The organism is Paraburkholderia sp. EG286A (assembly GCF_040965375.1).
In the GTDB taxonomy this organism is placed as follows: domain Bacteria; phylum Pseudomonadota; class Gammaproteobacteria; order Burkholderiales; family Burkholderiaceae; genus Paraburkholderia.
Genome location: NZ_JBFRCB010000002.1, coordinates 1320142 through 1364141 on the forward strand (window position 1 = coordinate 1320142; position 44000 = coordinate 1364141).

45 protein-coding genes and 1 tRNA gene (1 of these 46 running past the window's edge) are annotated in these 44000 nt (G+C 64.2%); 32 read left to right on the forward strand and 14 right to left on the reverse strand.

Annotated elements, in window-relative coordinates:
• A protein-coding gene (locus tag AB4Y35_RS12510) for a 2-isopropylmalate synthase (RefSeq protein WP_133182076.1) crosses the window boundary here: on the forward strand, window positions 1-108 show its 3' end. It extends 1446 nt beyond the left edge of the window; the window shows 108 of its 1554 coding nt (coding positions 1447-1554); the start codon falls outside the window, past its left edge; it ends in the stop codon at window positions 106-108.
• 113 nt (window positions 109-221) lie between these two features.
• Here the strand turns inward: AB4Y35_RS12510 and AB4Y35_RS12515 are convergent, their stop codons facing one another.
• A complete protein-coding gene (locus AB4Y35_RS12515; protein WP_368704598.1) occupies window positions 222-773 on the reverse strand; it encodes a hypothetical protein in 552 nt (183 codons plus the stop codon).
• A gap of 195 nt (window positions 774-968) precedes the next feature.
• Between AB4Y35_RS12515 and AB4Y35_RS12520 the strand changes: the two genes are divergently transcribed.
• The 28 genes from AB4Y35_RS12520 to AB4Y35_RS12655 all read left to right on the forward strand — a co-directional run bounded on the left by AB4Y35_RS12520 (window position 969) and on the right by AB4Y35_RS12655 (window position 28279).
• On the forward strand, window positions 969-2261 hold the full coding sequence (locus AB4Y35_RS12520; RefSeq protein WP_368704599.1) for a branched-chain amino acid ABC transporter substrate-binding protein: 1293 nt from the start codon (window positions 969-971) through the stop codon (window positions 2259-2261).
• Window positions 2262-2415: 154 nt separating this feature from the next.
• Window positions 2416-2685: a 30S ribosomal protein S15 gene (gene rpsO, locus AB4Y35_RS12525; RefSeq protein WP_042271770.1), complete on the forward strand. Its 270-nt coding sequence runs from the start codon at window positions 2416-2418 to the stop codon at window positions 2683-2685.
• A 364-nt stretch (window positions 2686-3049) separates the two neighbouring features.
• The gene (pnp, locus tag AB4Y35_RS12530; protein ID WP_201693548.1) at window positions 3050-5197 is read left to right on the forward strand and encodes a polyribonucleotide nucleotidyltransferase; all 2148 of its coding nucleotides are present in this window, start codon (window positions 3050-3052) and stop codon (window positions 5195-5197) included.
• 145 nt (window positions 5198-5342) lie between these two features.
• Window positions 5343-6359, forward strand: a complete 1017-nt coding sequence (locus AB4Y35_RS12535; protein ID WP_368704600.1) for an NAD(P)H-quinone oxidoreductase — start codon at window positions 5343-5345, stop codon at window positions 6357-6359.
• A gap of 153 nt (window positions 6360-6512) precedes the next feature.
• Window positions 6513-7295: a triose-phosphate isomerase gene (gene tpiA, locus AB4Y35_RS12540; protein WP_368704601.1), complete on the forward strand. Its 783-nt coding sequence runs from the start codon at window positions 6513-6515 to the stop codon at window positions 7293-7295.
• Between the two features lie 101 nt (window positions 7296-7396).
• On the forward strand, window positions 7397-7801 hold the full coding sequence (secG, locus tag AB4Y35_RS12545) for a preprotein translocase subunit SecG (protein WP_368704602.1): 405 nt from the start codon (window positions 7397-7399) through the stop codon (window positions 7799-7801).
• 110 nt (window positions 7802-7911) lie between these two features.
• Window positions 7912-7996 (forward strand) — tRNA-Leu (locus tag AB4Y35_RS12550).
• A 164-nt stretch (window positions 7997-8160) separates the two neighbouring features.
• Entirely contained in the window at window positions 8161-8520 is a 360-nt protein-coding gene (locus AB4Y35_RS12555; protein ID WP_028205678.1) for an NADH-quinone oxidoreductase subunit A, read from the forward strand.
• A 72-nt stretch (window positions 8521-8592) separates the two neighbouring features.
• Window positions 8593-9072, forward strand: a complete 480-nt coding sequence (locus tag AB4Y35_RS12560; protein WP_027819582.1) for an NADH-quinone oxidoreductase subunit B family protein — start codon at window positions 8593-8595, stop codon at window positions 9070-9072.
• Between the two features lie 22 nt (window positions 9073-9094).
• Window positions 9095-9700 (forward strand): NADH-quinone oxidoreductase subunit C, encoded by a 606-nt coding sequence (locus AB4Y35_RS12565; protein ID WP_069265281.1) that lies wholly within the window; start codon window positions 9095-9097, stop codon window positions 9698-9700.
• Window positions 9701-9709: 9 nt separating this feature from the next.
• Window positions 9710-10963, forward strand: coding sequence for an NADH-quinone oxidoreductase subunit D (locus AB4Y35_RS12570; protein WP_133182092.1), 1254 nt, complete (start codon window positions 9710-9712; stop codon window positions 10961-10963).
• A gap of 129 nt (window positions 10964-11092) precedes the next feature.
• On the forward strand, window positions 11093-11578 hold the full coding sequence (gene nuoE, locus AB4Y35_RS12575) for an NADH-quinone oxidoreductase subunit NuoE (RefSeq protein ID WP_254320019.1): 486 nt from the start codon (window positions 11093-11095) through the stop codon (window positions 11576-11578).
• Window positions 11575-12903 carry an NADH-quinone oxidoreductase subunit NuoF gene (gene nuoF, locus AB4Y35_RS12580; RefSeq protein ID WP_266230547.1) on the forward strand — a complete coding sequence of 443 codons (1329 nt, stop codon included), beginning with the start codon at window positions 11575-11577 and terminating at the stop codon, window positions 12901-12903. Before nuoE ends, nuoF begins: the two co-directional genes overlap by 4 nt.
• 100 nt (window positions 12904-13003) lie before the next feature.
• The gene (gene nuoG, locus AB4Y35_RS12585; RefSeq protein WP_368704603.1) at window positions 13004-15337 is read left to right on the forward strand and encodes an NADH-quinone oxidoreductase subunit NuoG; all 2334 of its coding nucleotides are present in this window, start codon (window positions 13004-13006) and stop codon (window positions 15335-15337) included.
• Entirely contained in the window at window positions 15338-16402 is a 1065-nt protein-coding gene (gene nuoH / locus AB4Y35_RS12590; RefSeq protein WP_042271744.1) for an NADH-quinone oxidoreductase subunit NuoH, read from the forward strand.
• Window positions 16403-16417: 15 nt separating this feature from the next.
• Complete coding sequence (nuoI, locus tag AB4Y35_RS12595; protein WP_254357569.1) at window positions 16418-16906, forward strand: NADH-quinone oxidoreductase subunit NuoI; 489 nt, start codon at window positions 16418-16420, stop codon at window positions 16904-16906.
• A gap of 175 nt (window positions 16907-17081) precedes the next feature.
• Window positions 17082-17777 (forward strand): NADH-quinone oxidoreductase subunit J, encoded by a 696-nt coding sequence (locus AB4Y35_RS12600; protein WP_342921050.1) that lies wholly within the window; start codon window positions 17082-17084, stop codon window positions 17775-17777.
• Between the two features lie 17 nt (window positions 17778-17794).
• Entirely contained in the window at window positions 17795-18100 is a 306-nt protein-coding gene (gene nuoK / locus AB4Y35_RS12605; RefSeq protein WP_006052894.1) for an NADH-quinone oxidoreductase subunit NuoK, read from the forward strand.
• Window positions 18101-18114: 14 nt separating this feature from the next.
• A complete protein-coding gene (nuoL, locus tag AB4Y35_RS12610; RefSeq protein WP_368704604.1) occupies window positions 18115-20178 on the forward strand; it encodes an NADH-quinone oxidoreductase subunit L in 2064 nt (687 codons plus the stop codon).
• 23 nt (window positions 20179-20201) lie between these two features.
• Complete coding sequence (locus AB4Y35_RS12615; protein ID WP_368690837.1) at window positions 20202-21701, forward strand: NADH-quinone oxidoreductase subunit M; 1500 nt, start codon at window positions 20202-20204, stop codon at window positions 21699-21701.
• Window positions 21702-21726: 25 nt separating this feature from the next.
• Window positions 21727-23199: an NADH-quinone oxidoreductase subunit NuoN gene (nuoN, locus tag AB4Y35_RS12620; protein ID WP_368704605.1), complete on the forward strand. Its 1473-nt coding sequence runs from the start codon at window positions 21727-21729 to the stop codon at window positions 23197-23199.
• Window positions 23199-23501, forward strand: coding sequence for a DUF2818 family protein (locus AB4Y35_RS12625; protein ID WP_254343216.1), 303 nt, complete (start codon window positions 23199-23201; stop codon window positions 23499-23501). Before nuoN ends, AB4Y35_RS12625 begins: the two co-directional genes overlap by 1 nt.
• Before the next feature lie 127 nt (window positions 23502-23628).
• Entirely contained in the window at window positions 23629-24219 is a 591-nt protein-coding gene (locus AB4Y35_RS12630) for an NUDIX domain-containing protein (RefSeq protein ID WP_368704606.1), read from the forward strand.
• A 235-nt stretch (window positions 24220-24454) separates the two neighbouring features.
• Window positions 24455-24889: a DUF1178 family protein gene (locus tag AB4Y35_RS12635; protein WP_028205664.1), complete on the forward strand. Its 435-nt coding sequence runs from the start codon at window positions 24455-24457 to the stop codon at window positions 24887-24889.
• Window positions 24890-24956: 67 nt separating this feature from the next.
• Complete coding sequence (locus AB4Y35_RS12640) at window positions 24957-26165, forward strand: acyl-CoA dehydrogenase family protein (RefSeq protein ID WP_368704607.1); 1209 nt, start codon at window positions 24957-24959, stop codon at window positions 26163-26165.
• 11 nt (window positions 26166-26176) lie between these two features.
• Window positions 26177-27304, forward strand: coding sequence for an acyl-CoA dehydrogenase family protein (locus tag AB4Y35_RS12645; protein WP_368704608.1), 1128 nt, complete (start codon window positions 26177-26179; stop codon window positions 27302-27304).
• Window positions 27305-27353: 49 nt separating this feature from the next.
• Window positions 27354-27812: a MaoC family dehydratase gene (locus tag AB4Y35_RS12650; protein WP_368704609.1), complete on the forward strand. Its 459-nt coding sequence runs from the start codon at window positions 27354-27356 to the stop codon at window positions 27810-27812.
• Window positions 27813-27826: 14 nt separating this feature from the next.
• On the forward strand, window positions 27827-28279 hold the full coding sequence (locus AB4Y35_RS12655) for a MaoC family dehydratase (protein ID WP_368704664.1): 453 nt from the start codon (window positions 27827-27829) through the stop codon (window positions 28277-28279).
• A gap of 83 nt (window positions 28280-28362) precedes the next feature.
• On the opposite strand, the gene AB4Y35_RS12660 is transcribed toward AB4Y35_RS12655, so the two are convergent.
• The 6 genes from AB4Y35_RS12660 to AB4Y35_RS12685 form a co-directional block, all read right to left on the reverse strand.
• Window positions 28363-29064: a glutathione binding-like protein gene (locus tag AB4Y35_RS12660; RefSeq protein WP_368704610.1), complete on the reverse strand. Its 702-nt coding sequence runs from the start codon at window positions 29062-29064 to the stop codon at window positions 28363-28365.
• 146 nt (window positions 29065-29210) lie between these two features.
• Window positions 29211-30470 carry an acyl-CoA dehydrogenase gene (locus AB4Y35_RS12665; RefSeq protein ID WP_368704611.1) on the reverse strand — a complete coding sequence of 420 codons (1260 nt, stop codon included), beginning with the start codon at window positions 30468-30470 and terminating at the stop codon, window positions 29211-29213.
• Between the two features lie 57 nt (window positions 30471-30527).
• Window positions 30528-31646, reverse strand: coding sequence for a phosphotransferase (locus AB4Y35_RS12670; protein ID WP_368704612.1), 1119 nt, complete (start codon window positions 31644-31646; stop codon window positions 30528-30530).
• A 42-nt stretch (window positions 31647-31688) separates the two neighbouring features.
• Window positions 31689-32408: a histidine phosphatase family protein gene (locus tag AB4Y35_RS12675; protein WP_368704613.1), complete on the reverse strand. Its 720-nt coding sequence runs from the start codon at window positions 32406-32408 to the stop codon at window positions 31689-31691.
• A 31-nt stretch (window positions 32409-32439) separates the two neighbouring features.
• Entirely contained in the window at window positions 32440-33228 is a 789-nt protein-coding gene (locus AB4Y35_RS12680) for an oxepin-CoA hydrolase, alternative type (protein ID WP_368704614.1), read from the reverse strand.
• Entirely contained in the window at window positions 33225-34787 is a 1563-nt protein-coding gene (locus AB4Y35_RS12685) for a 3-hydroxyacyl-CoA dehydrogenase (RefSeq protein WP_368704615.1), read from the reverse strand. The genes AB4Y35_RS12680 and AB4Y35_RS12685 overlap by 4 nt, the downstream gene beginning before the upstream one ends.
• 108 nt (window positions 34788-34895) lie before the next feature.
• On the opposite strand from AB4Y35_RS12685, the gene AB4Y35_RS12690 reads away from it, so the two are divergent.
• On the forward strand, window positions 34896-35537 hold the full coding sequence (locus tag AB4Y35_RS12690) for a glutathione S-transferase (RefSeq protein ID WP_368704616.1): 642 nt from the start codon (window positions 34896-34898) through the stop codon (window positions 35535-35537).
• Window positions 35538-35618: 81 nt separating this feature from the next.
• On the opposite strand, the gene AB4Y35_RS12695 is transcribed toward AB4Y35_RS12690, so the two are convergent.
• Together AB4Y35_RS12695 and AB4Y35_RS12700 are read right to left on the reverse strand one after the other, a co-directional pair.
• Window positions 35619-36809, reverse strand: a complete 1191-nt coding sequence (locus AB4Y35_RS12695) for a pyridoxal phosphate-dependent aminotransferase (protein WP_368695995.1) — start codon at window positions 36807-36809, stop codon at window positions 35619-35621.
• 115 nt (window positions 36810-36924) lie between these two features.
• The gene (locus AB4Y35_RS12700; RefSeq protein WP_368704617.1) at window positions 36925-37440 is read right to left on the reverse strand and encodes a putative toxin-antitoxin system toxin component, PIN family; all 516 of its coding nucleotides are present in this window, start codon (window positions 37438-37440) and stop codon (window positions 36925-36927) included.
• A 64-nt stretch (window positions 37441-37504) separates the two neighbouring features.
• Here AB4Y35_RS12700 and yaaA point away from each other — a divergent pair, with 64 nt between their 5' ends.
• On the forward strand, window positions 37505-38299 hold the full coding sequence (gene yaaA / locus AB4Y35_RS12705; protein ID WP_368704618.1) for a peroxide stress protein YaaA: 795 nt from the start codon (window positions 37505-37507) through the stop codon (window positions 38297-38299).
• 29 nt (window positions 38300-38328) lie between these two features.
• On the forward strand, window positions 38329-39492 hold the full coding sequence (locus AB4Y35_RS12710; protein ID WP_368704619.1) for a M14-type cytosolic carboxypeptidase: 1164 nt from the start codon (window positions 38329-38331) through the stop codon (window positions 39490-39492).
• Window positions 39493-39578: 86 nt separating this feature from the next.
• Here AB4Y35_RS12710 and AB4Y35_RS12715 read toward each other — a convergent pair whose 3' ends face one another.
• The 5 genes from AB4Y35_RS12715 to AB4Y35_RS12735 all read right to left on the reverse strand — a co-directional run.
• On the reverse strand, window positions 39579-40250 hold the full coding sequence (locus AB4Y35_RS12715; RefSeq protein ID WP_368690822.1) for a hypothetical protein: 672 nt from the start codon (window positions 40248-40250) through the stop codon (window positions 39579-39581).
• Between the two features lie 202 nt (window positions 40251-40452).
• Window positions 40453-41127 carry an energy-coupling factor ABC transporter permease gene (locus AB4Y35_RS12720; RefSeq protein ID WP_342921069.1) on the reverse strand — a complete coding sequence of 225 codons (675 nt, stop codon included), beginning with the start codon at window positions 41125-41127 and terminating at the stop codon, window positions 40453-40455.
• A 10-nt stretch (window positions 41128-41137) separates the two neighbouring features.
• Window positions 41138-42073 carry a LuxR C-terminal-related transcriptional regulator gene (locus AB4Y35_RS12725; protein ID WP_368690821.1) on the reverse strand — a complete coding sequence of 312 codons (936 nt, stop codon included), beginning with the start codon at window positions 42071-42073 and terminating at the stop codon, window positions 41138-41140.
• 196 nt (window positions 42074-42269) lie between these two features.
• Entirely contained in the window at window positions 42270-43484 is a 1215-nt protein-coding gene (locus AB4Y35_RS12730; RefSeq protein WP_321929780.1) for a DUF2863 family protein, read from the reverse strand.
• A 205-nt stretch (window positions 43485-43689) separates the two neighbouring features.
• Window positions 43690-44000 (reverse strand): hypothetical protein (locus tag AB4Y35_RS12735; RefSeq protein ID WP_368704620.1); only part of this gene is annotated, 311 nt, incomplete at its 5' end.

The following is a 44000-nucleotide window of genomic DNA, read 5'->3' on the forward strand; positions in this document are numbered from 1 at the left end:
GGCACCGATCCGGATATCGTTGCCGCTTCGGCGAAGGCGTATATCTCGGCGCTCAACAAGCTCTACTCGGGCGACAAGGTCAATCCGCAGCGCTCCGAAGCGGTGTAAGCGGCGGCGAGGCGTCTGGCCTCGCTCGCAGCGCCAGGCAATCAAAAACCCCCGGCTCGCGAGAGCGCGGGGGTTTTGTTTTTTGCTGCGCCCGGGGGGCGCGATCAAAACAATCAGAACAGGCTGCGGCGATCCGGATCGTGTAGCGGGTCGGGCGTCTTCTGCGTGAGCCGCAGAATGCCCTGGTCGTCGAAGTAGAAGCTGTAGAGCATGTACCAGACGTTGTCTTCGAGGTAGCGGTAGGTCCACGCTTCCTTCTTCATCAGCGGGAAGTAGGCGGTTTCGACCGGGCGGCCGAAGTTCACCAGCACGTCGGCGCGCGTCCATTTGCCGATTTCCGCGCGATAGAACTCGTTGGGCTGCAGCACCTGGCGCACGTTCACGACGCGGCCGCTGGCGTCGATGTCGGCGGCCGTGGTGACTTCGCCCATCGGCTGGGTCGGCCACATCAGGCGCTTGCCGCCGTCGGGCAGATCGTAGGTTTCGGCCGGCGGGCCGAAGCGGGCGATCACGGACTGCGCGTCGTCGCCCGCATGGAATTGCTGCCACGGCTGGGCGCAGCCGGCGAGCGCGAGTGCGCCCACGCCCGCGAGGAGCACGAGGCGCAGGCGGCGCGAGGCGAGGCGCACGGGCGTTGCGAGCGAGGTTGAGAGGCGCGTGAACATGATGTCCCCCGATGGCAAGGTTTCAATGACCGCCGTGAATGTGGAACCCTTATTTTGACACGGCGCGAGGCGCTCGCGGGGCGGGCCTGTCCGGGCACGCGGTGGATCGCGGCCTTGCCGTCGTCCCGTCTCGCGGCCTATGATCCGCGCTTCGAATGACAATCGGGCTGGCATCAAACAATGAGAGTAAAGCGCATGACGGCACGCATGGCGCGTGCGGCGGCGATCGTGGTCACCGTGACGGCGCTGGCGGCAGGCCTTGCGGTCGCAACCGGCGTGCAGGCGGATGAAGCGCCGACCGGCAAGCCGATCCAGCTCGCGCTCATCGAAGGCATGTCCGGCCCGTTCGCGGACGCGGGCGCGGCCGTCGAGCGCAATCTGCGCTTCGGCGTGGAGCGGATCAATGCGCGCGGCGGCGTCGTACTGCGTGACGGGGCGCATCCGCTCGAACTGGTGACGCTCGACAGCAAGGGCAGCCCCGAGGCGGCGCTCGTGCAGCTGCGCATGGTGCAGGACCGCCACATCGGCTTTGTCATGCAGGGCAACAGCTCGGCGGTGGCGGCTGCGCTCGAGTCGGCGGTCGATCGCCAGGCCACGCGCGATCCGCAGAACCGCGAGCTCTTCCTCAACTATTCCGCCGACGACCCCGCGCTCACCAACGCCAATTGCAGCTTCTGGCATTTCCGCTTCGACGCGCACGCGGGCATGCGCATGGACGCGCTCGCGGACGTGATCGCCGCGGACAAGTCGGTGAAGAAGGTCTATCTGCTCAACCAGGACTACAGCTTCGGCCACGACGTGAGCACGCTCGCTCGCGCCGCGCTGGCGACGGACCGTCCGGACATCGCCATCGTCGGCGACGAGTTCCACCCCATTGGCCGCGTGAAGGACTTCGCGCCGTACATCGCCAAGATTCGCGCTGCGGGCGCCGACGCCGTCATCACGGGAAACTGGGGCAATGACCTCACGCTGCTCGTGAAGGCTGCACGCGAGCAGGGCCTCGACGCGAAGTTCTACACCTTCTACGGCAACAGCCTCGGCGCGCCGGCGGCGCTGGGCGACGCGGGCGTGAAACGCGTGATCGCGGTAGCCGACTGGCATCCGAACGCGGGCGGCGCAGCTTCCGACGCGTGGTACAAGGCGTTCCGCGCACGCTACCCGGCGGCCAAGGACGACTACCCGGTGCTGCGCATGTCGATGATGGTGGAAATGCTCGCCCAGGCCATGACGAAGGCGGGCACGGCCGACCCCGAGGCCGTCGCCAAGGCACTGGAAGGCATGCGCTTCGACAATGGCTTCCACCCCATGTGGATGCGCGCCGACGACCACCAGGTGATCCAGCCCCTTTACGTCATGGAGATGGACAAGCAGCGCACGCCTGGCGTGCGCAACGACAACGAGGGTTCCGGCTACGGCTTTCGCACGGTGCTGGCGCTGCCCGCGCAGCAGACCGTGCCCGCCACTGTCTGCCAGATGAAGCGGCCTTGACCGCGTCCCTTACAAGCGGTTTCGCGGCAAATCGGGGCTGTGCTACAATACGCCCCTTGTCGCGAACCTGCGGCAAGGCAATCACGCAGTCAGAACCAAGCCACGGCACGGCCTTTCTTCCGTGACCGCTCGTTTGTTTTAAAGGAAAAGCAAAATGTCCGTAGCAGATATCAAGAAGTCCGACGTCGTCGCGCAATTCGCGCGCGGCACCAACGACACGGGTTCGCCCGAAGTTCAGGTTGCACTCCTGACGTCGCGTATCAACGAACTGACCTCGCACTTCAAGTCGCACGCGAAGGATCACCACAGCCGCCGCGGTCTGCTGCGCATGGTGAGCCGCCGCCGCAAGCTGCTCGACTACCTGAAGGGCAAGGACGCTGACCGTTACCGCGCGCTGATCGAGAAGCTGGGTCTGCGTAAGTAATCGGAAGGTCTTCCGCAAAGATGCCTGTGTCAGTTCCACTGATGCAGGCATTTTGTTTTTGAACGGTGCGCTTCATGCGGCTTTTCAAGCCGCTCTGATGCGATAAACACCGGTCAGTAACACAAGGCAACACCACGTAGCATCAGCAGTACAAGCAGCAGGGCCGGGCCTCGGGGCAGAGCTTTGTGTCATTCCAGCAGATCGTACGCGGCGATGCGTCACAGCCGCACTGCAACTGTTTTGCAACCTCGCGATCCGCTGGAATGGCATAACACTCCTCTTCCTGCGCGGTGCCGGAACCTGTCTTGCCGCATCGTCCGCGTGTGCGGGCGGCGCATAACAAATGAGTAAGGAGTGAGTGACCATGACCATGTTCAATAAAGTCGTGAAGGAATTCAAATGGGGCCAGCACAACGTGCGCCTCGAAACGGGTGAGATCGCCCGTCAGGCCAGCGGCGCTGTCATCGTCGACGTCGAAGACACCGTCGTGCTCGCGACCGTCGTCGGTGCGAAGACCGCCAAGCCGGGTCAGGACTTCTTCCCGCTCACCGTCGACTACATCGAAAAGACCTATTCGGCCGGCAAGATCCCGGGCGGCTTCTTCCGCCGCGAAGGCCGTCCGTCGGAAGGCGAGACGCTGATCTCGCGCCTGATCGACCGTCCGCTGCGCCCGCTGTTCCCGGAAGGCTATTACAACGAAGTCCAGGTCGTGATCCACGTCCTGTCGATCAACCCGGAAGTCCCGGCTGACATCCCCGCGCTGATCGGCGCGTCGGCTGCGCTGGCGATCTCGGGTCTGCCGTTCAACGGCCCGGTGGGCGCCGCACGCGTGGCCTACATCAACAACGAGTACGTGCTCAACCCGACGCGCGCGCAGATCAAGGAATCGCGCCTCGACCTCGTCGTCGCCGGTACCGAGCGCGCCGTGCTGATGGTGGAATCGGAAGCCGACCAGCTGCCCGAAGACGTGATGCTCGGCGCGGTCGTGTTCGGCCACGAGCAGATGCAAACGGCCATCGACGCGATCCACGAGCTGGTGCGTGACGGCGGCAAGCCCGAGTGGGACTGGACGCCGGCGCCGAAGGACGAAGCGCTGATCGCACGCGTCACGGCCATCGCCAACGACAACCTGCTCGCCGCGTATCAACTGCGCGACAAGCAGCAGCGTTCGACCAAGCTGAAGGAAGTCTACGCAGCCACGTCGGCGAAGCTCGAAGAAGAAGCGGCTGCGGCCGGCACGACGGCGGCCGACAAGGCCACGGTCGGTAACATCGTGTTCGACCTCGAAGCGAAGATCGTCCGTTCGCAGATCCTGAACGGCGAGCCGCGTATCGACGGCCGCGACACGCGCACGGTGCGCCCGATCGAGATCCGCACGGGTGTGCTGCCGCGCACCCACGGTTCGGCGCTCTTCACGCGCGGCGAAACGCAGGCGCTGGTCGTCGCGACGCTCGGCACCAAGGGCGACGAGCAGATCATCGACGCGCTCGAAGGCGAGTACCGCGACCGCTTCATGCTCCACTACAACATGCCCCCGTTCGCGACCGGCGAAACGGGCCGTGTTGGCTCGCCCAAGCGCCGTGAAATCGGCCACGGCCGTCTCGCCAAGCGCGCGCTGGTCGCGTGCCTGCCGAGCGCCGAAGAGTTCGGCTACTCGATCCGCGTGGTCTCGGAAATCACCGAGTCGAACGGATCGTCGTCGATGGCATCGGTGTGCGGCGGCTGCCTCGCGCTGATGGACGCCGGCGTGCCGATGAAGGCGCACGTCGCCGGCATCGCGATGGGTCTGATCCTCGAAGGCAACAAGTTCGCCGTGCTCACCGACATCCTCGGCGACGAAGATCACCTCGGCGACATGGACTTCAAGGTTGCGGGTACGGAAGCTGGCGTGACCGCGCTGCAGATGGACATCAAGATCCAGGGCATCACCAAGGAAATCATGCAGGTCGCCCTCGCGCAGGCGAAGGAAGGCCGCATGCACATCCTCGGCAAGATGACCTCGGCGGTGTCGGGCGTGAACACCGAACTGTCGGCGTACGCTCCGCGCATGATCACCATCAAGATCAACCCGGAAAAGATCCGCGATGTGATCGGCAAGGGCGGTTCGGTGATCCGCGCGCTGACGGAAGAAACCGGCACGACGATCGACATCTCCGACGACGGCGTCGTGACCATCGCTTCGACGTCGAGCGAAGGCATGGCCGAAGCGAAGAAGCGCATCGAGAACATCACGGCCGAAATCGAAGTGGGCCAGGTGTACGAAGGCGCGGTCCTCAAGCTGCTGGACTTCGGCGCGATCGTGAACCTGCTGCCGGGCAAGGATGGTCTGCTGCACATCTCCGAGATCGCCAACGAGCGCATCAAGGACATCAACGACTATCTGAAGGAAGGCCAGGTCGTGAAGGTCAAGGTCATCCAGACGGACGAGAAGGGCCGCGTGCGCCTGTCCGCCAAGGCGCTGCTCAACGAGCAGGCCAATGGCGGCGCACCGCAAGGCGAGCCGCAGCAGTAAAGCGGTAAGCTCCAACGGCCGGCAGCGTGCAAAACGCGCCGGCCGTTTTTTATGACAATGAGGGTGAATGGCAGTGCGCATGCGTCAATCCTGTCGCGTGCGCAGCGCCATCCAGACGGGGCGCGAAGCGCTGAGGAGACGCGAGATGAAGGCAGTCGAGATTACGGAATTCGGTGCGCCGGACGTGCTCAAGCTGGCTGAACGGCCAACTCCCGAGCCGAAGGCCGGCGAAGTGCTGATCAAGGTGAGCGCCTCGGGCGTGAACCGTCCCGACGTATTCCAGCGCAAGGGCTCGTATGCGCCGCCGCCGGGTATTTCCGATCTGCCGGGGCTCGAGGTGGCGGGCGAGATCGTCGGCGGCTCGATCGACGCGAAGAACAATCCGTTCGGGCTGAAGATCGGCGATCGCGTGTGCGCGCTGATTGCGGGCGGCGGTTACGCCGAGTACGCGGTCGCGCCGCTCGGGCAATGCCTGCCGGTGCCGCAGGGGCTCACCGATGTCGAGGCGGCCTCGCTGCCCGAAACGTTCTTCACGGTCTGGAGCAACGTGTTCCAGCGCGCCTACCTCGGCCAGGGCGAGGGCGGCGAGAACGAGACGCTGCTCGTGCAGGGCGGCTCGAGCGGCATCGGCGTGACGGCGATCCAGATCGCGCATGCCCTCGGCTTTCGCGTGTTCGCGACCGCAGGCTCGGACGACAAGTGCCGCGCCTGTGAAACGCTCGGCGCGGACCGCGCCATCAACTACCGCAGCAGCGATTTCGTGGAGGTCGTGAAGGCGCTCACGAACGACCGCGGCGTGGACGTGATTCTCGACATGGTGGCCGGCGGCTATGTGGCGCGCGAGCTTTCCGCGCTGGCGACCGGTGGCCGCATCGTGCTCATCGCGACGCTCGGCGGCTCCAAGGCCGAACTCAACATGGGCGAGATCCTGCGCCGCCGCCTCACGGTGACCGGTTCGACGCTGCGCGCGCGTTCCGTCGAGTTCAAGGCCCAGATCGCTCAGGAACTCAAGGCGAAGGTCTGGCCCCTCATCGAAGAGGGCCGCATCAAACCCGTCGTGTTCCGCGTATTTCCCGCCGCGCAGGCTGCCGAAGCCCATGCGCTGATGGAAAGCAGCGAGCATATCGGCAAGATCATGCTCGACTGGAGCAGCGCGGCCTGACGGCGCATCGGCACGAGCGATCCGCTCGTGCTTGATTTTTCGGGATTTTTTTTCGCATGTTTTTTGTGCATCCGGGCGGGGCGGTTTGACCCGCCTGGTTTTCACGCAGTAAAATTATGTGTTTTGCGTCCGCTTTTAACAGCAACCGGAACAATGACGAAACAACGATCGAAGCTCGTAGTCGGTAACTGGAAGATGCATGGCCGCCTCGCGGCCAATGCGGTACTGCTAGAAGGCGTTGCGCGTGGCGCGCAGGCGCTGCCTGCGGACGTGCACGTGGGTGTGTGCGTGCCGTTCCCGTATCTTGCGCAGGCGCAGGCGCTGCTCGGCGGCAGCCGGGTTCAGTGGGGCGCGCAGGATATTTCGGCGCACGAGCAGGGCGCCTATACGGGCGAAATCGCGGCAGGCATGGTTGCCGACTTCGAAGCCACGTTTGCGATCGTTGGTCACTCGGAGCGCCGCGCTTACCACGGCGAAAGCTCAGAATGCGTCGCTGTGAAGGCGCAGCGCGCGCTTGCGGCGGGCCTCACGCCGATCGTCTGCGTGGGTGAAACGCTCGAAGAACGCGAGTCGGGCGCGACCGAGCGCGTGGTCGGCGCACAGATCGATGCCGTGCTGGCCGCGCTGTCGGCCGAAGAGGCGGCGCGTATCGTCGTCGCTTACGAGCCGGTCTGGGCGATCGGCACGGGCAAGAGCGCGAGCTCGCAGCAGGCTCAGCAGGTGCACGCATTCCTGCGTGCGCGCCTCGCAGCCAAGGGCGCGCAAGTGGCGGACGTGCCGCTGCTCTACGGCGGCAGCGTAAAGCCGGAAAATGCGGCGGAGCTCTTCCGTCAGGCCGACATCGACGGCGGCCTGATCGGCGGTGCGTCGCTGAAAGAGGGTGATTTCCTCGCGATCTGCGTGGCCGCTGCGGCGGGCGCCAGCGTCGCGAGCTAAAGGCTTGCGCACGAAGCATTCGAACTAAAACGCGTCGTGCGGGCTGCTTATGCGTCTGCTCCGGAAGGGGCGGGCGTTCAACCAGGACTCAGGTGAGTGTGATGCTGTATTTGAAAACGTTGATTATCGTCGTCCAGCTTCTGTCGGCGCTCGGGGTGATCGGCCTCGTCTTGCTGCAGCACGGCAAAGGCGCGGACATGGGCGCCGCATTCGGCAGCGGCGCGTCGGGCAGCCTGTTCGGCGCGAGCGGTTCCGCGAACTTCCTTTCGCGCACTACCGCAGTTCTCGCAACGGTGTTTTTCTGCTCCACCCTTGCGTTAACTTACCTGGGGTCGTATCATGCGAAGCCTTCGGCGGGCGTGCTTGGCGCTTCGGTTCCAGCCCCGGTCGTAGCCTCGGCGCCGGCAGCTTCGGCACCGGTTGCATCTGCTCCTGGCGCAGCCGCTCCGGCGGCGGCTTCGCCGGCTGCAGCAGCCTCGCAACCTGGCAACGACGTGCCGAAATAAGATTGAAAAACTTGTTTTGTGCGTTGAACAACGAACGGAAACAAGTTAGAATCTAAGTCTTGAAGCGATTCGCGGGTTGCAAGATTTTGTTGTCCCGGATTGCATGTAGTGCCGACGTGGTGAAATTGGTAGACACGCTATCTTGAGGGGGTAGTGGCGAAAGCTGTGCGAGTTCGAGTCTCGCCGTCGGCACCAATGTTATCTAAAAAATGCCAGCCGCTTGCTTCAGCTTCGGCTGGCATTTTTGCTTCTTACGTCGTGTTCGTCTTCTGTTCGCAGCGCGAAGTACGTGAAGTGATTCCCGCGGAGCGATGCAAGTTCCAGCGGAACCTCAGAACCAACCGATATAGAGGATAGCCTTGAACCTCGCTGCCTATTTCCCCGTCCTTCTGTTCCTCCTCGTGGGTGTTGGTCTGGGCATAGCGCTAGTGACAATCGGCAAGGTCCTCGGTCCCAACCGGCCAGACAGCGAAAAAAATTCGCCGTACGAGTGCGGCTTCGAAGCCTTCGAAGACGCCCGAATGAAGTTCGACGTACGCTACTACCTGGTCGCCATCCTTTTCATCATCTTCGACCTCGAAACGGCGTTCCTGTTTCCGTGGGGCGTGGCCCTGCGCGATATCGGCTGGCCGGGCTTCCTGTCGATGATGCTGTTTCTGCTCGAATTCCTGCTGGGCTTTGCCTACATCTGGAAGAAGGGTGGTCTCGACTGGGAATAATGGGTTAATCGCCGGATTGTATGGGCGGCACTGCGGGGAAACTGTGGGCTGTCCGTCTGGAGTGGAAAGCACATGAGTATCGAAGGGGTCTTGAAGGAAGGGTTTGTCACCACCACGGCTGACAAGCTGATCAACTGGACGCGCACTGGCTCGCTGTGGCCGATGACGTTCGGTCTGGCGTGTTGCGCGGTCGAGATGATGCACGCGGGCGCGGCCCGTTATGACCTTGACCGTTTCGGCGTGGTGTTCCGTCCGAGCCCGCGTCAGTCGGACGTCATGATCGTCGCCGGCACGCTCTGCAACAAGATGGCGCCGGCGCTGCGCAAGGTCTACGACCAGATGGCCGAGCCGCGCTGGGTCATTTCGATGGGGTCGTGCGCCAACGGCGGCGGCTACTACCACTATTCGTATTCGGTCGTGCGCGGTTGTGATCGCATCGTGCCGGTCGACGTCTATGTGCCGGGATGCCCGCCGACAGCGGAAGCCCTGGTCTACGGGGTGATCCAGTTGCAGGCGAAGATTCGCCGCACCAGCACCATCGCCCGTCAATAAAGGCCGCGAGCCTCCCCACAATATGGCAAGCAAACTCGAGACCCTGAAAGCGAACCTCGAAGCGGCCCTCGGCGCGCGCATCGTCAGCCTCACCGAGGCGCTCGGCGAGCTCACGCTGGTCGTCAAGGCGGGCGAGTCCCTCGCGGTGGCCAAGGAGCTGCGCGATAATCCCTCGCTGCGCTTCGAGCAACTGGTCGACCTGTGCGGCGTCGACTACCAGACCTTCGGTGACGGCGCCTGGGAAGGCCCGCGCTTCGCGGCGGTGTCGCATCTGCTCTCGCTCGCGAACAACTGGCGCGTGCGTCTGCGCGTGTTCGCGCCGGACGACGAAGTGCCTATCGTGCCCTCGCTCGTCGAGATCTGGAATTCGGCCAACTGGTACGAGCGCGAGGCGTTCGACCTGTTCGGCATCGTCTTCGAAGGCCACCCCGACCTGCGCCGCATCCTGACCGACTACGGTTTCATCGGCCATCCGTTCCGCAAGGACTTCCCGGTTTCGGGCTATGTCGAAATGCGTTACGACCCGGAGCAGAAGCGCGTGGTCTACCAGCCCGTCACGATCGAGCCGCGCGAGATCACGCCGCGTGTGATCCGCGAAGATCGCTACGGCGGTCTGAAGAAACACTAAGAGGGTCGCATGTCAGAGATCAAGAACTACACGCTCAACTTCGGCCCGCAGCACCCGGCAGCGCACGGTGTGCTGCGCCTCGTGCTCGAGCTCGACGGCGAAGTGATCCAGCGCGCCGATCCGCACATCGGCCTGCTGCATCGCGCGACCGAAAAGCTCGCCGAGAGCAAGACGTTCATCCAGTCGGTGCCGTACATGGACCGTCTCGACTACGTGTCGATGATGGTCAACGAGCACGGCTATGTGCTCGCCATCGAAAAGCTGCTCGGCATTGAAGTGCCGATCCGCGCGAAGTACATCCGCGTGCTGTTCGACGAAGTCACGCGCGTGCTGAACCACCTCATGTGGATCGGCTCGCACGCGCTCGACGTCGGCGCGATGGCGGTGTTCCTCTACGCGTTCCGCGAGCGCGAAGACCTGATGGACGTCTACGAGGCGGTCTCGGGTGCGCGCATGCACGCGGCCTACTACCGTCCGGGCGGCGTGTACCGCGATCTGCCTGACGCAATGCCGCAATACAAGGCGTCGAAGATTCACAACGAGAAGGCGCTCGCCCGCATGAACGAGGCGCGCCAGGGCTCGGTGCTGGACTTCATCGACGACTTCTTCACGCGCTTCCCCGGTTGCGTCGACGAGTACGAAACGCTCCTCACCGACAACCGTATCTGGAAGCAGCGTCTGGTCGGCATCGGCGTGGTGAGCCCCGAGCGCGCCATGCAGCTCGGCCTGACGGGCGCGATGCTGCGCGGTTCGGGCATCGAGTGGGACCTGCGCAAGAAGCAGCCGTACGAAGTCTACGACCAGATGGACTTCGACATTCCGGTGGGCGTGAACGGCGACTGCTACGACCGCTACCTCGTGCGCGTCGAAGAAATGCGCCAGTCCACCCGCATTGCGAAACAGTGCATTGAGTGGCTGCGCAAGAATCCCGGCCCCGTGATGATCGACAATCACAAGGTTGCGCCGCCCTCGCGCGTGAACATGAAGTCGAACATGGAAGAGCTGATTCACCACTTCAAGCTCTTCACGGAAGGCTTCCACGTGCCCGAAGGCGAGGCATACGCTGCCGTCGAACATCCGAAGGGTGAATTCGGCATCTACCTGGTGTCAGATGGCGCGAACAAGCCGTATCGTCTGAAGATCCGTGCGCCGGGTTACGCCCACCTGTCCGCGCTCGATGAAATGGCGCGCGGCCACATGATTGCCGACGCGGTCACGATCATCGGCACGCAGGACATCGTGTTCGGTGAAATTGACCGCTAAGGCGGCGCGCAGCAAGGTGCGCCCGGTCCCGGGCGCACGCAGCATGGAACGCCACGTCTGTCGCAGCGAATGTATGAGAACGCGCGGCAGGTTTTCGTTCGGTAGGAATTGAAAGAGTCGTGTCTGAAAATGATCTCAGCTGAAGGCCTGAAAGAAATCGATCGCGCGTTGACGAAGTACCCCGCCGATCAGCGACAGTCCGCCGTGATGGCGGCTTTGGCCGTTGCTCAGGAAGAGCATGGCTGGCTGTCTCCCGAAATCATGCAGTACGTGGCCGACTACATCGGCATGCCGCCTGTCGCGGTGCAGGAAGTCGCCACGTTCTACACGATGTTCGAGACCAGACCGGTCGGCAAGCACAAGATCACGCTCTGCACGAATCTGCCGTGCCAGCTCGGCCCGGAAGGCGGCTCGGAAAGCGCCGCCGAATACCTGAAGCAGAAGCTCGGAATCGACTTCGGCGAAACCACGCCCGACGGCAAGTTCACCTTGAAAGAAGGTGAGTGCATGGGCGCGTGCGGCGATGCGCCGGTGATGCTCGTGAACAATCACCGCATGTGCAGCTTCATGAGCCGCGAGAAGATCGACCAGCTGCTCGAGGAGCTTTCGAAATGACTTCGTTGCACGACCGTCACATCAAACCGCTGATTCTCGCGGGCCTCAACGGCGAGAACTGGCATCTCGAAGACTACGTCGCGCGCGGCGGCTACAAGCAGCTGCGCCGTATTCTCGAAGAAAAGATTCCGCCCGAGCAGGTGATCGCCGACGTGAAGGCGAGCGGTCTGCGCGGCCGCGGCGGCGCGGGCTTCCCGACCGGCCTGAAGTGGAGCTTCATGCCGCGTCAGTTCCCGGGGCAGAAGTATCTCGTCTGCAACTCGGACGAGGGCGAGCCCGGCACGTTCAAGGACCGCGACATCCTGCGCTGGAATCCGCATAGCGTGATCGAAGGCATGGCCATCGGCGCGTACGCGATGGGCATCACCGTGGGCTACAACTACATCCACGGCGAGATTTTCGAGGTGTACCGCCGCTTCGAGGCTGCGCTGGAAGAAGCGCGCCAGGCGGGCTACCTCGGTGACAACATTCTCGGCACGGACTTCTCGTTCCAGCTGCACGCGCACCATGGCTATGGCGCTTACATCTGCGGCGAGGAAACCGCGCTGCTCGAGTCGCTCGAAGGCAAGAAGGGCCAGCCGCGCTTCAAGCCGCCTTTCCCGGCGAGCTTCGGCGTGTACGGCAAGCCCACCACGATCAACAACACCGAGACGTTCGCAGCCGTCCCGTTCCTGTTGAGCGTCGGTCCGCAGACGTACATGGAACTCGGCAAGCCGAACAACGGCGGCACGAAGATCTTCTCGATCTCGGGCGACGTGGAGCGTCCGGGCAACTACGAGATCCCGCTCGGCACCCCGTTCGCGAAGCTCATGGAGCTGGCCGGCGGCGTGCGCGGCGGCAAGAAGCTGAAGGCCGTGATTCCGGGCGGTTCGTCGGCGCCGGTCATTCCGGGCGACCTGATGATGCAGACCGACATGGACTATGACTCCATCGCCAAGCAGGGCTCGATGCTCGGCTCGGGCGCCGTCATCGTCATGGACGAAACGCGCTGCATGGTGCGCTCGCTGCTGCGTCTCTCGTACTTCTATTACGAAGAGTCGTGCGGCCAGTGCACGCCGTGCCGCGAAGGCACGGGCTGGCTGTATCGCGTGGTGAACCGCATCGAGCACGGCGAAGGCCGCCAGGAAGACCTGGACCTGCTGAACTCGGTGGCGGGCAACATCATGGGCCGTACGATCTGCGCGCTCGGCGACGCGGCGGCCATGCCGGTGCGCGGCATGCTCAAGCATTACTGGGACGAATTCGAATATCACGTGCACAACAAGCGCTGTCTCGTCGGCGGTCATGCCGGCTCGCACGCGGCCTCGGAAACGGTGGCCGCCTGACACGGGCAAGGACAGCGCGCGGTGCACGCCGCGTAGCACGACGCAACGGGGAATGCCGCTGTGAAATTGAGCGGTAACAGGTTAGGGACGATTAACCATCATGGTTGAACTTGAAATAGACGGCAAGAAGGTGCAGGTGCCCGAGGGCAGCATGGTGATCCAGGCTGCTCAGCGCGTGGACACGTACATCCCGCACTTCTGCTATCACAAGAAGCTCTCCATCGCGGCCAACTGCCGGATGTGTCTCGTCGATGTCGAGAAGATGCCGAAGGCCGTGCCCGCGTGCGCGACGCCGGTGTCGCAAGGCATGATCGTGCGCACCATGTCCGACAAGGCCATGCAGGGTCAGCAAGCCGTGATGGAATTCCTGCTGATCAACCACCCGCTCGACTGCCCGATCTGCGATCAGGGCGGCGAATGCCAGCTTCAGGATCTGGCCGTTGGTTACGGCAAGTCCGCCTCGCGCTACAGCGAAGAAAAGCGCGTGGTGTTCCACAAGAACGTCGGTCCGCTCATCTCGATGGAAGAGATGTCGCGCTGCATCCACTGCACGCGCTGCGTGCGCTTCGGCGACGAAATCGCCGGCGTGATGGAGCTCGGCATGCTCGGCCGCGGCGAGCACTCGGAAATCACCTCGTTCGTCGGCAAGACGGTCGATTCGGAACTCTCGGGCAACATGATCGACCTGTGCCCGGTCGGCGCGCTCACGAGCAAGCCGTTCCGCTTCTCGGCGCGTACGTGGGAACTGTCGCGCCGCAAGTCGGTGAGCCCGCACGACGCAACGGGTGCGAACCTCGTCGTGCAGGTGAAGAACAACCGCGTGATGCGCGTGCTGCCGTTCGAGAACGAAGCCATCAACGAATGCTGGATCTCGGACAAGGACCGCTTTTCGTACGAAGGCCTGAACAGCGAAGACCGTCTCACGCGCCCGATGATCAAGCAGGGCGGCGAGTGGATCGAGACCGACTGGCAGACCGCGCTCGAATACGTCGTGAAGGGCATCAAGGGCATTTGCGACGAGCATGGCGAGAACCAGCTCGCGCTGCTCGCGAGCCCGCACAGCACGCTCGAAGAACTCTATCTCGCGAAGCAGTTCGCGGACGCGATCGGCACGCCGAACGTCGACTTCCGTCTGCGCCAGAGCGACTTCTCGGCGCCGCTCGAAGGCGCGCCGTGGCTCGGCACGAAGATCGCCGAACTCTCGTATGCCGATTCGGCATTCGTGATCGGTTCGTTCCTGCGCCGCGACCACGCGCTGTTCGCCGCGCGTCTGCGCCAGGCCGCGAAGGGCGGGGCACAGGTCAGTTTCCTGCAGGCCACCGCTGACGGCTCGCTGATCCCGAACGCACAGCGCATCGTCGCCGCGCCTTCGGCATGGCTCGACGAACTCGCTTCGATCGCGGCGGCTGTCGCGGAAGCGAAGGGTGTCGCGCTGCCGGAAGGCTTCGCAGGCGCGCAGGCCACGGAAGCCGCGAAGCAGGTCGCCGCATCGCTGGCGAGCGGCGAGCGCCGCTACGTGCTGCTCGGCAACGCCGCGGTCCAGCATCCGGAATTCTCGCGCCTGCACGCCGCCGCGCAGTTCATCGCCGAAACGACGGGCGCGACGCTTGGCTTCCTCACGGAAGCGGCCAACACGGTCGGCGCGCATATCGCCGGCGCACTGCCGGGCCGCGACGGCCTGAACGCACGCGAAGCGTTCGAGCAGCCGCGCAAGGGCTATCTGCTCTTGAACGTCGAGCCGGAATTCGATACGGCCAACCCGGCCGCCGCGCGCGCCGCGCTCGCGCAGGCCGAAATGGTCGCCGTGTTCTCGCCGTACAAGACGGGACTCGACTACGCGGACGTGCTGCTGCCCATCGCGCCGTACACGGAAACCTCGGGCACCTTCATCAACGCCGAAGGTACGTCCCAGACCTTCAACGGCGTCGTGCGCCCGCTCGGCGACACGCGTCCGGCATGGAAGGTCTTGCGCGTGCTCGGCACGCTGCTGGGCGCCAAGGGTTTCGAATACGACACCGCCGAAGAAGTGCGCCGCAAGGCGATGGGCGACGGCAGCTTCGAAGGCCGTCTGTCGAACAAGGCCGGCGCCACGGTTGCGCGCGGCAGCCTCGCGAAGGCCGCGGAAGGCCGCTTCGAGCGTATCGCCGACGTGCCGATCTACCACGCCGATCAAATCGTGCGCCGCGGCGAGGCGCTGCAGCTCACCATGGCTGCCCGCGTGGCGAACGCGATCGGTCTGCCGGCGGCATACTTCGACCAGCTCGGCCTGAAGGAAGGCGACGCCGTGCGCGTGCGCCAGGGCGATCTGTCGGTGACGGCGCCTGCGACGCGCGATGCGAATCTTGCGCCGACGGTGGTGCGCGTGTCGGCGGCGACGCCGGCCGGTGCGCAACTCGGCAGCCTGTTCGGTGAACTGCTGGTGGAGAAGGCGTAAATGAGCTTGTTCGATACGATCAATGCAGGCGGCAGCCAGCTGCTCGGCGTGGCATGGCCCACCGTCTGGGCGCTGGTGCGCATTCTCGTCGTCGCGGTGGTGATCCTGCTGTGCGTGGCGTACCTGATCCTCTGGGAGCGCAAGCTGATCGGCTGGATGCACGTGCGTCTCGGCCCGAACCGCGTGGGCCCCGCAGGTCTGTTGCAGCCGATCGCCGACGTGCTGAAGCTGCTGCTCAAGGAAGTGATTCAGCCCGCGCAGGCGAGCCGCTGGATCTACATGGTCGCGCCGATCATGGTGGTGGTGCCGGCCTTCGCGGTCTGGGCGGTGATTCCGTTCCAGGCGGGCGCGGTGCTCGGCGACATCAACGCGGGCCTGCTCTACGCGATGGCGATCTCGTCGATCGGCGTGTACGGCGTGATTCTGGCGGGCTGGGCGTCGAACTCGAAGTACGCGTTCCTCGGCGCCATGCGCGCCGCGGCGCAGATGGTTTCGTACGAAATTTCGATGGGCTTCGCGCTCGTCGTCGTGCTGATGGTGTCGGGCAGCCTGAACCTCTCGGTGATCGTCGAAGGCCAGATGCGCGGCATGTTCGCGAACTGGGGCATCACGTTCCTCTCGTGGAACTGGCTGCCGCTGCTGCCGATGTTCGTCGTCTACTTCATCTCGGGCATTGCCGAAACGAACCGTCACCCGTTCGACGTGGTGGAAGGGGAGTCGGAAATCGTCGCGGGTCACATGATCGATTACTCGGGTATGGCGTTCGCGCTGTTCTTCCTCGCCGAGTACATCAACATGATCGTGATCTCGGCGCTCGCCTCGGTGCTGTTCCTCGGCGGCTGGAGCGCCCCGTTCGCGTTCCTCGACTTCATCCCGGGCGTGTTCTGGCTGGTGCTGAAGGTCTTCTGCCTGTTGTCGGTCTTCATCTGGGCCCGCGCGACGTTCCCGCGCTATCGCTATGACCAGATCATGCGTCTCGGCTGGAAGGTGTTCATTCCGGTGTGCATCGTGTGGCTGATCGTGGTCGGCTTCTGGTACATGTCGCCGTTGAGCATCTGGAAATAAGGGGCGAACACAACCATGAACGCTATCCAAAACTTCTTCAAGACGTTTTTCCTGACCGAGCTGCTCAAGGGGCTCGCGCTGACGGGGCGTTACGCCTTCAAGCGCAAGTTCACCGTGCAGTTCCCGGAAGAAAAGACGCCTATGTCCCCGCGTTTTCGAGGCTTGCACGCGCTGCGCCGCTATGAAAATGGCGAAGAGCGCTGCATCGCGTGCAAGCTGTGCGAGGCCGTGTGCCCCGCGCTCGCGATCACGATCGAATCGGAAGTGCGCGAGGACAACACGCGCCGCACGACGCGTTACGACATCGACCTGACCAAGTGCATCTTCTGCGGTTTCTGCGAAGAGAGCTGCCCGGTCGACTCGATCGTCGAAACGCACATTCTCGAGTATCACGGCGAGAAGCGCGGCGATCTGTATTTCACGAAGGATATGCTGCTGGCCGTTGGCGATCGCTATGAAGCGCAGATCGCGGCGAACAAGGCAGCGGATGCACCGTACCGTTGATCTTTCAGTTTGACGCTGCATCGGCCCGCGGTTCGGGCCGGCTGTGGAGAACGCGTGTGCCGAACGCCCGCGCGATACCGCAGCCTGACCGCCGCGGCGCGACGCTCCCTGGTCTGGCCGCCAGTCTGCGCCGCGCAATCCGCCTCACGAAGGCCTCAACGATGAACCAGTAATCATGGAATTCACGACCGTCCTGTTCTACATCTTCGCGCTGCTGCTCACGCTGTCAGGGCTGAAGGTGATCACTTCGCGCAATCCTGTCGCGTCTGCGCTCTTCCTCGTGCTCGCGTTCTTCAACGCGGCCGCGATCTGGATGCTGCTCGAGGCCGAATTCCTCGCGATCCTGCTGGTGCTCGTCTACGTGGGCGCGGTGATGGTGCTGTTCCTGTTCGTGGTGATGATGCTGGACATCAACATCGACGTGCTGAGCCGCGACTTCAAGCGCTTCATTCCGGTGGCGACCATCGTGGGCGCGATCATCGTGGTCGAAACCGCGCTGATCCTGTGGCACGGCTTCGGCGCGACGAGCACGCCGGTGCCCGATACCACGCCGGCCGCCGCCGCCGCGATCTCGAACGCGCACCTGATCGGCAAGATCATCTACACCGACTACATCTTCGCCTTCGAAGTCGCCGGCCTCGTGCTGCTGGTGGCGATCGTCGCGGCCATCGCGCTCACGGTGCGCGAGCCGAAGGACTCGAAGCGCCAGGACGTGTCAAAGCAGGTCAATGTGCGCCGCCAGGACCGCGTGCGCCTCGTGAAGATGCAGGCCGTCGTGGAGGTGCCGGAACCCGCGGAACCGGCGCAAGCCGAAGCCGGGGCTGCGCCCGCGGCGGGTGCCGCGCCGGCCGCACCGGCAACGAAGAGCTAAGCGCGAAGGAGCGAACCATGCTGACACTGGCCCATTACCTCGTCCTCGGCGCGATCCTTTTTGCGATCTCGATCGTCGGAATCTTTTTGAATCGGCGCAACGTCATCATCATCCTGATGGCGATTGAGCTGATGCTGTTAGCGGTGAACACGAACTTCGTCGCGTTCTCGCATTACCTCGGTGACGTTCACGGACAGATTTTCGTGTTCTTCGTGCTTACAGTTGCGGCGGCGGAAGCTGCAATTGGTCTGGCTATTCTTGTGACCCTGTTCCGCAGCCTCGACACGATCAATGTCGAGGATCTCGATCAGCTCAAAGGCTAAGGCAGGCTGACTTTATGGCAACGACTCTTAACGAAACTCTTCTGCTGGCGATCCCGCTGGCTCCTCTCGCCGGTTCCCTGATTGCCGGTCTCTTTGGCAACGCAATCGGGCGCGCGGGCGCGCATACGGTGACCATTCTTGGCGTCGCGATCGCGTTCGTGCTTTCGTGCATCACGCTCCTCGACGTGATGGGCGGCGCGAGCTTCAACGCAACGGTCTACGAATGGATGTCGGTTGGCACCCTGAAGTTCGAAGTCGGCTTCCTCATCGACTCGCTGACTGCGCTCATGATGGTCGTCGTGACCTTCGTGTCCCTGATGGTGCACATCTACACGATCGGCTACATGGCGGAAGAAGAGGGCTACCAGCGCTTCTTCTCGTACATCGCGCTCTTCACGTTCTCGATGCTGATGCTCGTGATGAGCAACAACTTCCTGCAGCTGTTCTTCGGCTGGGAAGCGGTGGGCCTCGTCTCGTACCTGCTGATCGGCTTCTACTTCAAGCGTGAAAGCGCCATCTACGCGAACATGAAGGCGTTCCTCGTGAACCGCGTGGGCGACTTCGGCTTCCTGCTCGGTATCGGCCTGTTGCTCGCGTTCGGCGGCTCGCTGAACTACAACGACATCTTCGCGAAGGGTCATGAAATCGCCGCGCTGACGTTCCCGGGCACCTCGTGGAACCTGCTCACCGTTGCGTGTATCTGCCTCTTCATCGGCGCAATGGGCAAGTCGGCCCAGTTCCCGCTGCACGTCTGGCTCCCCGATTCGATGGAAGGCCCGACGCCGATCTCCGCGCTGATTCACGCGGCAACCATGGTGACGGCCGGTATCTTCATGGTCGCGCGCATGTCGCCGCTGTTCGAACTGTCGGAAGCCGCGCTGTCGTTCATCGTCGTGATCGGCGCCATTACCGCGCTCTTCATGGGCTTCCTCGGGGTGGTCCAGAACGACATCAAGCGTGTGGTGGCTTACTCCACGCTCTCGCAGCTCGGCTACATGACGGTGGCGCTCGGCGTCTCGGCTTACCCGGTCGCGATCTTCCACCTGATGACGCACGCGTTCTTCAAGGCGCTGCTGTTCCTCGGCGCGGGCTCGGTCATCATCGGCATGCACCACGATCAGGACATGCGCAACATGGGCGGCCTGCGCAAGTACATGCCCATCACGTGGATCACCTCGCTCGTCGGTTCGCTCGCGCTGATCGGTACGCCGTTCTTCTCGGGCTTCTACTCGAAGGATTCGATCATCGACGCCGTGAAGCTCTCGCACCTGCCGGGTTCGGGCTTCGCGTACTTCGCGGTCGTGGCAAGCGTGTTCGTCACGGCGCTGTACTCGTTCCGTATGTACTTCCTCGTGTTCCACGGTGAAGAGCGCTTCCGCGGTCCGAAGCACCCTGAGTCGCCGATGGCGATCGAGGCTGCCAATGCCGCCCACAGCGGTCACGGCGATCATGGCCACGGTCACGACGAACATCACGTGCACGTGCCGCACGAGTCGCCGTGGGTCATCTGGGTGCCGCTCGTTCTGCTCGCGATCCCCTCGGTGATCGCCGGTGCGTTCGCGATCCAGCCGCTGCTCTTCGGTGACTTCTTCTCGCATGGCGTGGCGTTCCAGAACGTCATCTTCGTCGGCGAGAACCACGAAGCGCTCGCGGAGATGGGCAAAGAATTCCAGGGCTGGGCCGCGATGGGCGCGCATGCGTTCTCGGGTCTGCCGGTGTGGCTCGCACTCGCGGGTGTGGTGGTGGCGTGGTTCTTCTACATGAAGCGCCCGGAACTGCCGGCCGTCGTGTCGCGCACTTTCTCGCCGGTCTACAAGCTGCTGGCAAACGCGTATTACCTCGACAAGATCAACGAAATTGTCTTCGCTCGCGGAGCAGTCGCGATCGGTCGCGGTCTGTGGAAGGAGGGCGATGTCGTCGTGATCGACGGCGTCGTAAACGGGAGCGCCAAGTTTATCGGCTGGTTTGCAACTGTCATTCGTTTCCTGCAATCCGGCTATATCTACCACTACGCATTTGCCATGATCATTGGCATGCTTGGCCTCCTTACCCTGTTTGTAACGCTCGGCGGCAAATAAGGCAAAATAAGGCGAGGAAACGCATGCACGCAACTCCGATTCTCAGTATTGCGATATGGATGCCGATCGTATTCGGCGTCATCGTTCTTGTAGTGGGTTCCCGTCGGAACCCGAGTGCGGACCGCTGGCTCGCACTCATCGGTTCGGTGCTTAGTTTCCTCGTCACCCTTCCGCTCGTTGCGGGCTTCGATACGAGCACGGCTTCCCTGCAGTTCGAGGAAAAGTCGGTCTGGATCGAGCGGTTCAATATTGCGTATCACCTGGGCGTCGACGGTATCGCGCTGTGGTTCGTCGTGCTGACGGCGCTCATCACCGTGATCGTCGTGATCGCGGGCTGGCAGGTCATCACGAAGAACGTCGCGCAGTATTACGCATCGTTCCTCATCCTGTCGGGCATCATGATCGGCGTTTTCTGCGCCGCCGACGGTCTGCTGTTCTACGTGTTCTTCGAAGCCACGCTCATTCCGATGTACATCATCATCGGTGTGTGGGGCGGCCCGAACCGCGTGTACGCGGCGTTCAAGTTCTTTCTCTATACGCTGGCCGGCTCGCTGCTCATGCTGGTCGCGTTGCTGTACCTGTACCGCATTACCGGGACCTTCGACCTCGCCACCTGGCAGGCCGCGAAGATCGCCATGACGCCGCAGATCCTGCTGTTCATCGCGTTCTTCTTCGCGTTTGCCGTCAAGGTGCCGATGTGGCCGGTCCACACGTGGTTGCCGGACGCGCACGTCGAAGCGCCCACGGGCGGCTCGGTCGTGCTGGCCGCGATCATGCTCAAGCTCGGCGCGTACGGTTTCCTGCGTTTCTCGCTGCCGGTCACGCCGGACGCGAGCCACTACCTGGCGCCAGTCATCATCACGCTGTCGCTGATCGCCGTGATCTACATCGGCCTCGTGGCGATGGTGCAGGCGGACATGAAGAAGCTGGTCGCGTACTCGTCGATTGCCCACATGGGCTTCGTCACGCTCGGCTTCTTTATGTTCGGCGAATCGAGCCAGCTCGCGATGGAAGGCGGGATCATCCAGATGATCTCGCACGGTTTCGTCTCGGGCGCCATGTTCCTGTGCATCGGCGTGCTGTATGACCGCATGCACACACGCGATATCGCGGATTACGGCGGTGTGGTCAACACCATGCCGAAGTTCGCGGCGCTGGCCATGCTGTTCGCGATGGCCAACTGCGGCCTGCCGGGCACCTCGGGATTCGTTGGCGAATTCATGGTGATTCTGGCGGCAGTGAAGTTCAACTTCTGGATCGCATTCGGGGCGGCGTTCACGCTGATCCTGGGCGCGGCCTATACGTTGTGGATGTACAAGCGGGTGTACTTCGGCGCCGTTGCGAACGACCATGTTCGCGAGCTGAAGGACATCAACGGTCGCGAATACTTCATCCTTGGGGTGCTCGCACTGTTTACGCTTTTCATGGGCGTCTACCCGAAGCCCTTTACCGATGTGATGCACGTTTCCGTGGAAAACCTCCTCTCCCACGTCGCAGTGTCGAAACTGCCGCTGTCACAGTAATACCCGAGCGGAGGAACAAAAGATCATGCCAAACGCCCCTATGTACGCTCTGCTGCCCGACGGCCTGGTGATGACCGGCCTCGTCGTCGCGTGGCTCAACGACACGTTCACCGGTCCCGAAGGCCGGCGCACGACCTACTTCATCGCGCTGCTGACCACGGTCATAGCCGGTATCTGGTTCGCGGTGGACGCGTTCGATCCGCACGTGTACTACTACTTCACGCGCATGTACGTGGTCGATCCGTTCGCGAGCGCCATGAAGGCGGTGGTCACGCTCGGCTACGCCGTGTCGATCGTGTACTCGCGCAAGTATCTCGAAGACCGCGACATGTTCCGGGGCGAGTTCTTCCTGCTTGGCCTGTTCTCGCTGCTCGGCCAGCTCACGATGATCTCGGGCAACAACTTCCTCACGCTGTACCTCGGCCTCGAGCTGATGTCGCTCTCGCTCTACGCAGTGATCGCGCTGCGTCGTGACGCGACGCAGTCGAACGAAGCGGCCATGAAGTACTACGTGCTGGGTGCGCTCGCTTCGGGCTTCCTGCTCTACGGCATCTCGATGCTGTATGGCGCGACCGGCTCGCTCGAGCTGAACGAAGTGTTCAAGGCCGTGGCTTCGGGGCACATCAACGATATCGTCCTGCTGTTCGGCGTGGTGTTCATCGTCGCCGGCGTGGCGTTCAAGATGGGCGCGGTGCCGTTCCACATGTGGGTGCCCGACGTCTATCAAGGCGCGCCTACGGCCATGACGCTGCTTACCGGCGGCGGCCCCAAGGTCGCGGCATTCGCATGGGCCGTGCGCTTCCTCGTGATGGGCCTGCTGCCACTGGCCGTGGACTGGCAGGAGATGCTGATCATCCTCGCGGCACTCTCGATGATCGTCGGCAACATCACGGGTATCGTCCAGCGCAACATCAAGCGCATGCTCGCGTACTCGGCCATTTCGAACATGGGCTTCGTGCTGCTCGGCCTGCTCGCCGGCATCGTCGACAACAAGGCGACGGGCGCGGCCAGTGCGTACAGCTCGGCCATGTTCTACAGCATCGTCTATCTGATCACGACGCTGGGCGCGTTCGGCATCGTCATGCTGCTGTCCCGCCGCGATTTCGAGGCGGAAACGATCGACGACTTCAAGGGCCTGAACCAGCGCAACCCGGTGTTCGCGTTCGTCATGATGCTCATGATGTTCTCGCTCGCGGGCATTCCGCCGACCGTCGGCTTCTACGCGAAGCTCGCCGTGCTCGAAGCGACCATGAACGCGGGCCTCACGTGGCTTGCCGTGCTCGCCGTGGTCACGTCGCTGTTCGGCGCGTTCTACTACCTGCGCATCGTCAAGCTGATGTACTTCGACGCACCGCAGGACGAAGCACCGATCGAGAGCCACGCGTGCAACCGCGCACTGCTCACGCTCAACGGCGTGGCGGTGCTCGTGCTGGGCATCATTCCTGGCCCGCTGATGTCGATCTGCCTGCAGGCTGTTACGCATACGCTGCCGCTCTGATGTCGGCAGCGGGCTGGTTCATCGTGCTGTTGGCGCTCGCGGGCGCCAACCTGCCGTTCCTCAACCAGCGATTGTTCGGCGTCGTGCCGCTTCGCGCACCGAAGAAGAGTGCGTGGATTCGCATCGCTGAAATGATCGTGCTGTATGTTGTGGTCGGTACGTTCGGCTTCCTGCTGGAGGCGCGTGCCGGCAATCGTTTTGACCAGGGCTGGCAGTTCTACGCGATCACCTTCAGTCTGTTTGTCGTGTTCGCGTTCCCCGGCTTCACCTGGCAATATCTCGTCAAACGCCGCCCGGCGTGAGGCGCGTCGCCGGCCCGCGGCCGGCACGCGCCGTGCGACCCGCAGTCTGGCCTGCAGTCTGACCGATTTCACTTCACGCGGCGCGCCCGCGGCTTCCCGATTTTTCTGAGCACCCACGAGGCTGACTATGGCTGAACATCATCAACACGACCCGGCGCTCGCCGAGACGTGCGTGGAAAGCACGACGCTCTACGCCGGCAATTTCCTCACCCTGAAGCGCGACACCGTTGCGCTGCCGGACGGCAAGCACGCCACGCGCGAGTTCGTTCAGCATCCTGGCGCGGTGATGGTCATCCCGCTGTTCGACGACGGCCGCGTGCTGATGGAGCGCCAGTACCGCTATCCGCTCTCGCGCGTGATGACCGAGTTCCCGGCTGGCAAGCTCGATCCGCAGGAGGGCGCGCTCGCCTGCGCGATCCGCGAACTGAAGGAGGAGACGGGCTATACGGCGCGCGAGTATGTCTATCTCGCACAGATCCATCCCGTGATCTCGTATTCGACCGAGTTCATCGACATTTACCTCGCACGCGGGTTGACCGCAGGCGCGGCGCAGCTCGACGACGGCGAGTTTCTCGAAACCTTCTCGGCGACGGTTCCCGAGCTGCTCGAATGGGTGCGCACGGGCAAGATCACCGACGTGAAGACGATCGTCGGCACGTTCTGGCTCGAAAAGGCGCTGTCGGGCGCGTGGCCGCTCGCGAAGGCAGAGCAGGGCTGAGACGCGCTACGCGGCGCGGCGAGTTCCCGATCGACGGCGGCCCTTGTGGCCGCCGTTGTCGCTTTTACGCGCACCCGCGGCAGAATACGCCTCGAAGCACCTTCAGCGCGCCCGCCCGAGCGGCGCTACAATCGAACCCCCGGGAAAGTCCCGGTGGCTGGCCGCAGGAATTTTTTCGAACGGTCGTTCACAAATTTACGATTTGCGCTAAACTCATCGCAAGCCTCGATTCCCCATGAAGGTCCTCGATTTACAGTGTCCAGACGGCCACCGGTTTGAAGGCTGGTTCGCATCGGTTGACGACTTCGAGTCGCAACTGTCCCGCAAGCTGGTCGAATGTCCGATGTGCGGCGCCACCCATGTGACCCGCTTGCCGTCCGCGCCCCGGCTGAACCTGTCCGGTGCGAGCGAAACGCCGAAAGCGTCGCCGCACGAGCAGGCGGCGCAATGGCAGGCGCATGCGATGCGTGTCATTCGCGAGGTCCTCGAGAAGACGGAGAACGTAGGCGACCGTTTCGCCGAGGAGGCGCGGCGCATTCACTACAACGAAGCGCCGTCGCGCAACATCCGTGGAGTCGCTTCCGCGGACGATGCGCAAGCTCTCGTCGAAGAAGGCATCGATGTGATGCCGCTGCCGGTTCCGGCCGCGTTGAAGGGTCCGCTGCAATAACGCCATGCGGGTCTTCGCCGCGGCGCGGGCAACGCCCCGCACCGGCCGCGGCCAGGAGACATTGCGCATGGATCTGGACTACACCCCCGCTGACGACGCATTTCGCGCCGAAATCCGCGCCTGGCTCGAGGCCAATCTGCCTCAAGCGATGCGCGACAAGGTTCTCAACCACAAACGCCTCTCGCGCGACGACATTGCCAACTGGCACCAGCTGCTAGGCAAAAAGGGCTGGTCCGCGCCCGCGTGGCCCGCGGAGTGGGGCGGCCCGGGCTGGACCGAAACGCAGCGCCACATCTGGGACGCCGAGTGCGGCCGCATCGGCGCGCCGCCGGTACTGCCGTTCGGCGTGTCGATGGTCGCGCCCGTGCTCATGAAGTACGGCAACGAGGCCCAGAAGCGCCGCTATCTGCCGCGCATCCTCTCCGGTGAAGACTGGTGGTGCCAGGGCTACTCCGAACCGGGCTCGGGCTCCGATCTCGCGTCGTTGCGCACGCGGGCGGTACTTGTGAAAGGCGGTGACGGCGATCACTACGTCGTGAACGGCCAGAAGACCTGGACCACGCTCGGCCAGTACGCCGACATGATGTTCTGCCTCGTGCGTACCGATCCTGCAGCCAAGAAGCAGGAAGGCATCTCGTTCCTCCTCATCGACATGAAAACGCCCGGCATCACCGTGCGTCCGATCATCACGCTCGATGAAGACCATGAGGTTAACGAAGTATTTTTCGAAGACGTGAAGGTGCCGGTCGACAATCTCGTCGGCGACGAGAACCGCGGCTGGACCTACGCGAAGTATCTGCTCGGCCACGAGCGCACCGGCATCGCGCGCGTGGGCGCGTCGAACCGCGAACTCGCGTTCCTCAAGGGCGTCGCGCTCAAGCAGAAGAAACATGGCAAGCCGCTGCTCGAAGACCCCGTGTTCGCGGCGCGCGTGGCCGCCGTCGAAATCGAGCTGATGGCGCTCGAAGTGACTGCCGAGCGTGTGATCGCGAGCGCGTCCAACGGCCGCGGCCCCGGTCCTGAAGCGTCGATGCTCAAGATCAAGGGCACGGAGATCCAGCAGGCGCTGACCGAGCTGATGGTCGACGCGGTCGGCCCGCTTGCGGCGCCGTTCGACCCGGCCTTCCTCGAGGGCGAGCACGACCACGCGGCAGCTGGCGACGACGACGCGGCCCCGCTCGCGGCGTACTACTTCAACTATCGCAAGACGTCGATCTACGGCGGGTCGAACGAAATTCAGAAGAACATCATCTCGCAGATGATTCTGGGGATTTGAGGAGCGGCGCCATGAACTTCAATTTCACCGAAGAGCAACAGCAACTCGCCGACGCGCTGCGTCGCTATCTCGACAAGAACTACGGCTTCGAAGCACGCCAGGCGATCGTGAAGACCCCCGCAGGCGTTTCGGACCAGCACTGGAACGCCTTCGTCGAACTGGGGCTAACCGCGCTGCCGGTGCCGGCGGAGCAGGGCGGCTTCGACGGCGCGCCGTTCGACATGCTCGTCGTCATGCAGGAGCTGGGCCGCGCGCTCGTGGTCGAGCCGTACTGGGCAACCGCGGTGGGCGTCGAGGCGCTCAAGCTCGCGGGCGGTGCGGCCAATGCAGAAAACGCGGCGCTGCTCGAACGCGTCGCCTCGGGCGAGATCAAGCTTGCAGCGGCTTTCCACGAGCCGCAGTCGCGCTACGACCTGTTCTCGCTGGAAACGCAGGCGAAGGAAACGGGCGATGGCTTTGCGCTAACCGGCACGAAATCGGTCGTGCAGCACGGCGCCCAGGCGGACCACTGGATCGTGCCGGCGCGCTTCGCGGGCGAGGTCGCGCTCTTTGTCGTCGCGCGCGATGCGAAGGGTGTCGAGGTGAGCGATTACCGCACGATCGACGGCCAGCGCGCCGCCACGCTGACCTTCAAGGAAGCGCGCGCGCGCCGTCTTGGCGATGCGCACGCCGGCGCGGCGACGTGGGAGAAAATTGCCGATTACGCCACGTTCCTGCTGTGTGCCGAAGCCGTGGGCGCCATGGACGCGCTCAACCACGCAACGGTCGAATACACGAAGACGCGTCAACAGTTCGGTGTGCCGATCGCGCGCTTCCAGGCGCTGCAGCACCGCATGGCGGAGATGCTGATCCACGCCGAGCAGGCCCGCTCGCTGACTTACCTCGCCGCCGCGCGTTACAGTAGCGAGTCGGCCGAAGAGCGGCGCCGCGCGATCTCGGCGGCGAAGGTCCGCGTGGGGCAGGCAGCGCGCTTCATCGGCCAGCAGGCTGTGCAGTTGCACGGCGGCATGGGCGTCACCAACGAAGTGGCGGCCGCGCATCTGTTCAAGCGTCTCGCGATCATCGAAACGACGCTCGGTGATGTCGATCATCACCTCGAACGCTTCGCTTCGCTGCCCGGTTTCGCGCAGGCAGCGTAACGCGTGGCGGCAGCAGGCAACAACAGGGCAACATCGGCGGAGAAAACGGATGGGCGTGAGTTACGAAGATCTCGAAGTGGGCAAGCGCTATGTGGTCGGTTCCCACACCTTCGGGCGCGACGAGGTGGTGCAATTCGCGGAGCAATTCGATCCGCAACCATTCCACATGAGCGAGGGGGGCGGCGAGGCGTCGATGTTCGGCGGGCTCGTTGCGAGTGGCTGGCATACCTGCTCGGTCATGATGGGCATGCTCGTGCGCAACTTTCTCAAGGACTCGACCTCGATGGGCTCGCCCGGCGTCGACGAGATCCGCTGGCTCAAGCCCACGCGCGTGGGCGACACGTTGACGATGACGAATGCGATCCTGAGCAAGCGCGTGTCGGCGAGCAAGCCGGACCGCGGTATCGTCGAAACGCAGTGGGAAGGACACAACCAGCACGGCGAGCTGATCGTGACCGTGCGTTCGAAGGCGCTGTTCGGCCTTCGCCATCCAGGGGGCGCAACGTGAGCGAAAGCGATGTCATGCAGATTGCCGACGCGGCGGCGTTGCGCGCGCTGATCGGCGCTGGGCCGCTCGTGAGCGGCTGGCGCGAGGTAAGCGAGGCGGACGTGCACGGTTTTGCCGACGCCACGGGCGACCACCAGTGGATCCATATCGACGCCGAACGCGCGCGCCGCGAGTCGCCGTTTGGCGGCCCGATTGCGCACGGCTTTCTCACGCTTTCGCTGATTCCCGTGCTGCTGGGAGGAACGCTGCATATGCGCCAGCGCATGGGCGTGAACTACGGCCTCAACCGCGTGCGCTTCACGCAGCCGGTGCCCGTGGGCGCGAAGGTGCGTGCACGTATTGCGGTGAAAGAAGTGAGCGACGTGGAGGGCGGCGGCGTGCAGGTCGTGTGGGATGTGAGCATCGAGCGCGAAGGCGGTGAGCGGCCCGCGTGCGTGGCCGAGTTCATCACGCGGCACTACTTCTAGTCTGGTTGCGTGCTCAACGAAAAGGGGCGCTCCGCTGCGAGGCGGCCGCCCCTTTTGTCTTGCCTGAGCTTCAGCGCAATGCGTTAGTGCCTGGCGTACTGCGTCGCGCCGAACAGCATCTCCTTCGCCTTCTCATCCATGAGCGGCTTGCGCACATTGGCGAGCACTTCCACGCCGCGCTTGACCGCGGGCCGCGCTGCGATCGTTTCGTGCCAGCGCTTCACGTTGGGCAGCGAATCGAGCTCGACGCCCTGGTTTTGCCAGGAGCGCGTCCACGGGAATGCGGCGATATCCGCGATGGTGTATTCGTCGCCGGCCAGATACTCGGTCTTTTCGAGCTGCGTTTCCATCACGTTGTAGAGGCGCTTCGCTTCGTTCGTGTAGCGATTGACCGCATACTCGATCTTCTCGGGCGCGTAGATGCGGAAGTGGTGCGCCTGGCCGAGCATGGGGCCGAGGCCGCCCATCTGGAACATCACCCATTGCAGCACGTCGTAGCGCGCCGCGAGGTCCTCAGGCATGAAGCGGCCGGTTTTCGCGGCGAGATAGATCAGGATCGCGCCCGACTCGAACAGCGAGAACGGCTGGCCGTCGGCGCGGCGCGGGCCTTCGGAGTCGGTAATGGCGGGAATCTTGTTGTTCGGGCTGATGGCGAGGAATTCGGGCTTGAACTGGTCGCCCGCGCCGATATCGACCGGATGCACCCGGTATTCGAGGCCGGTTTCCTCGAGCATGATATGGACTTTGTGACCGTTCGGCGTGGCCCAGCTGTAGACGTCGATCATCGTGGCTCCTTGGCACCATGAAAGAAGGCGCCGCGAAAGTCTGGATAGTCTTGCGCGACGCCCGATCTGGCGCAAATTAGCATAGTTCCGCGTCGCTCGCAGAGGGCGCACGAGCGCCCCTGCTGCGTTTGTGGACTTACGCGGATTTACGAGCGCGTGACCGGCATTTCCACGCGCGATGCCGCGCCCGCATCCATATGGCGCGCGAGTTCGAGCTTGGCGATGGCGTTGCGGTGCACCTCGTCGGGGCCGTCGGCGAAGCGCAGCGTGCGTGCCGAGGCGTACGAGTACGCCAGCGGGAAGTCGCCGCTCACGCCGGCCGCACCGTGCACTTGCATGGCCCAGTCGATCACCTGGCAGGCCATGTTCGGCGCCACCACCTTGATCATGGCGATCTCGCCGCGCGCGCCCTTGTTGCCGACGGTGTCCATCATGTACGCGGTCTTGAGCGTGAGCAGGCGGGCCTGTTCGATCATGCAGCGCGCTTCGGCAATGCGCTCCTGGGTGACGGTCTGCTGGGCGACCGCCTTGCCGAACGCCACGCGCGAGAGGGCGCGTTTTGCCATGAACTCGAGCGCACGTTCTGCGAGGCCGATGAGACGCATGCAGTGATGGATGCGGCCCGGTCCGAGCCGCCCTTGCGCGATCTCGAACCCGCGGCCTTCGCCGAGCAAAATGTTCGACGCGGGCACGCGCACGTTTTCGAGCGTGATCTCCATATGGCCATGCGGTGCGTCGTCGTAGCCGAACACGGTGAGCGGGCGGCGCACGGTGATGCCGGCCGTATCCGAGGGCACGAGGATCATCGACTGTTGAGCATGGCGCGGCGCATCGGGGTCGGTCTTGCCCATCAGGATGTAGATTGCGCAGCGCGGGTCGCCCGCACCCGACGACCACCACTTCGTGCCGTTGATCACGTAGTCGTCGCCGTCGCGCTCGATGCGCGTCTGGATGTTCGTCGCGTCCGACGAGGCCACGTCGGGCTCGGTCATCAGGAAGGCGGAGCGGATCTGGCCTGCCAGCAGCGGCGCGAGCCATTGCTGCTTGTGCGCCTCGCTGCCGTAGCGCTCGATGGTTTCCATGTTGCCGGTGTCGGGCGCGCTGCAGTTGAACACCTCAGGCGCCCAGTGCACGCGGCCCATGATTTCGCACAGCGGCGCGTATTCGAGGTTCGTGAGACCCGCGCCGCGTTCGGAGGCGGGCAGGAACAGGTTCCACAGGCCCGCTTCGCGCGCCTTCTCTTTCAACTGTTCGACGATTTGCGTCGGCACCCACGGGTTGCCGTTCGCACGATTGCGCTCGACTTCCTCATGAAAGACGGCTTCGTTCGGATAGATGTGTTCGTCGAAAAACGCGAGCAGTTTCTCGCGCAGCGTCTGCACTTTCGGGGAGTAATCGAAATTCATCGGTGACCTCGCAATGCGATGCAGTAACAGGGAAAAGTGAGTCGTTCCCGAACGGTTTCAGCGAACCTTCTGGGCGTAGCGCCAGGCGAGCTCCGCCATGGGCCTCGCGCGGCGGCCTGCGTCGACGGCCTGCGCGCTCGCGGCCGTGCCGTCCACCACGCGTTTCATGATGCCCTGCAGGATCGCCGCGATCCGGAACATGTTGTACGCAAGATAGAAGTTCCAGTCGCCGCGAATCTCGAGGCCGGTGCGCTCGCAATAGCGTGCGACGTACTGCGCCTCGTCGGGAATGCCGAGCGCCTGCCAGTCGAGCCCGGCAATGCCGCGGAACTGCGCGGGATCGACGTGCCAGGCCATGCAGTGATACGAGAAGTCGGCGAGCGGGTCGCCGAGCGTGGAGAGCTCCCAGTCGAGCACGGCCAGCACGCTCGGCTCGCTCGGGTGAAAGATCAGGTTGTCGAGGCGATAGTCGCCATGCACGACCGACACGCGCGAGCCCGCATCGTCGGGCATGTGCTGCGGCAGCCATTCGATCAGGTGATGCATGGCGTCGATGCGCTCCGTTTCCGAGGCCTGGTACTGGCGGCTCCAGCGATCGATCTGGCGTGCGAAATAATTGCCTGGCTTGCCGTAGTCGGCGAGACCCACGGCGTCGGGCTCCACGTTGTGGAGCGCGGCGATCACACGGTTCATCTCGTCGTAGATCGCGCCGCGTTGCTCGCGCGTCATGCCGGGCAGCGACTGGTCCCAGAGCACGCGGCCCTCGACGAACTCCATCACGTAGAACGCGCGGCCGATCACCGCTTCGTCGTCGCAGAGCGCGAGCATCTTTGCGACCGGGACGTCGCTTGAGGCGAGCGCGTCCATCACGCGGTATTCGCGTTCGATCGCGTGCGCAGACGGCAGCAGCTTCGCCTTGGGTCCCGGCTTCGCGCGCATCACGTAGGTGCGGCCGGGCGTGATGAGCTTGAACGTCGGGTTCGACTGGCCGCCGGCGAACTGCTCGATCGTGAGGGGGCCCTGGAAGCCTTCCACGTGAGCGGTGAGCCAGGCGCTCAGCGCCTCGGTGTCGAAGCGCTGGCGCTCGGCAACCGGGCGCGTGCCTTCGAACGCCGAGTAGTCGGGGCGCGTTTGCGCGTTGTTGTGCGTGTCTCCATCCGGGGTGGCTTGCGCCATATTCGTCTCCCTTCTCCTGATTCTCCTGTGGGTCGCCGCGCGTCAGCCGTGCGGTCTATAACGCAGGTATTGCGCGTACAGCATCTCCATCGTGGTGTTGCGGGTGTCGCGGTGCAGCGGCGAGGGCGGCGCGTAGTTGAGCATGCGCACGACCCAGTCCCGCGGTTCGGCGCCGACATCGAGCGCGTTGATGCAGCCCGTGGCCTGCGCGAGATGGCCGAAGAATGCGCGTCCGCCCGCCGTGATCGCATGCGAGAGAATCGCGCGGTTCACGCCGCCGTGCAGCACGAGCAGCGCCGAGTCCCACGACAGGTCGGCGCGCAGCGCATCGAGCGGCGGCAGCACGCGGTCGAGCAACTCGCCGATGGTCTCGCCGCCGAGAAAGCGCGTGTCTTCCGGCACGATGCCGTCGAACACGCGCAGGAAGGCATCTTCGACTTCGGCGGGGGGAATGGCGGCGAGACGCCCGCCGCGAATCTCTTCCCACGCGCTCTGCACTTCGAGTTCGATCGACTGACCGGTTGCCGCGAGCGCGCGCTGCGCGGTCTCGACCGTGCGGCGCAGTCCGCTGACGATCACGCGATCGAAACGCACCCCCTGCAAGGCGAACGCTTCGCCGGCGGCGGTGGCCTGGGCGCGACCGTTCTCGTTGAGCGGCACGGTGTCCGGGTCGATGGCGCGACCGGTCTCGTCGAAGTAGGTAACGTCGCCGTGACGCATCACGTAGAGGCGCCGGCGCGCGGGCAACTGGTACTCGGTCATGGGTGTGCCGCTCGTGCGGAGTGAAGCCGGTTTACTTGTAGACAGGGGCGCGTTTTTCGAGGAACGCGGTAATGCCTTCGAGGCCGTCGCGGTGATGCAGCGACGCGACGAAACTCTCGCGCTCCGCAGCGAGCTGAGCTTCGAGCGGCTGCGCGTCCGCGACGTTCGTCAAACCCTTGATGCGCGCGACCGAATTCGGCGAGATATTCGCGAGTTCGTCGGCCCACGCAAGCGCCGTATCGAGCGCCGTTTGCGGCTTCGCGAGCCGGTTCACGACGCCCAGTTCCGCGAGACGCGCCGCGCCGACCGGCTTGCCTTCCACCATCAGCTCGAACGCGAGCGAGCGCGGCAGCGCGCGCGCGAGGAACCACGAGCCGCCGCCGTCAGGTGTCAGACCTACGCGCGAATAGGCCATGACGAACTTCGCATCGTCGGCGGCGACGAGCAGGTCGGCGGCGAGCGCGAGCGAGAAGCCCGCGCCGGCAGCGGCGCCTTCCACGGCCGCGATGATCGGCTTGCTCGACTGGCGCATCGCGGTGACCCAGGCGGCGAGCATGTCGATGCTGGCGGCCTGCACCGAAGGGTCTTTCGCGCGGTTTTCGAGCAGACGGTTGAGGTTGCCGCCCGCGCAGAAGAAGTTGTCGGCGCCCGTGAGGACGATCGCGCGCAGCGACGGGTCGCGCTCGGCGGCGTCGAAGGCTTCGACGGCGGCGGCGTACATGTCGGGATGCAGCGCGTTACGCGCGCCGGGGTTCGACAGCGTGAGGACGAGTGTCGATTCGTGGCCTTGCGGGCGGGTGCTGCGGAGTTCGGCGCTCATTGCGGTGCCTCGTTCGATGCGTTGATGTCTGCTGCGTCTGTTTGCGTCAGCGAAAGGCCGAGCTGCGCGCGGCGCGCGAGCCACGGCGACGGGCGATAGCGCGGATCGCCGAGCACGGTGTGGATGTTGCGCAGGATCGCGAGGATCGTGCGCGCGCCCAGCGCGTCGCCGAGCGCGAGCGGGCCGCGCGGGTAGCCCAGGCCTAGCGTGACCGCGAGGTCGATGTCGCGGGGCGTGGCGATTTGTTTTTGCGCGATGTCGCAACCGATGTTGACGATCGTCGCGACGATACGCTGCGCGACGAAGCCCGTCGAATCGCGGATCACGGTAACGGGCACACCGTCGGCGGCGAAGAGCGCGTGGCCCGCGTCGCGGGCTTCGCGCGTGGTCGCGGGCGTCGTCATCAGCGTGCGGCGCTTCGCGGTGTCGAGCGGGAACAGCGAGTCGATGGCGACGACGCGGCTCGCGTCGAGCTGCTCGTCGAGCGCGGCGGTCGTGGCGTCGAGGCCGAGCGGCGCGACGACGATCAGCGAGTCGGCCGCCGGCGTATCGCCTTCGTCGACCGCCACGCCCGCTTTCGCTGCGAGCGCGAGCACGGCGTCACGCGCGGCGGCGTCGCGGCGGCTCACCCAGACGCGTGCGGGCAGCACCGTGGGCGCGGCTGGTTCGTCGGACACCTGCTGCTTGCCATCGACGTAGCGATAGAAGCCTTCACCGGTCTTGCGGCCAACGAGCCCGCCCGCGAGCCGCACACCCGTGATGGGCGACGGCGTGAAGCGCGGCTCTTCGTAGAACTGGTGATAGATCGACTCCATCACCGGATGCGAGACATCGAGCGCGGTGAGGTCGAGCAGCTCGAACGGTCCGAGGCGAAAGCCCGCCTGCTCGCGCATGATGCGATCGATCTCGACGAAGCTCGCTACGCCTTCGCCCGCCACGCGCAGGCCTTCGGTATTCATGCCGCGGCCCGCGTGATTGACGATGAAGCCGGGCATGTCCTTCGCGCGCACTGGCGTGTGGCCCATGCGGCGCGCGAGCGCCATGAGCGCGTCGCCGGCGGCGGGATCGCTACGCAGGCCGTCGATCACTTCGACCACCTTCATGAGCGGCACGGGGTTGAAGAAGTGATAGCCCGCGACGCGCGAGGGATCGCTGCATGCGGCGGCGATGGCGGTAATGGAAAGCGAAGACGTGTTCGAAACGAGCAGGCAACGCTCGCCCACCACGGTTTCGAGTTCGCGAAAGAGCGTACGCTTGGCCTCGAGATTCTCGACGATCGCCTCGACCACGAGATCGCAGACCGCGAGATCATCGAGCGTGTGCGCACCGCTCACGCGCTCGAGCGCGGCGTTGGCGGCGGGCTCGTCGAGCTTGCCTTTTGCCGCGAGTTTCGCGAAGGTGTCGGCGAGATAGTCGCGCGCGGCGGCGACCGCCTGCGGGTTCGTGTCGTAGAGGCGCACCGCGAGGCCTGCCTGCGCGGCGATCTGGGCGATGCCGCGGCCCATCGCGCCGGTGCCGACGATGCCGATTGTCTCAATGTTGAAATGATGTGAAGTCATTGGAAGCCTGGCTCCATGATTGGCCTAGAATAGCACGGTCGTACAATTTTATGAAAACGGTTCGGCAGTTCCGATAAGGGAACTGCCCCTCTCAAGGAGGCAACGAGGATGATCAAGCTGCACGGTTTCGCGCTGTCGAATTACTACAACAAGGTCAAGCTTCTGCTGCTCGAGCACGGCATCGCATTCGAGGAGGTGCCGAACAAGCTGCCGCTCGACGAGGCGCTGCTCGCGCAGTCGCCGGGCGGCAAGGTGCCATTTATCGAAACGGAGCAGGGCTTCTTGTGCGAGTCGGAAGTGATCGTCGAGTACCTGGCGGCGCGCTTTCCAGAGAAGCACATCTTCGCGGCGGATCCGTGGCAGGCAGCGAAGGAGCGCGAACTCATCGTCTTCATCGAGACGCATCTGGAGTTGAATGCGCGTGAGCTTTACGGCGAGGCGTTCTTCGGCGGCAAGGCGACCGACGAGGTCAAGGCGACCATGGAAAAGCGGCTGCGCCGCTACGTGGCGGCCTTCAAGCGGATCGCGAAGTTCGCGCCTTACGTGGCGGGCGAGCAGTTCGGTGTGGCCGATGCGGCGGCGTTCGTGAGCCTGCCGCTCGTGGGCCGCGCGACGCAGGCGGTGTACGGCAGCGATTTCCTCGCCGATGTGGGCATCGACTGGAAATCGTATCTCAAGCTGCTCGGTGAACGTCCGACGGCGCAGCGCGTCAACGCCGACCGCAAGGCGTATATCGAGGCGAACTCGTAAGCGTTGTTGCGGTTTGCACGTTGTTGCGCGCGATGATCGGGAACGCACTGCCGTTCGTGGATTCATCGCGCGCGCACGACATCAGAGCCGCGCGAGCCGCTCGAGCGCGGTCGCGAGCGTGCTTTCCTGCTTGGCGAAGCAAAAGCGCACGACGCCCGATTCGTGTGCCTCGTGATAGAACGCTGACACCGGAATCGCGGCCACGCCGATCTCCGCTGTGAGCCACTTCGAGAATTCCGCTTCGGGCAGATCGCTGATCGCCGAATAGTCCACGCACTGGAAGTAGGTGCCTTCGCACGGCAGCAGCTTGAAGCGCGTGCTGGCGAGGCCGGCGCGGAAGAAGTCGCGCTTCTTCTGGTAGAACGCGGGCAGTTCCAGATACGGCTTCGGATCGCGCAGATACTGCGCCAGGCCGAACTGCATCGGCGTGTTCACGGTGAACACGTTGAACTGGTGCACCTTGCGGAACTCGGCGGTGAGCGGCGCGGGCGCGGCGACATAGCCGACCTTCCAGCCCGTCACGTGATAGGTCTTGCCGAAGCTCGACACGATGAAGCTGCGCGCGGCCAGCTCCGGATAGCGCGCCACGCTTTCGTGCGGCTGGCCGTCGTAGACCATGTGCTCGTAGACCTCGTCGGAGAGGATCAGCACGTTGGTGCCGCGCACGATCTCCTCGAGCTTTTGCATGTCCTCGGCGCGCCACACCGTGCCCGTCGGGTTGTGCGGCGTGTTGATGAGGATGAGGCGCGTTTTCGGCGTGATGGCCGCGGCGAGGCGGTCGAACGGAATCGCGTAGTCGGGCGCTTCGAGCGTCACGAACACGGGCTTGCCGCCCGCCAGTTCGATCGACGGCAAATAGCTGTCGTAGGTCGGCTCGACCACGATCACTTCGTCGCCCGCGTGCACGGTCGCGAGAATCGCCGTGAGGAGCGCTTGCGTGGCGCCGGCCGTCACCGTGATCTCGCTATTGGCGTCGTAGCGGCGGCCGTACACGTGCTCGATCTTGTCCGCGATCGCTTCGCGCAGCGCGGCGATGCCTGCCATCGGCGGGTACTGGTTGTGGCCCTCGCGCATGGCTTGCGCGACGGCGTCGACGATACGCGAATCGCAATCGAAGTCGGGAAAGCCCTGGCCCAGGTTGACCGCGCCCTTTTCGGCGGCGAGCGCGCTCATCACGGTGAAGATCGTCGTGCCGACGTTCGGCAGACGCGACGGAAAAGAGGGCGTGAGCAGGGTGTCCTGCGAATTCTGCGTGGGATGCGGTGCGTTCATGTCGCGGGCGGGAGTCGGACGTTGGGACGGGAAAAGTTGGGTCAAAGTCCGATTGTAGGCAAATCGGCGCCGCTGCGGTGCTCAGGCCGGGCGCGAGCGCCGTGACGCAAGGGCATCAGGCCTGGGCGGCTTGAGCCGCGTTCTGCACACATTCGGCGACGAAGGCATCAGGCGTCGCGATGCGAAAGCCAAAGTCGCGCGCCACGCGCTTCGCGAGCTTGAGCACCGCGCGGTCCTTCGAGACGAGCCACTGTGCGCCGCTGGCGCGTGCCAGTTCCAGAAACTTCTGGTCGTCGCGATCGCGGCATTGGGGCAGGGGCCGCGCGTCGGCGGCAAGCTCGGGCAGCTCGATCAGTTCGACGAGCCCGGCCAGCGCCGCGAGCGCGTCCGCTTTCGCGACGCCGCGATCCGCGAACTGCGGATAGTCGAGCACGTGGGCCAACTCGGCCTGGCAGCGCGCGTCGATCAGCGCCTGGATCGCGCCGCGCTCGAGCGCCGCGCGAATGGGGCGCGTGTGCAGGTCGTCGAATACGAGGATATCGAGCCAGACGTTCGAGTCGAGAACCACGGGGAGCGCGCTAGCGGCGGTGGGCGAGAGGGGGGCTGCGGTTGGGGGCGTGAGGCCGGTCATTCGTGAATTCGCTACAATCGGGCTTTCGCCTTTGAACATCGGCACATCGTGCCTGCAAGCCTCTATGATAATCGTTCTGTCGCCGGCCAAATCGCTCGACTATGACACGCCGGCGCACATCGAAGCCCACACCATCCCCGATTTCGTCGACGACGCAGCCGAGCTGATCGCCGGCCTGCGCCGCCTCTCGCCGCAGCAGATCGGTTCGCTCATGAGCATTTCCGACCCGCTCGCGCGCCTGAATTTCCAGCGCTATGCCGACTGGTCGAAGCAGTTCAGCCAGACCAACGCGAAGCAGGCCGTGCTCGCGTTCAACGGCGACGTCTACGAAGGCTTCGACGCGAAGTCGCTCTCGTCGGCGGATCTCGACTTCGCGCAACATCATGTGCGCGTGCTCTCCGGGCTCTATGGCCTGCTGCGTCCGCTCGACCTGCTGCAGCCTTATCGCCTGGAAATGGGCACGCGTTTCGAAAATGCGCGCGGCAAGGATCTGTACGCGTTTTGGGGCGAGCGCATCACGCACGCGATCAATGCGCAGATCGAGCACAACCACGCGAAAGCAGCGCAGGGCGCGCGCGTGGTGGTGAACTGCGCGTCGAACGAGTACTTCAAGGCCGTGAAGCCGAAGAAGCTCGCCGCGCCTGTGATCACGCCGGTATTCGAAGACTGGAAGGGCGGGCGTTACAAGATCATCAGCTTCCACGCGAAGCGCGCGCGCGGGTTGATGGCGCGTTATGCCGTCGAGAACCGCGTGGCCGAGCCCGCAGCGCTCAAGGCGTTTGACGTGGAAGGCTACGCGTTCGATGCAGATGCATCGAACGATTCGACCTATGTATTTCGTCGGCGCATCGCCGAGTAAGTGAACAAGCAAGCGGGAAGGAAAACACCATGACGATTGCCATCACCAGCCAGTTCGATGCGGGCGCGATCGAGGTTCTGTCGTGCGAGCGCGCCGACGACATCCGTCTGCGCGTGCGGGCGGACAACCAGTCCGAGTTCGCGCAATGGTTCTACTTCCGCCTCTCGGGCGTACGCGGCGAGCGTTGCGTGATGACGTTCGAGAACGCGTCGGCCTGCGCATTTCCCGAGGGCTGGCGCGACTACCAGGCCGCGGCGAGCTACGACCGCGTGAACTGGTTCCGCGTGCCGACCTCGTATGACGGGAAGGAACTCGTCATCGATCACACGCCCGACTTCGACAGCATCTACTACGCGTACTTCGAGCCGTATAGCGAAGAGCGTCACTCGGAGTTCCTTGGCGCGCTTCAGCAGCTGCCGCACGCCACGCTCACGGAACTCGGGCAAAGCGTGGAAGGCCGGCCCATGTCGCTGCTCTCGCTCGGCATGCCGGGCGACACCGCGCCTGACGGCAAGCCCAGGAAGACGGTGTGGATCATCGCGCGCCAGCATCCGGGCGAGAGCATGGCCGAATGGTTCGTCGAAGGGTTGGTCAAGCGGCTCGCCGGTTGGGGCGACTGGGCGGGCGATCCGGTCGCGCGCAAGCTGTACGACCGCGCCGTGTTCCATATCGTGCCGAACATGAATCCGGACGGCAGCGTGCACGGGAATCTGCGCACCAACGCCGTGGGCGCGAACCTGAACCGCGAGTGGATGGGGCCGGACGCGCAGCGCAGCCCCGAAGTGCTGGCCGTGCGCAATGCGATCGAAGCCACGGGCGTCGATCTGTTCTTCGACATCCACGGCGACGAGACGCTGCCCTATGTGTTCGTGGCGGGCTCGGAAATGCTGCCGGGCTTTACCGATCAGCAACGCACGGAGCAGAAGGCGTTCATCGAGGCGTTCAAGGTGGCGAGCCCCGACTTCCAGGATCAGCACGGCTACGAGGCGAGCCGCTACCGCGAAGATGCGCTCAAGCTCGCGTCGAAGTACATCGGCCATCGCTATGGCTGCCTGTCGCTCACGCTCGAGATGCCGTTCAAGGACAACGCCAATCTGCCCGACGAACGCGTAGGCTGGAACGGCGAGCGCAGCGCCGCGCTCGGCGCTGCGATGCTGCAGGCTATCCTGCATCACGTGGAGGCGTTCGCGTAACACGCGCCTTCGCCACACAGACATCAAGAAAAAGGGGGAAACGGTCTGGCCGTTTCCCCCTTTTTGCATCGAGCGTACTGACGAGTTCAGTGAGCCGTCGTCTTCTTCTTTGAAGTCGTTTTCTTCGCAGTGGATTTCGTCGTCGTCGATTTGCTGGACGACTTCGTGCTGCTCGTCGACGACTTGTGGCTCGACTTGCTCGCGGGCGCTTTCTTCGAGCCGTTGCCCGTGGCCTTCCTGGTCGAATGCTTGCCCTTTCCATGGGCGCCGCTCGACGCCGTGCCGCGCTCGCTGCGTGCGCGCGCCGGCGGGACCGGATCGTTCCAGCTGAACGCGAGCATCTGCTGCCCGACATAGCCGCAGCGAAACTTCAGGTCGTAGGGCGAGTTGCCGCTTGCTTTGGGAATGCCGATGCCGTCGACCGTCACGATCGTATCGACTTTCACGCGCTGCTTGCCTTCGTCGAACGAGTCGTTCCATGGCGTCACGCTCGCGTGCGCGCTGTCGAACGAGCTGGGTGGAAACTCGACGTGATCGAGCGCCGTCGACGTGCTTGCGACGAAATCACCATGCGCCGCGCAGTCCGCGACTAGCGGGTCCGCGTGCATCTGGGTGACGAACTGATTGACGAGATCGTTGTGTTGATCGAGTTGATCGGCCTGCGCGGCTGGCGCGGCGATGAGCATGAGGCTCGCGGCGCACGCCGCCAGTTGACCGGCTACGAACAACAGCCGGCGGGATGCATGGTTGCAGTCCATCTGCTTGCTTGGGATCAGGGGTGAAACGTCAGGCACCGTAAGATGCTGTACAGCCGGGTCGAGTTCAATCCGGAAACAATTATTTTCTTCTGCCTGAGCGATGGAATCGGCGCAAGCGCTGCCGCGTGTGCGCCGAAGGCCGAACGCGACGTGTCGTCGCGCCCGTCGTCACGTTGCTGGCGGTGCGGCGTTGAGGTAGCGCTCAGGTTCGCGGGCCGCCCAGACGATAGCGACGCACGTCGTAGGTGGTGACCCAGGTCGGACGGTAAACGGCGATCAGCGCCGTTGCCATGCCCGTGAACCAGGCCTCGCCCGAAGCGAGCAGAAATACGCTGAATGCATAACCTGCGGGCACGGTGATCGCCGATCCGCCGTTGAGCGCGACATGGGTGCCGAGCGCGAGATAGGCCGCCGCCGAAACGGCGATGGCCGGCGACACGAAACCCTGGCCGACGATGAACATGAAGAGGTTGCGTGGCAGCCACGCGGTGCAGGCGCGCTGCAGCAGCGCCGAAATCGCGACAGGGAAGGCGCCGAATATCAGGAAGGTGAGGGCGACGCCTTCCCACGGGGCGTCGAAGACAAGCGCGGCGAGCCCGACGACGACGCCCATGGCGACGAGCGCGAGTCCCCAGTCGAATAGCGTGACCACGAGCGTGGCGCCGAGCAGGTGCAGCACGGTGCCGTCTTCGAGCCACGCATTGCTTGCCCACAGCACGGAGATTGCGACGACGATCGCAAGCCACACGTGCTGGAGCGTCGCGTCCTGCAGGCGCTTGAAGGGGTTCTTCCATAACGCGAGCGCGAGCAGCCCCGCGGTGACAACCCAGGCACCGATAGCAACCCAGAGCGGAAGCGGCGTAAATAGGAACCCCATGTGCTTCATATTACTCGTTGGAAGGCAAGCCGTGTGCGCGGGCGAGCACCAGGGCTTCCTCGTCCGCACCCTCGCTGGCCTCGCCGACCTCGACGGGGCGCATCTGCTGCGCTGCGGCGGGGTCGCCATAAGGTGTCACCGGCTCCGCGGCGAAGGGCAGCGGCTCCGCACTGTCGCCTGACAGCAACGGATAGCGATGCGCCAGACCGTCGCGTGCGCGTAATGGCACCGGGCCGTGCTCGCCGTGCCTGGGCTTTGCCGCCCGCTCGCATCGCGCGCGCAGCACCTGCAGCTGGTTCGCGAGCAAGCCGTTGTAGATCGCGACGGCCGCCGCGCGATTGGGCGCGCCGAGCTGCTGAAAGATGCTTGTCAGATGGACTTTCACCGTGCCCTCGCTGATGCCGAGCGCTCGCGCGATCATCTTGTTGGTATTGCCCATATGGACGCATCGCAGGATCTGCTCCTGTCGCGGTGACAGGTCGACCTTCGGCCGCACCTTGCGGGCCTGTGCGGCGGCCTTGGCGTTGAGCCGGGGCGGCAGGGGCCATGGCGTACATGGACCGAGCACGTCGGCCGGCAGATGATCGCCGCCGAGCATGATGAGCTCCAGAAACTTCACGATCAGGAGGGAGTCCGTTGTGCGCCGGATGATGCCGCGGGCACCTTCGTTGATGAGCGCGCGCACGGTCGTAGGCGTCTCGCCGCTGTCGACCAGTACGGCGACGGGCAGGCTGCGGTGCCGCATGACAAAGTGGCGCAGTTCGCCGGCGCGGATACCGTCGTGCCAGTCGATCACGATGAGGTTGGGGGTGAACCGTTGCAAGGCGCGCTCGGCGCTGCGCCAGTCCGGCGCGTCATTGAAGCGTGCGCGACGGTCGATTTGTCTTAACAGCGCCTTGAGCCCTTCGCGCCTTTCGGCGTCCGGATTGAGTACAACGAACCGCATGGATTTGCCCTCCTCTCGTTGACGGCCTCTCGCAATGTTGTGAAACGCGCACCGCTTCTAAGCGGCGGTGAACCAGACCAACAGCACCATGATGACAAAAAGGTTGCGCGCTGGCGGCCTGTCCAAAAGGCATAAGACATAGGGCAAAAAAAAGTCCCGCACACAGGCGGGACCGGGTAGGAATTTGGGCGTTGTCCTAGTGGAAGTGTGGCTGTACGGGCTCAGCATCTTCTGGCATCTCGGCGTGGACGATCTCGCCGAGCGGATCCGCATAGAGCGGCACGCCGCAGTCATCGCAATATTCCGGCTCGAAGCGGCCGGCGTGACGACGGATGTCGGTGATGCCCGATTCCTTCAGCAGCGCAACGATCTCTTCGAGCGGACCGCTGCTGACACTCTCTTCGGTCGGTTCTTCGTCGATGTCGGCGTCGCCGTTCTCGCGGCCATAGAGCGGCCAGACCACGCCATACAGCACGTCATTGCTGCCGCGCTTCGTGAAGCCGATGCGGTATTCGTCGATACGGCGCTCGCCGAAGCCGGCGACGACGGCACGCAGGTCCTGCGCGCCCGCGCCGATCGTGTCGAGCAGATAACGCACGGCGGTGCGGATGGTGTGCGGGCGCACGCGCTCGTCGGCGTCGCGGCAGGCGGAGTAGTAGGCGTCCGGCAGCAGGCACTCGAACTCGCAGCCCGGCATGACGACGGCAAGGTTGGCGCCGCCCTGGGTGGCCCATTGTTCCAGGCACTGGCCGCGCTCGATACGCGAGCCGTGCTCCTCTTCCTGCCAGCGGAAGAGCGGGGCGCCAACGGGTGCTGCGACGACGGCGAGCAGGAAACGCGGATCGGCGAGGATCGGCGACGTTTCCGGCAGTTCGCCCGAGCTGATTTTCGCCGGCGTGCCGCTTAGCGCCGCCTGCGTAAGCTGTTGTGCGAGGCGCCAGGTTTCGACATGGTGGCGCGGCAACTGGTCGATGCTATAGAGATAGGGGGCCATCGCGACGCGCGTGCCGTTCGCCAGCACGTGGGCCTGAAGATGGGTGCGCAGGGCATCGGCTCCATCCGCCTTCAGCGGGCCCGAAGGGATGACATAGCGTGTCCAGGCCAGCACCGGCGCGGCGACGAGCAGCGCTTCGTATTGCGCGCCGTCGTGTTCGACGATGAACGACTCGCTGTGCGTCTCTGCCATGTCGGCGAGCGCGCCATAGGCGTCCGGATGATTCTGCTGCAAATGATCGAGCGCGGCGTCGAGCGTAGTCTGATTGCCGTTGCGCACGACCTTCGCTAGCAGCGTGTCGAGCTTTGCCTCCCAGAAGCGGTCTTCGGTGCGGCTGCCCGAGGCGAACAGGGCGAGCGAGAGGCCGACGAGTTTGTCGGCGTCAGGAGGAAGGCGTTTGGCGATTCGCGAGCGCATAAATCTGTGAGTTGGGGTGCAGAGAACCCCATATTCTAGTCGGTTCCGTGCGCGCCATCGGATTGGGCAGCAGGAGCAGGCCGGATGGGCCCGTGCGCGATGGGGGATCGTCGTTGCTGCGCGGCCGGAAGGCATCGGCCAGAAGCACTATGGCGACTGCTATATGGAGCAGGGGAGCCGTGTTCAGTCCGACTTTGCTATCCCGTCAAAAAACCGCTTGCAAGATGTCATCTGCGTGACTAGAATTCCGGTCTTTCGCGCTTTCGATGAAGGCGCGGGGAGACGGGAAGCCCGGGCGAAAGCCTTGTGGCGACTGGGTCTGCGGGTGATTGGAAGTTAAGCGGCAGGTTGAACGAAGTAAAAAAACCTGTTGACAGATCGCCGGGCAGTCTTCATAATCTCGTTTCTCTGCTGCTGACGCAGCAACGCAGAAAGAAGCCGGTAGTTGAGCAGTTTTAACGGCGCTTTCGCGATCGATCTTTAAAAATTTACAGCCGATAAGTGTGGGCGCTTGAT

Coding starts and splice junctions, on each gene's coding strand:
- AB4Y35_RS12515 (WP_368704598.1), bottom strand. CDS start 773: ATGTTCACGCGCCTCTCAACCTCGCTCGCAACGCCCGTGCGCCTCGCC.
- AB4Y35_RS12520 (WP_368704599.1), top strand. CDS start 969: ATGACGGCACGCATGGCGCGTGCGGCGGCGATCGTGGTCACCGTGACG.
- rpsO (WP_042271770.1), top strand. CDS start 2,416: ATGTCCGTAGCAGATATCAAGAAGTCCGACGTCGTCGCGCAATTCGCG.
- pnp (WP_201693548.1), top strand. CDS start 3,050: ATGACCATGTTCAATAAAGTCGTGAAGGAATTCAAATGGGGCCAGCAC.
- AB4Y35_RS12535 (WP_368704600.1), top strand. CDS start 5,343: ATGAAGGCAGTCGAGATTACGGAATTCGGTGCGCCGGACGTGCTCAAG.
- tpiA (WP_368704601.1), top strand. CDS start 6,513: ATGACGAAACAACGATCGAAGCTCGTAGTCGGTAACTGGAAGATGCAT.
- secG (WP_368704602.1), top strand. CDS start 7,397: ATGCTGTATTTGAAAACGTTGATTATCGTCGTCCAGCTTCTGTCGGCG.
- AB4Y35_RS12560 (WP_027819582.1), top strand. CDS start 8,593: ATGAGTATCGAAGGGGTCTTGAAGGAAGGGTTTGTCACCACCACGGCT.
- AB4Y35_RS12565 (WP_069265281.1), top strand. CDS start 9,095: ATGGCAAGCAAACTCGAGACCCTGAAAGCGAACCTCGAAGCGGCCCTC.
- AB4Y35_RS12570 (WP_133182092.1), top strand. CDS start 9,710: ATGTCAGAGATCAAGAACTACACGCTCAACTTCGGCCCGCAGCACCCG.
- nuoE (WP_254320019.1), top strand. CDS start 11,093: ATGATCTCAGCTGAAGGCCTGAAAGAAATCGATCGCGCGTTGACGAAG.
- nuoF (WP_266230547.1), top strand. CDS start 11,575: ATGACTTCGTTGCACGACCGTCACATCAAACCGCTGATTCTCGCGGGC.
- nuoG (WP_368704603.1), top strand. CDS start 13,004: ATGGTTGAACTTGAAATAGACGGCAAGAAGGTGCAGGTGCCCGAGGGC.
- nuoH (WP_042271744.1), top strand. CDS start 15,338: ATGAGCTTGTTCGATACGATCAATGCAGGCGGCAGCCAGCTGCTCGGC.
- nuoI (WP_254357569.1), top strand. CDS start 16,418: ATGAACGCTATCCAAAACTTCTTCAAGACGTTTTTCCTGACCGAGCTG.
- AB4Y35_RS12600 (WP_342921050.1), top strand. CDS start 17,082: ATGGAATTCACGACCGTCCTGTTCTACATCTTCGCGCTGCTGCTCACG.
- nuoK (WP_006052894.1), top strand. CDS start 17,795: ATGCTGACACTGGCCCATTACCTCGTCCTCGGCGCGATCCTTTTTGCG.
- nuoL (WP_368704604.1), top strand. CDS start 18,115: ATGGCAACGACTCTTAACGAAACTCTTCTGCTGGCGATCCCGCTGGCT.
- AB4Y35_RS12615 (WP_368690837.1), top strand. CDS start 20,202: ATGCACGCAACTCCGATTCTCAGTATTGCGATATGGATGCCGATCGTA.
- nuoN (WP_368704605.1), top strand. CDS start 21,727: ATGCCAAACGCCCCTATGTACGCTCTGCTGCCCGACGGCCTGGTGATG.
- AB4Y35_RS12625 (WP_254343216.1), top strand. CDS start 23,199: ATGTCGGCAGCGGGCTGGTTCATCGTGCTGTTGGCGCTCGCGGGCGCC.
- AB4Y35_RS12630 (WP_368704606.1), top strand. CDS start 23,629: ATGGCTGAACATCATCAACACGACCCGGCGCTCGCCGAGACGTGCGTG.
- AB4Y35_RS12635 (WP_028205664.1), top strand. CDS start 24,455: ATGAAGGTCCTCGATTTACAGTGTCCAGACGGCCACCGGTTTGAAGGC.
- AB4Y35_RS12640 (WP_368704607.1), top strand. CDS start 24,957: ATGGATCTGGACTACACCCCCGCTGACGACGCATTTCGCGCCGAAATC.
- AB4Y35_RS12645 (WP_368704608.1), top strand. CDS start 26,177: ATGAACTTCAATTTCACCGAAGAGCAACAGCAACTCGCCGACGCGCTG.
- AB4Y35_RS12650 (WP_368704609.1), top strand. CDS start 27,354: ATGGGCGTGAGTTACGAAGATCTCGAAGTGGGCAAGCGCTATGTGGTC.
- AB4Y35_RS12655 (WP_368704664.1), top strand. CDS start 27,827: ATGCAGATTGCCGACGCGGCGGCGTTGCGCGCGCTGATCGGCGCTGGG.
- AB4Y35_RS12660 (WP_368704610.1), bottom strand. CDS start 29,064: ATGATCGACGTCTACAGCTGGGCCACGCCGAACGGTCACAAAGTCCAT.
- AB4Y35_RS12665 (WP_368704611.1), bottom strand. CDS start 30,470: ATGAATTTCGATTACTCCCCGAAAGTGCAGACGCTGCGCGAGAAACTG.
- AB4Y35_RS12670 (WP_368704612.1), bottom strand. CDS start 31,646: ATGGCGCAAGCCACCCCGGATGGAGACACGCACAACAACGCGCAAACG.
- AB4Y35_RS12675 (WP_368704613.1), bottom strand. CDS start 32,408: ATGACCGAGTACCAGTTGCCCGCGCGCCGGCGCCTCTACGTGATGCGT.
- AB4Y35_RS12680 (WP_368704614.1), bottom strand. CDS start 33,228: ATGAGCGCCGAACTCCGCAGCACCCGCCCGCAAGGCCACGAATCGACA.
- AB4Y35_RS12685 (WP_368704615.1), bottom strand. CDS start 34,787: ATGACTTCACATCATTTCAACATTGAGACAATCGGCATCGTCGGCACC.
- AB4Y35_RS12690 (WP_368704616.1), top strand. CDS start 34,896: ATGATCAAGCTGCACGGTTTCGCGCTGTCGAATTACTACAACAAGGTC.
- AB4Y35_RS12695 (WP_368695995.1), bottom strand. CDS start 36,809: ATGAACGCACCGCATCCCACGCAGAATTCGCAGGACACCCTGCTCACG.
- AB4Y35_RS12700 (WP_368704617.1), bottom strand. CDS start 37,440: ATGACCGGCCTCACGCCCCCAACCGCAGCCCCCCTCTCGCCCACCGCC.
- yaaA (WP_368704618.1), top strand. CDS start 37,505: ATGATAATCGTTCTGTCGCCGGCCAAATCGCTCGACTATGACACGCCG.
- AB4Y35_RS12710 (WP_368704619.1), top strand. CDS start 38,329: ATGACGATTGCCATCACCAGCCAGTTCGATGCGGGCGCGATCGAGGTT.
- AB4Y35_RS12715 (WP_368690822.1), bottom strand. CDS start 40,250: ATGGACTGCAACCATGCATCCCGCCGGCTGTTGTTCGTAGCCGGTCAA.
- AB4Y35_RS12720 (WP_342921069.1), bottom strand. CDS start 41,127: ATGGGGTTCCTATTTACGCCGCTTCCGCTCTGGGTTGCTATCGGTGCC.
- AB4Y35_RS12725 (WP_368690821.1), bottom strand. CDS start 42,073: ATGCGGTTCGTTGTACTCAATCCGGACGCCGAAAGGCGCGAAGGGCTC.
- AB4Y35_RS12730 (WP_321929780.1), bottom strand. CDS start 43,484: ATGCGCTCGCGAATCGCCAAACGCCTTCCTCCTGACGCCGACAAACTC.